This is a genomic window from Sphingomonas sp. DMC6, assembly GCF_056314225.1.
On sequence record NZ_JBQUYT010000003.1, the window covers coordinates 112,194 to 167,971 of the forward strand.

Here is a 55,778-nt window from a genome sequence, read left to right on the forward strand (position 1 = left end):
GTTCGACGAGCGCGATTTCCATATCCGCTGGTTCGCCGATGGCCGGCTGAACGTTGCCGCCAACTGCATCGACCGCCACCTGGCCAGCCGCGGCGGCCAGACCGCGATCCTGTGGGAGCCCGACGATCCCGCCGAGGAACCGCGCCGGATCACCTATCTCGAACTGTACGAACAGGTCTGCCGCTTCGCCAATGTGCTGAAGGCACAGGGCGTGCAGAAGGGCGACCGCGTCACCATCTATATGCCGATGATCCCCGAGGCGGCCTTCGCGCTGCTCGCCTGTGCGCGGATCGGGGCGATCCATTCGGTGGTGTTCGGCGGCTTCTCGCCCGAGGCCCTGGCCGGCCGCATCGTCGATTGCGACAGCAGCGTCGTCATCACCGCCGACGAGGGCCGTCGCGGCGGCAAGCGCGTGCCGCTCAAGGCCAATGTCGATGCCGCCCAGGCCCATGCGCCGGGCGTGAAGTCAGTCATCGTCGTTCGCGCTACCGGCGGGAATGTGGCGATGCAGCCGGGCCGCGACATCTGGTATCACGAAGCGGCCGCGCAGGTGCCGGCCGACTGCCCCGTCGAGCCGATGGGCGCTGAAGACCCGCTGTTCATCCTCTATACCTCGGGATCGACCGGCAAGCCCAAGGGCGTGCTCCATTCCAGCGGCGGCTATCTGCTGTGGGCGGCCTATTCGCACGAGCTGGTGTTCGATTACCGGCCCGGCCAGGTCTATTGGTGCGCGGCCGATATCGGCTGGGTCACCGGCCACAGCTATATCGTCTATGGTCCGCTCGCCAATGGCGGCATCACGCTGATGTACGAAGGCGTGCCCAACTGGCCCGACGCCAGCCGCATCTGGCAGGTGGTCGATCGCCACAAGGTCGAGATTCTCTACACCGCCCCCACGGCACTGCGCGCGCTGATGAAGGAAGGCGATGATTTCGTTACCCGCACCAGCCGCAAGTCGCTCAAGCTGCTCGGCTCGGTCGGCGAGCCGATCAATCCCGAAGCCTGGCGCTGGTATCATGAGGTGGTAGGCGAAGGGCGCTGTCCGATCGTCGACACCTGGTGGCAGACCGAAACCGGCGGCCACATGATCACGCCGATGCCCGGCGCGGTGCCGCTGAAACCGGGTTCGGCCACCTTCCCCTTCCCCGGCGTCGATCCGCAGATCGTCGATGCCGACGGCAACGTCCTGCATGGGCCTGCCGAGGGCAATCTGGTCATCGCGCGGAGCTGGCCGGGACAGATGCGCACCGTCTGGGGCGATCACGAACGCTTCTTCCAGACCTATTTCACCACCTATCGCGGCAAATATTTCACCGGCGACGGCTGCCGCCGCGATGCCGATGGCTATTACTGGATCACCGGCCGGGTCGACGACGTGATCAACGTCTCCGGCCACCGCATGGGCACCGCCGAAGTCGAAAGCGCGCTGGTGCTGCACGACAAGGTCGCCGAAGCGGCGGTGGTCGGCATGCCGCACGACATTAAGGGGCAGGGCATCTATGCCTATGTCACGCTCAATGCCGGCGTGACGGCGGACGAGGCGCTGCGCAAGGAGCTGCGCGACTGGGTGCGCAGCGAAATCGGCCCGATCGCCACGCCCGACGCGATCCAGTTCGCGCCCGGCCTGCCCAAGACCCGCTCCGGCAAGATCATGCGCCGCATCCTGCGCAAGATCGCCGAAGGGGACACCAGCAATCTGGGCGACATCTCGACCCTCGCAGATCCGGCAGTGGTAGAAGACCTGCTCGCGAACAGGGTGGGGTAACGAAAGGGCCGTTAACCCATTTTGCAGCGTCAGGCGGTAGCATGCAGCCGTGCGCCGCCTGATCGCCCTGCTGCCCTTTGCGCTGTTGCCGGTCGCGCTGTTCCTGCTGTTCTTTCACCCTGCGATTCTCGACCCCGGTGCGATCGCGTGGCTGCTGCGCGGCACCGACAATGGCGAAAATGCGCTGGGCCTCCACGCCTATCTGCACGACAGTGCCGCGGGGTTTTCGCTGCGCACGGCGCTGCTCGGCGCACCGGAAGGCGTGCCGCTGCTGTTCACCGACAGCAATCCGCTGATCGGATTGCTGACCCGCCCCTTTGCGCCCCTCCTGCCAGCCGATACGCAATTTGTCGGCTGGTGGTTCCTGCTATGCCTGATGCTCCAGGCAGGCTTTGCACACGCGCTGCTCCGCCGCCACGCCCCCGATCCGCTGGCGCTCTGGGCAGGGACCGCGCTGCTGTGCCTGTTGCCGACGCTGTTCAACCGGATCCTTCACGCCAATCTGTTCGCCCATTGGCTGATCCTGTGGGCATTGTGGCTGCACCTTGAGCCGCGCCCGGCACAGGACCGGCGCTGGCTGCCGCTGCTGGCGGTTACCACGCTGGTGCACAGCTATTTGCTGGTGATGGTCGGCGCACTCTGGGCCTGCTCCACCTTTGCCCGAACCATCGACAGCGAAGCCAGGGCGCGCGCCAGAACGATCGCGGGTGCATGCGCGGCGTTGCTGCTGGTGGCGGCGCTCGCATGGTGGCTGGGGGCCGGCGGCAACTATGTCCGCGCCGGCAATTACGGCGCCTTCGCCATGCCGCTCGACGCGCTGGTAAATCCCGCCAACCCGTCCTTCTCGACGCTTTTACCCGCCACCCCCCAACGCCCCGGTCGCGATTTCGAGGGCTTCCAGTATCTCGGCGCAGGCCTGCTGCTGATGCTGGTTTTCGCGGCGTGCATCGCCTGGCGCTTTCCGCGCACAACCGCCGAACGCGCGATGCATGCCCGCATCGCCTGGCTTGCCCCGGCCCTGATTGCTTTGACGCTGCTTGCGATCAGCACCTATCCCGACATCGCCGGGCACAAGCTGCCACGCATGGCGCCGCCGGCGATTCTGGCGCCCGCGCTCGACATGGTTCGCGCATCCGGCCGGCTGTTCTGGCCGGTCGCTTATGTACTGGTGCTCATCGGACTGGTCGCGATTTTTCGACTGGGAACACGGCGTGCCGGGGCAGTGCTCGCGGCGCTCGTCATGCTCCAGCTTGCCGACATGTCCGGCATGGTGGCAGCGCTGCGCACGCTGAGCGCGTCACCCGCGACCCCGTACGTCCGCACCGCCGATCCCGGCTGGGCAGGCGCCATCGCGCAGGCAAAGGATGTTGCCTTTCTTCCCGCCGATCCGACGCGCGACCTCGAGCTGTTCCAGGAAGTCGCATGGCGCGCCACGTCGCTCGGCAAGCCCGTGCGGGCGGTCTATGCCGCCCGTACCTCGCGCACCATGCTCGCGCAGTCGGCCACCGACCTCGCCGCCTTCCAGGCCGGGCAGATCGCGTGCGGCAGGCTCTACATCCTCCTGCCCGACGTGCAGGTGCCTGCACCGCTTCGCCCGGTTACGCTCGACGGGACTCGAGTCTTGCTGCCTCGCGCGTGCCCGGCCGGATCCCATCCCGCCCGGATATGATTGACATACGCGCCTGACTGGCTTGGGATCGGCGGAAATAGCGGAGCCTTGCCATATGGGTCGCCTGTCTCGCCTGTTCCTGCCCTGTCTGGCCGCGGCGTGGTTTGCCGCACATCCGGCTGCCGCGCAGGAACACCCCCCCGAGCACAAGAGCGACTGGCCCGGCCTGGTGTCGGGCGACGATGGGATCGACGGTTTCGATGGGGGGCCGGAGTTGCAGCGCGGGCGCCCGGCCGCTGCGATGCTGGCCGAGCATCGCCGGTTCGACGCCGCACTCGCGACGCTTCAGCCCGAGCGCAAGGGCGTGGTCGATGCCTATGTGCTCAGCATCGCGCTCGACAGCGATCCGGTGTTCAGCCGCGAGGCACGCGAGGCGGGCAAGGTGCTGTCGCGGCGCTTCGATGCCGCCGGGCGGACGCTGGTGCTTGCAGGGCCGGACGGGCGTGGCGGCGCGGTGCTGCCGCAGGGTAGCCTGACGACACTGGCGCTGGCGCTGGCGCGCATCGCCGAACTGATGGACCGCAAGCAGGACGTGCTGGTGCTCTACAGCACCAGCCACGGCGCCCATGATGCCGGCATCGCCTATCATGACGGCGACCAAGGCTTCGGCATGTTGTCGCCGAAACGGCTGGCTGAGCTGCTCGACGGGCTGGGTATCCGCAACCGCGTGCTGATCCTGTCTGCCTGTTATTCGGGCGCGTTCGTGCGCGGGCTGATGAGCGACAGCAGCGCGATCTTCACCGCTGCCTCCTCGACCCGTTCCTCCTTCGGTTGCCGGGCCGAGAATGACTGGACCTTTTTCGGCGACGCGCTGATCAACCACGCGCTGCGCAAGCCGCAGCCGCTCGCCGATGCGGCGCGAGAGGCGCGCCAGATGATCGGCGGGTGGGAACGCGCCAATGCGCTCGAGCCGTCCAACCCGCAAATCTATGTCGGCGACCATGTCGCGACCTGGCTCGGCCCGCTCGAAGCGCGCATGCCGAAGGTGCCGACCCAGCCGGTCGGCGCCCCCGCCACCGATGCCCTGAAACCGTGAAGCCCTGAAGTGCGGAACCGCCGCACCGGCTCACTGGTTGCAGCGGCCATGTTCCAGTCCCAAGACGCGCAGCGCACGCAAGCTTCCACGCCGCTCCAGCGCTATCCGCTGCTCGCCGCGCCGCATCTGCGGCTGCAGGGGCCGGTGGATGCGACGATGTATGCCAGCTTTCGCGACCAGCTTCTCGCCGCGCCCCAGGAAGGGCCGCTGGTCGTCTCGCTCTCCACGCTGGGCGGAGACCCCGAGATAGCCCGGCTGATGGCCGACGAACTGCGGCTGCTGCGCGACCATAGCGGGCGCGAGATGCTGTTTCTGGGCAAGGTGGCGGTCTATTCGGCCGGCGCCACGTTCATGGCCAGCTTTCCGGTGCACCAGCGCTTTGCGACGCGGGGCACGCGGATCATGGTGCATGAGCGACAGATGGCGAGCACGCTGCAGCTTTCCGGCCCGCTTCGCTCGCTCACCGCGATACTGAAGGCCAAGCTGCACGAGATCGAACATTCGATCCTGATCGAGGAAGAGGGGTTTCGCGACCTGGTCGCCGGTTCCCGGATCGATTTCGACGAGGTTTGCCACCGCGCGCCCGCCAACTGGTATATCGAGGCCGAAGAGGCCCGCGATCTCGGCCTGATCCTCGACGTGATTTAACGCCCGCGCGCGGCCGCGATCCAAAGGACACTTGCGCTGCGAGCGCGAAAGGCATAGCCCGCGCCGCAAAGAGAGGCCTCGCGCCGAAGCGAAAGAGGAAGTTTCAGGAATGGCCGAATTCCGCCTGCCCAAGAACAGCCGCATCACCAAGGGCCAGGAGCACAAGGCGAGCCCCGAGGCCAAGCGGGTCAAGAAGTTCAAAATCTATCGCTACGATCCGGATTCGGGCGAGAACCCCCGCTATGACACGTTCGAGGTCGATCTCGACGAATGCGGCCCGATGGTCCTCGACGCGCTGATCAAGATCAAGGGCGAGCAGGATTCCTCGCTGACCTTCCGCCGTTCGTGCCGCGAGGGCATTTGCGGTTCCTGCTCGATGAATATCGGCGGCAAGAACGGCCTCGCCTGCACCACCGCGATCGAAGACATCAAGGGCGAGGTGCAGATCACCCCGCTGCCGCACATGGACGTGATCAAGGACCTGGTCCCCGATTTCACGCACTTTTACGCGCAGTACGCCTCGATCAAGCCTTGGCTGCAGACCGTCACCACCACGCCTTCGGGCAAGGAGCGACTGCAAAGCCCGAAGGACCGCGAGAAGCTCGACGGCCTCTATGAGTGCATCCTGTGCGCCTGCTGCTCGACTTCGTGCCCGAGCTATTGGTGGAACAGCGACAAGTTCCTTGGCCCGGCGATCCTGCTTCAGGCCTATCGCTGGCTGGCCGACTCGCGCGACGAGATGACCGGCGAACGGCTCGACCAGCTCGAGGATCCGTTCCGCCTCTATCGCTGCCACACGATCATGAATTGCGCGAATGCCTGCCCCAAGGGCCTGAGCCCGGCCAAGGCGATCGCCGAGATCAAGAAGATGGAAGCCGAGCGCGTTCTTTGAGGCGTGCTCCTCTTCGATGAAATGGTTCCGAGCTGCCAGGCCACCCGGCCCGGCGGCTCGTTCTTTTTGGTGATGCCTTTCCGATGACCCGCGTTCTCGATCGCTACCGCGCACTCATCTCCGCAGGCGAGCTTCGCCCCGATCGGGAGCAGGAAGCAGCGGCCGCCCGGCTGGACGCGCTGGCGGGGGAACTGGAGGCCGCGCCGCGCAAGGGCAGCGTGTTGTGGAAGCTCGCCGGCCGCAAGCCGGCGGTGCCGCGCGGGCTATACCTGTGGGGGGATGTCGGTCGCGGCAAGTCAATGCTGATGGACCTGTTCTTCGACAGCCTCGCCATCCAGCGCAAGCGCCGCGTCCATTTCCACGAATTCATGCTCGAAGTGCACGAGCGGCTGAATGAACAGCGGCAGAAGGACACTGCCGATCCCGTCACCGCCGTCGCCGATGCGCTGGCGAGCGACACGCGGCTGCTCGCCTTCGACGAGCTGGTGGTCAACAATCCGCCCGACGCAATGATCCTGTCGCGGCTGTTCACCGCGATGATGGCGCATGGCCTGACGGTGGTCGCCACCTCCAACCGCCCGCCGCGCGACCTCTACAAGGACGGGCTCAACCGCCAGCTCTTCCTGCCCTTCATCGACCTGATCGGCGAGAAGATGGATGTGCTCGCGCTCAACGGTCCGGTCGATTATCGGCGCGACCGGCTGGGCAGCGTCCATACCTGGCTGGTGCCGAACGGACCGGAGGCGACCGCCGAACTTTCCGCCGCCTTTTTCCGCCTGACCGACTACCCCGTCGAAGACCGCGCCCGCGTGCCCGCCTGCGACGTGCCGGTGCAGGGCGGGCGGCAGGTGCATGTGCCCAAATGCGTGAAAGGCGTGGCAGTCTTTTCGTTCAAAAGGCTGTGCGGCGAGGCACGCGGTGCGCCCGATTATCTGGCGGTTGCACGGCGCTTTCACACCGTCATTCTGGTCGGCATTCCCAAGCTGGGGCCGGAAAACCGCAACGAGGCCGCGCGCTTCGTCACGCTGATCGACGCACTGTACGAGCACAAGGTCAAGCTGCTCGCCGCCGCCGATGCCGAACCCGAGCATCTGTACGAAACCGGGGACGGCCGGTTCGAGTTCGAACGTACCGTCAGCCGGCTATTGGAAATGCAGTCGGACGATTATCTCGCCAAGGGGCATGGCGAGGGCTGACCCTTTGCACGGCTAGTCCGCGTCCTGCGAGACCAGCAGCTTGTCGATCTTGCGCCCGTCGAGATCGACGATTTCGAACCGCCATCCCTGTTCGGTGAACGTCTCGCCCTCGCCCGGCAGGTGCTTGAGCACCGCCAGCGCCAGCCCGGCGACCGTGGCATAATCGCGATCCTCGGGCAGCTCGATGCCCAGCCGGTCTGCCAGCGCGTCGGCGGCGGTCGCGCCGGCTACCAGCAGCGATCCGTCCTCGCGCTCGACGATGTTGGGATTGTCGCCGGGTTCGGCGTCGGACGCAAATTCGCCGGCAATCGCCGCCAGCAGGTTGGCGGGCGTGACGATGCCTTCAAAATGGCCGTACTCGTCATGGACCAGCCCCATAGGCACATCGGCCTGGCGGAGCGCCGTCAGCGCATCCATCGCATCGACCTGATCGGGCAGAATCGGCGCGCGACGCATCAGCTTGCGCAGGTCGAGCGGCTCGCCCCGGAACAGCGCGGCGGCAATGTCGCGCGCCTGCACCACGCCGATCACCGCATCGATCGATCCCTCCGCCACGGGCAGGCGGGTGTGCGGCGTCGCCAGCAGTTCCTCGCGAATGCCTGCGCCGTCCAGATTCACGTCCAGCCAGTCGACCTGGGTGCGCGGCGTCATCACTTCGCGGACCGGGCGGTCGGCGAGGCGCACCACGCCAGAAATAATCGAGCGTTCATGCTCCTCGATCACCCCCGATTTGCTCGCCTCGGCGACGATCAGATGGAGCTCCTCGGCAGTGACGCGATTCTCCGATTCGCGCTTCATCCGGAGCAGGCGGAAAACCAGCCCGCTGGTCGAATCGAGCAGCCAGACAAGCGGCGCCGTGATCCACGACAGCCACAGCATCGGCACTGCCGCCACGGCGGCAATCGGCTCGGGCGAGCGAAGCGCGAATTGCTTGGGCACCAGTTCGCCGACCACCAGCGAAGCAAAGGTGGTTAGGCCGATCACCAGCGTAATGCCCAGCGTATGCGCCGCCTCCGCACTGAGGCCCAGGCCTTCGAGCCGCTGCGACACCGGTTCGCCCAGGCTGGCGCCCGAATAGGCACCGGCAACGATACCGATCAGCGTGATGCCGATCTGCACGGTCGACAAGAACTTGCCGGGATCGGCGGCGAGCGTGATCGCCGTCTGTGCGCCGCGATTGCCGATGCGGGCCATCGCCTCCAGCCGCGCCGGGCGCGCCGATACGATCGCCAGCTCCGACATCGAAAAAAGGCCGTTCACGGCGATCAGCACAAGGATGATCGCGACGTCGATCCAGGGGAAAGAAGCGCTCATGGTGCAGTGCTTCCATATCCGCAGCAGCGGCCAGTTAACAACCTTCCGTGACCACGAATATTTTCAGCGGCGTGCCGCAAAGAAGTCGCGCAGCAGCGCCGCCGCCTCGCCTTCGCCGATTCCGGCATAATATTCGGGGCGGTGATGGACCGTCGGCTGGCCGAACAGGCGCGGTCCATGCTCGACGGCGCCGCCCTTGGGATCGGGGGCCGCGTAATAGAGCCGGGCGATGCGGGCATGGGCAATCGCGCCGGCGCACATGGCGCAGGGCTCCAGCGTCACCCACAGGTCGCAATCCTCCAGCCGCTCGCGCCCGAGCAGCCGGGCAGCCTCGCGAATCGCCAGCATTTCGGCATGGGCGGTCGGGTCATGCAGCGCGCGCGGCGCATTGGCGGTGGCCACCAGCACGCGCCCCGCATGGACGATCGCCGCACCGACCGGCACTTCGCCGGCGCTGGCGGCGGCGGCGGCCGCATCGAGCGCGGCGCGCATCGGGTCCGGAAGCGGGAACATGGCCCCGCTTAACGCCGGTGCGGCCGCAGGTCACGCCCTGCGCCCGGTTATTGTGCCGGCGTCGGGCTGGCCGCCGGGCGCACCTCCACCTTCGGGAGCGCGACCTCCTTGTCCTTCATCTCGACCGTGGGCACGCGCACCGTGTCGTTTGATTCGCCGACATGCACCGATCCGGTTTCGGCCGAGACGCTGGGAAACCGCCCGCCGCTGATGTTGAGGTTCAACATGCCGGTGGCGATCAGAATCACCACCACGAGCAGGATGATTCCCGCCAGCGCCAATATTGCTCGCATCCTCGTTTCCCCATATCGTTACTCTTGCACAACGCCGCAATCCGGGCGCTGGTTGCGCGGAAGTTCGAGCATGGACAGCGTGAATCGGTTGACGCCGCTGCGCATAGGCGCTATCGGCGCGGCCTTTCCGGCTTATCGGCCAAAACTCAGGATTTGAAGCGATGTCGCGCATTTGCGAGCTGACCGGCAAGGGCCGGCAGGTGGGACACAATGTTTCCCACGCCAACAACAAGACCAAGCGCACCTTTCTGCCGAACCTGCAGAATGTGACGCTGATCTCGGATTCGCTCGGCAAGAGCATCCGTCTGCGCGTGTCGACGCACGGCCTGCGTTCGGTCGAGCATGTCGGCGGCCTGGACAACTGGCTGCTGAAGAGCCGCGACGAAGATCTGTCGCTGCGCGCCCGTCGCCTGAAGCGCGAAGTGCGCAAGGCGACCGCCGGCACCGCCGCCGCGGCCTGATTCGGTCCGAACGGCTGACCCCGGCCCGCTCCCGCCGATGCGCGGGGGCGGGCTGAGTCGTGTCTGGTGAAGGTGGGCGGGAGTCGTTCCGCAGAACGGCTGCTCTATAAATCCAGCCGGAACTTCAGCAGCAAGGTCTGCTGCCACCACTGCGCATTGTCGTCGGAAACGATCCACAGGATCGTCGCACCACCTTCGCGGGTGACTGCCAACCCTTCGAAATTGTCATGCTGCACCGGCGGCGCGAAGGTCGCGATGGTACGGCCACGCAGCACCTGGCCAGCGTGCAATCCGCGAATGTCGACCAGTTCGAGCTTGGCCGTAAACAGCTGCGACAGCGAGATCTTGCGCGTCAGCACCAGCAGCCGCCCGCCGGGCAGCGCCGCCGCGTCGCTGGGATCATAGCCGGGCGGCGGCACATAGGTGAGCGACAGCGGCCTGATGCCGCGCGCGGTAGGATCGCCGGGAAACAGCAACGCGCGCCGCTCCGCCTGATGGCCGGGGCCATCGGGCCGCGTCGTCTCGCTGATCACCAGAAAACGCCCGTCGGGCAGGCGCGCCATCGATTCGGCACCGCCATTTTCCGACCAGTCGCGCATTTCGGGCGGATGGGTGACAGCCTCGCCGCGCGTAAACGCGGGATCGTAGCGCCAGATCGCGTTATGGCCTTCGAACCCGACCCAGAATCGGCCGCTCACCGGATCGCGGGCCAGCGACTCCGAATCGCGGTCCCCCTGCCTTGCGCCGATGCCCGGGCCGGCGGGCAGATCGAGAAACTGGATGTCGAACGGCCGCCAGTCAGCTCCCATGCGGAAGCGCACCAGATTGCCGCGGTCACTGAGCATCGCGAAGCGGTCCCCGTCCACCACCAGTGCGGAAAAGCCGGAAAAGGCCAGATCGCGGCTCACCAGTTGCGCGCCGCCCAGATAGGTCAGCGCGCCGAGCCGGACCCGCTGCGGATCATGCCGGTCGAGCGGCAGTCGAATCGCATCGAATTCAGCGACATCGCCCAGCACCGGGCGGCGATCCTTGTCGGAGGCGGTGAGACAGAATAGCGCCAGCACAACCGGCGGGAGGAACAGGGTACGAAGCCGGAGGCGCATGGCCTCTCATAGCGGCTTCGCACCGCACGGCCACGCCCAATCCGCGGCGCCGAATTATGAACGTACGATAACCATCCCGTTCAGGATAGAATCAAGGGAACTGCGCTACATTGCAGGTGTTGTTGGCGTAGAAATTCTCTCGCGTTGCGTATCGAGAGGCATCGGGGGCCGGCCCACACAGGGCTGGCCCCCTTTGTTTTCAGTACATGTGCTGGCCGCCGTTGATCGACAGGGTCGAACCGGTGACGAAACCCGCTTCTTCCGAGCACAGGAACGCCACGCCGCGCGCAATCTCGCTCGCCTGGCCCAGCCGGCCGACCGGAATTTTGGCGACGATCTTTTCCAGCACGTCGGCCGGCACCGCCGCCACCATGTCGGTGTCGATATAGCCGGGCGCGATGGCGTTAACGGTCACGCCAACCCGCGCGCCTTCCTGCGCCAGCGCCTTGGTGAAGCCGTGGATGCCCGACTTTGCAGCGGCATAGTTTACCTGACCATATTGGCCCGCCTGGCCGTTGATGGAACCGATATTGACGATGCGGCCCCATTTGCGCTCGCGCATGCCCGGAAATACCGCGTGCGCCATGTTGAAGCAGCCGCCCAGATTGATGCGGATCACTTCTTCCCACATGTGGCGCGTCATCTTCAGGATGGTGCCGTCGCGGGTAATGCCGGCATTGTTGACGACGATATCGACCGGGCCCAGCGCCGCCTCGACCGCCATCACACCTTCGGCGCAGGCATCGAAATCGCCGACATCCCATTTGAATGCCTTGATGCCGGTGCGTTCGGTGAACGCCGCTGCCTTCTCGTCATTGCCGGCATAGTTGGCGGCGACCGTCACGCCTGCCTCCTTGAGCGCGAGGCTGATCGCCTCACCGATCCCGCGGGTACCCCCGGTCACGATCGCTACGCGTGCCATGTACGTCCTCTCCTTTTGATCCCAAAAAGGTCAGGCCGGATGTATCCAGCCGGCAAGTTCACGCCCGATCAGATGGCGCAATAGCTCCATGCCGGGTTCGCTGTCATTGAGACAAGGCAAATATGCCAAATCGGTGCCTGTTGCCGCCAGGAAGGTTTCGCGGCCGCGGATCGCCAGTTCCTCCAGCGTTTCGAGGCAGTCGGCGGAAAAGCCCGGCGCGACGATGGCGACGCGGCGGATGCCCTTCGCAGGAAGGCCGGCAAGCACCGTATCCGTGGCGGGCTCCAGCCATTTGGCACGGCCGAACCGCGACTGGAAGGTGACGATCAGTTCGCGCCCCAGCGCCTCGCCCAGCAGGCGCGCGGTCTTGCGGCAATGGCAGTGATAGGGGTCGCCCAGCTCCAGCGTACGCTGCGGCATGCCGTGAAAGCTGGCCAGCACCGCGTCGGGGGTGAAATCGAGCGCGGCCAGCCCCGCCTCCACCTGCGTCTTCAGCGCGTCGATATAGGCAGGATCGTCATGATAGGGCGGCAGCGTGCGCAGTGCCGGCTGCCAGCGCATCTTCGCCAGCGCAGTAAAGGCGGCATCGTTGGCGGTCGCAGTCGTCGCCGCGCAATATTGCGGATAGAGCGGCGCCACCAGAATCCGCTCGCAGCCCTGCGCCTTGAGGGCCTGCAACCGCTCGCCGATCGCCGGCCGGCCATAGCGCATCGCATGCTCGACGAGCACGTCCGGCCCGAAGGCGCCCTGCAGCTTCTGCGCCTGCGCGCGTGTGATGGCGGCGAGCGGCGATCCGTCCTCTCGCCAGACCTGCGCATAGGCGTGCGCCGATTTCTTTGGCCGGGTGCGCAGGATGATGCCGCGCAGGATCGGCTGCCACAGGAGCGGCGGAATTTCGACGACGCGGCGGTCGGACAGGAACTCGCCCAGATAACGCTTCACCGCCCCCGGATCGGGCGCGTCGGGCGTGCCGAGATTGACGAGCAAGACGCCGATGCGGCGCGGCGGAATCGCGGGATGATCGGCAGGCAGGGTCATTCGGCGTCCGATATCAGGGGAAGGCGGCGAAAGCGCGCGCCGGTTGCGGTCTGCAGGGCGTTGGCGATGGCGGGGGCGACCGGCGGCACCGCCAGCTCGCTCACCCCGCCCGGGTCCGACCCGCTGGCGATGATTTCGACGGTGATGTCGGGCGCATTGGCAAGCGTCGGCAGGTCGAGATCGGCAATCTCACGCACATCGGCAACATTTTCGCTGAAGCCGGTCGAGCCCCCCAGCGCCGCCGCCATGCCGAAGATCAGCCCGCTTTCGATCTGCTGTGTGACGAGATCGGGGTTTACCACCCGGCCGCAATCGACCGCGGCGACCAGCCGCTCGACCACCACCTGATTTTCCGAATTCAGCCGCGCTTCGGCCATCACGGCAATGTAGGAATCGCGAAAGGCGTGGCAGGCGATCCCCTGGCCGCTGCCGGGCGCCCCGCCCTGCCAGCCGCCGAGCTGCGCCGCAGTCTGCAGGCAGCGGGCGAGCCGCGGTTCGCCGCCCAGCATCGCCATGCGGAACGATAGCGGGTCGAGATTGGCGACATGCGCCAGCTCGTCGACAAAGCTTTCCGTGAAGAAGCAGGTGTAGCTATGCGCGCCCGAGCGCCAATAGCCGGTCGGCACGCCGATCGACGCAGGGTGATGATCGACTGCGTAATTGGGGATGGCGTAGGAAGGCACGGCACCCGCCACTGCAGCGGGATCGCCGCCGCCGCCGGGGAGGGTGAGCGCGGTGGCGACGACCGCATCCCCCGCCATCAGGCGCGCGGCCAGCTCGCGGCCGGTATCGGGCGCAGCAATCTTGGCGAGCCAGCCGGAAATCGCGCCGCGCCCGTCGAGCTTCGCCGTCAGCCGCCCACCTGCCGCCGGGCGGAACCGGTCGCGACGGAAATCCTCGCCGCGCGGCCAGGTGAGCTGCACCGGCCGCTGCACCGCGCGCGATAGCAGCGCCGCCTGCACCGCCACGTCATGCTCCAGCCGTGCGCCGAACCCGCCCCCGCCCAGCGTCGGATGGACGATGACCCGCGCGGCATCGATTCCCAGCGCCCGCGCGACGGCGTCGCGGGTGAGCGCCGGCGCCTGCGTCGCGAGCCAGAGCGACAGCCGGCCGTCAGCCCAGGACGCGGTGCAGCTCATCGGCTCGAGCGGCGCGTGCAGCGCCAGCCCGACGCGATATTCGGCCGACACCACGCGGGCGTCGCGGAAATCGGTGGCCAGATCGCCCTTTTGCGCCATCCGCGTGCCGTTCGCATCAAAGGCGCCGGACAGGGCCGCCTCGATCGAATCATCGTTGATGACGTCGGCCGGCCGGCGGAAACGCGGCCGCATCGCTTCCACGGCGCGGTCGGCGGCCCACCAGTCGGTGGCGATCACAGCGGCCCATTGCTTCGTCGTCACGACCGAGAGTACGCCCGGCAGCCGCTTCGCCGCTGCCTGATCGGCGCGCACCAGCTCGGTATCGCCCACCGGGCCCTGGCGGATCGACGCGAACACCATGCCGGGCAGGCGTACATCGGCGGCGAAATTGGCGCTGCCGTCCAGCTTGGGCGGCGCATCCAGCCGGTGCATGGCGCGGCCATAGAGCCGCCCGCTCTGATCGCCGCGCAGCGCCACCCGGACCGGCACGCGCTCGCGGATGGCCTCCGCCGCGAGTTCGCCGAAGCCGAGCTTCTGCGCACCGTGGACGACGGTGCTGCCAACCGTGCCGCACGCCTGCCAGTCGACACCCCAGCGCCGCGCCGCCGCCTTGCACAACAGCACGCGCGCGGCCGCGCCTGCCTGACGCAGCGGCGCTTCGAACGTACGCACCGAGGTCGAGCAGGCCGTCAGCATCAGCGACGTGCGCGCGGCATGGGTTTCGCGCAACTGCTGCGGCAGCCGGCCCAGCGCCGATTCGAACAGCGTGTCCGCAGCCAGCGGATTGGCATAGGCAGGATTGATCGGCGCCGCTTCCACCCCCACCCGGTTCCAGTCCGCGCCCAGCTCATCGGCCAGGATCTGCGGCAATGCGGTGTATACGCCCTGGCCGAGCTCCGCCTGCGGCACCGCAATGGTGACATGGCCGTCGGTGCCGATCTTCAGCCAGGCGCCGAACACCGTTTCGCCCGGGTCGGCGGTCAGATTGCCGGGGAAACTGCGCGGCCACAGCGCATAGGCAACGACCAGCCCGACACCGGCCCCGCCGCCGATCAGCAGCGAACGCCGGTCAATCTTTATCCGCTTGCGGGGTTCGAGCGCCATCGCCCCGCTCTATCGCGCGTCGGCGCAGGATGCCAGCCACGTGCTGCTCCGGCCGAAATAGGCGTGGGATGAAGCCGGGTCTTGGGTTACGCCGCGTTTGTCTCTATCGCAGTCCCGGCAACCTTCCCGGGGATCGACCAACCGTGCTGACCACCCTGCTTGCCGATGCCGGCAGCCACCTGCATTTCCACGACCTGCACCTCAATCCGGTGGCGATCAATCTCGGCTTCTTCCAGATCAAATGGTATTCGCTGGCCTATATCAGCGGCATCCTGCTCGGCTGGTGGTATCTGCTGCGCCTGCTCGCCCAGCCGGGCGCGCCGATGGCGCGGCGCCATGCCGACGATCTGGTCTTTTATGCGACGCTGGGCATCATCGTCGGCGGGCGGCTGGGCTATGTGCTGTTCTATGCGCCGGAAATGCTGGGCAATCCACTCCAGATGCTGATGCTGTGGGAAGGCGGCATGTCGTTCCATGGCGGCGTGATCGGCACGATGATCGGCATCATCGTGCTCGCGCGCATCCACAAGCTCGATTGGCTGCGCATCCACGACTATGTCGCCTGCTGTGCGCCCTTCGGCCTGTTCTTCGGCCGCATCGCCAATTTCGTGAACGGTGAGCTGTGGGGCCGCCCGGCGGACGTGCCCTGGGCGATCGTCTTCAGCGGCACCGTCGGCGCCGGCCAGGTCGAACCGGCGCGCCACCCCAGCCAGCTCTACGAAGCCGGGCTGGAGGGCATCGCGCTGTTCGCAGTGCTGTGGTTCTTCTTCTGGCGCACCGATTCGCGCTATCAGCCCGGCAAGCTCGTCGGCATCTTCCTGCTCGGCTATGGTCTGTGCCGCTTCTTCGTCGAATTCTTCCGCGAACCCGACCGCCAGCTCGTCTGGCTGGTGCAGGCAACCGGGCTGCACATGGGCCAGTGGCTGTGCCTGCCGATGATCGCCGGCGGCATCTTCCTGATCGCCACCGCCAAGGGCCGCCGCAAGCGCGTCGAGCCGATCACCGGCGAGAGCGTCGCCTGACCCCAATGCCGGGCGACAATCCCCTGGACGCGCCGGCGGAGGAGCGGCGCGACAATGCGGCCGCGCCGCTGCTCGCCGAACGGCTGGCGCGCGCGATCACGCTGGCGGGGCCGATTCCGCTGTCGCAGTTCATGGGCGCGGCCAACGCCCATTATTATGCCACCCGCGACCCGCTGGGCGCGCGCGGTGACTTCACCACCGCGCCCGAAATCAGCCAGATGTTCGGCGAACTGATCGGACTGTGGCTGGCCGATCTGTGGGACCGCGCCGGGCGCCCCGCCGATGCCCGCTATGTCGAATTCGGCCCCGGCCGGGGCACGCTCGCCGCCGATGCGCTGCGGGCCATGGCAAAGGCCGGGCTGGCCCCGCCGGTCGATCTCGTCGAAACGAGCCCGACGCTCCGCGCCGCCCAGAAGGACCGCGTGCCGCAAGCCGAATGGTATCTCGATCTGGTCGGGCTGCCCGACGACGCGCCACTGCTGGTCGTCGCCAACGAATTTTTCGATGCCCTGCCGATCCGGCAACTGGTGGCGACCGGCCAGGGCTGGCGAGAGCGGCTGGTCGCCTGCCAGGACACGCTGTTCCTCCCGATCGCCGGCGACCGCGGCTTCGATCCGATCATCCCGCCCGCGCTGCGCGATGCGGCACCGGGTTCGATCCTCGAAACATCGCCCGCCGGCGTCGCATTGCTGCGCGCGCTGGGCCAGCGGCTGATGGCGCAGGGCGGCGCGGCGTTGATCATCGACTATGGCTATGAAGGCCCGGCGATCGGCGACACGCTGCAGGCAGTGCGCGGCCACACCTTTGCCAACCCGTTTGCCGATCCGGGCGAGGCCGACCTGACCGCCCATGTCGATTTCGGCACGCTGAAGGAAGCCGCCGAGGCCGAGGGACTGACCGTACACGGGCCGGTGACGCAGGGCGATTTCCTGAAGGCGCTGGGCATCGATGACCGCGCCCGCGCGCTCGCCAGGACTGCGCCGGAACGCGGCGACGCGATCGCCGCCGACCGCAACCGCCTGGTGGCCGAGGACCAGATGGGCTCGCTGTTCAAGGTGCTGGCGATCACCGCACCGGGATGGCCGGTGCCGGCGGGCTTCGCATGATCTTCCGCGACGCCGGACCGGCCGACGCCGCTGCGATCGACGCACTGTTCCGCGCAAGCTTCGCGGCAACTTTCGCGCACCTCTATGCCCCCGAGGATCTGGCGACATTCTTTGCGCGCGTCACGGTCGGGAGCTGGGAAACAGAACTCGCCGATCCGGGCTTTGCCTTCCGCGTCGCCGAGGATGGCGAGGGACTGGCCGGCTATTGCAAGCTCGGCCCGATCAGCCTGCCCGCGAGCCCCGAAGGCGCCGCGCTCGAACTGCGCCAGCTCTATCTCGACGAGCGCGCAAAGGGCACCGGCGCAGCGCAGGCGCTGATGGATTGGGCACTCGCCACCGCCCGCGCACGCGGCGCGCACGAGCTCTGGCTCTCGGTCTATATCGACAATCACCGGGCGAAGCGCTTCTACGAACGCTATGGCTTTGAGGATCGCGGCCCTTATGCGTTCATGGTGGGCAATCATGCCGATGAGGACCGACTGATGCGGCTGGCACTATGAGCGATGTCGAAGTGATCCGTGCCGCCGCGCTGGACGGCGTGGCGCACGGCTTTCTGGGCCGTAGCGGCGGCGTGTCGCAGGGCGTGGTCGCGGGGCTGAATGTCGGCACCGGATCGCAGGACGATCCCGCCGCCATCGCCGAGAATCGCCGCCGGGCGGTGGCGGCGGTGCGGCCCGGCGCGCGGCTCGCGACGGTCTATCAGGTCCATTCGGCCGACGCCGTGACGGTGCTTGCACCCTTTGAAGAGGATCTGCGCCCGCGCGCCGACGCGCTCGTCACCAATCAGCCGGGGCTGCTGCTCGGCATCCTGACGGCCGATTGCGCGCCGGTGCTGCTGGCGGATCGCGAGACTGGCGTGATTGGGGCTGCTCATGCCGGGTGGAAGGGTGCGCTCGGCGGCGTCACCGATACGACGATCGCGGCGATGGAAGCGCTCGGCGCCCGGCGCGAGCGCATTGCCGCGGCAGTCGGCCCGTGCATCGCACGCGCCAGCTATGAAGTGGATGCGGGCTTTTTCCGCCGCTTTGCCGAAAGCGATCCGGCGAACGAGCGCTTCTTCGCCGATGGCCGGCCCGAGCATTTCCAGTTCGACCTGGAGGCCTATGTCGTCCACCGGCTCGCCGCCGCCGGGCTGCGCACGATCGAGGCACTGGGGCTCGACACCTATGCGCACGAAGGGCGCTTCTTCAGCTTCCGCCGCGCCACCCATCGCGGCGAGCCCGATTATGGCCGCCAGATCAGCCTGATCGGCCTGCCCGGCTGAAACCCCGAGCCGGCTGCTGACCGCAGCCTGCAACATCCGCATGCCATGCGACGTTTGCATCGGAAGGCCGCTTCCGGCGCTGCACGGGCTTTGCTTGCGCGGACAATCCGCTAAGATCGTTTCAATTGATACGATTGCCGCTGGTGGCACCACAGGAGAGACGCATGACCGACGAAACCGAAGCCGAGCTGACCGGCGCCACCCCGCGTCGCCGCCCGAAGCCCGACATCGACAGCGTCGGCGGCCGCAAGCTGAAGCCCGCCACGCTGATGATGGGCCATGGCTATGATCCGATGCTGTCCGAAGGATCGCTGAAGCCGCCAATCTTCCTCACCTCCACCTTCGTCTTCCCCAATGCCGCAGCCGGCAAGCGCCATTTCGAAGGGGTGACGGGCAAGCGCCCGGGCGGGGCCGAGGGGCTGGTCTATTCGCGCTTCAACGGCCCGAACCAGGAGATTCTCGAGGACCGGCTGGCGGTGTGGGAAGAGGCGGAGGACGCACTCGCCTTTTCCTCGGGCATGTCGGCGATCGCCACGCTGTTCCTGTCGATGGTGAAGCCCGGCGATACGATCGTCCATTCGGGCCCGCTTTATGCCGCAACGGAGACGCTGATCGCGCGTATCCTCGGCCGCTTCGGCATCCACTGGCTCGACTTCCCGGCGGGTGCCACGCGCGAGGAAATCGACGCGGTGCTGGGCAAGGCCGCCACCGGCAATGTAGCGCTGATCTACCTGGAAAGCCCGGCCAACCCCACCAACGCGCTGGTGGACGTGGAGGCAGTCGCCGCAAGCCGCGACGCGATCTTCAAAGGCGACAACAAGCCGCCCATCGCGATCGACAACACGTTCCTCGGCCCGCTCTGGGCCAAGCCGCTGCAACACGGCGCCGATATCGTCGTCTATTCGCTGACCAAATATGCCGGCGGCCATTCGGATCTGGTGGCCGGCGGCGTGCTGGGGTCGAAGGAACACATCAACACCATCCGGCTGATGCGCAACACGATCGGCACGATCTGCGACCCGAACACCGCGTGGATGCTGCTCCGCTCGCTGGAGACGCTGGAGCTGCGGATGAGCCGCGCGGGCGAGAATGCCGCCAAGGTGTGCGAATTCCTCGCCGCCCATCCGAAGGTGGAAAAGGTCGGCTATCTCGGCTTCCTCGAACGCGGGGAGGACAAGCGCCAGGCGGACATTTATCGCCGTCACTGCACGGGCGCAGGATCGACCTTCTCACTCTATCTGAAGGGCGGCGAGAAGGAGGCATTCGCGTTCCTCGATTCGCTCAAGATCGCCAAGCTCGCGGTCAGCCTGGGTGGCACCGAAACGCTGGCCAGCCACCCGGCAGGCATGACGCATCTGTCGGTGCCCGAAGCGCGCAAGCAGGCGCTGGCGATCACCGACAATCTGGTGCGCATCTCGATCGGCGTCGAGGATGCCGACGACCTGATCGCCGATTTCGAGGAAGCACTGAAAGCCGTCTGAAGACAGACGCCATGGCTCGGGCGTGCGCTATCCCCATAGCCGCGCCCGATAGGCCGCGAAACAGCGCGCACCGCAACGGAGGCGAATCAAGGCGCCTTCGGCCATGGCGGTCGCGCGGCGGGGATCTTCCACCACAGCAGGGCAAATCGCCTCGCGGTCCCAGTCTTCACTGTGCTTCACGTCCAGTACCGCGTGCAGCGTGAAGTAGCGCGCTTCCTTTGCGTTTAGGCCCACCCGCTTCAACCCTTCCGCCACCAGCGCAGACCGGCCGGGGGCAGTAAGTTCGATCACTCCCAGCGCACCCACGGCGTGCCAGGCGTAGCGTCGATTGGCCGCCATCGCCGTCATGGCGTTGGCCAGGCACAGGCTTTCCCACACGGTATTCTCGATCACCGGCTCGACTGCCAACGTCTCTACCAGTGCGTCGAGCATCGGGCCGTGCATGCCCTTTTCGGTGCCGTGGCCCATTTCATCCCAATAATTGCGCGCGAGCTCCAGCTTCGGCCGAACTGGCAGCTTCACTTGCGTCATCGCCACCAGATCGTCGAAGCCCGCCTCGCCAGCGGCTTCCTGCTCGAAGAACCAGCGGAGCTGGTCGCGGCTCGCTGCCGCCGCCAGCCAGGGGAATAGCGGATCGCCCTGCCCGGGCCCATTTGCCTTCAGCGCTTCGAACCAGGTGATGAAGCCTTCCGCATCGGTGGGGGCGGCTGCTGCCTCGTCGGCGACCTCGGCGCGCAGTTCTTCGAGAAAAGCGCCTTCCAGCCGCTGCATCCGTGCGTCGCGGTCGAGCGCACGCTGCCAGTCGGCGTCCGGAAAGCCGGGCGCCAGCCGTTCCCGATTCCAGTGGGCAAGGCCGCGCTGGAAACTGTCGGTCAAAAACTGCGAACGAAAGGGTGGCGCGATATCGCGCGGGCGGGTTGCCATGTCGAAACTTCCTCAATGCCTTGGACACTCAACCCGCAGGCAGACTGCACGGTTCCCGATGCTCGTTCCGGATCAATCACTTGGCAGCGATCACTCGGGTCGTCCCAGGCCGGAAATCCATATCAGGTAGGTAGTTGCAACAATTGCGCGCGCACGCGCAGAACGACATCGGCGGGAGCGTCGCAGCCCAGAGAGGTTTCATGTCCCGCATCGCCCATCCCGGCATCGCCGCCAAAGTCACCAGCGCCGAACATGCCGCGTCCTTCATTGCCGATGGCATGGCGGTTGGGATGAGCGGCTTTACCGGCTCGGGCTATCCGAAGGCGGTGCCGACCACCCTCGCCGCGCAGATCGAGGCGGCACACGCCGCCGGCCGGCAGATGCGGCTGAAAGTCTGGACCGGCGCCTCGACGGGGCCCGAACTCGACGGCGCGCTCGCCCGGGTCGACGGTATCGCATCGCGCCTGCCCTATAATTCCGACCCGATCGCGCGCGAAAAGATCAATGCGGGGCAGATGGATTATGTCGACCTGCATCTGAGCCAGGTCGCGCCGCTGGCATGGGAGGGATTTCTCGGCCCGCTCGACATCGCCGTGGTCGAAGTCACCGGCATCCGCGCAGACGGAACGCTGATCCCCTCTTCCTCGGTCGGTAACAACAAGACCTGGCTCGATTGCGCCAAGCGGGTGATTCTGGAGGTCAATCGCTGGCAGAACCCGGCGCTGGAGGGGATGCACGACATTTACTATGGCACCGCGCTGCCGCCCAATCGCGTGCCGATCCCCCTCACCCGGCCCGATCAGCGAATCGGCCAGTCGACGCTTCGCTGCGACCCGGACAAGGTGATCGCGGTTGTCGAAACCGATGCGCCCGACCGCAACCTGCCCTTCGCAGCACCCGATGCCCATGCACTGGCGATCGCCGGCCACCTGATCGAATTTCTGCGCCACGAAGTCGGTAAGGGGCGGTTGCCGCCGTCGCTGTTGCCGCTGCAATCGGGTGTCGGCAACATTGCCAATGCGGTGCTTGCCGGGCTGCTCGATGCGCCGTTCGACAATATGACCGCCTATACCGAAGTGCTGCAGGACGGGATGCTCGACCTGCTCGCTGCAGGCAAGCTGCGCATGGCGTCGTGCACTGCCTTTTCGCTGAGCCCGGTCGCCGCCGAGCGGCTGAACGCCGAACTCGACCAGTTCCGCGATCGAATCCTGCTACGCTCGCAGGAGATCAGCAACCATCCCGAAGTGGTGCGACGGCTGGGCTGTCTGGCGATGAACGGGATGATCGAGGCCGATCTCTACGGCAACGTCAATTCCACCCATATCATGGGTTCCCGCATCCAGAACGGCATCGGCGGATCGGGTGACTTCGCGCGCAATGCCTATATCTCGATCTTCATGTCGCCTTCGACCGCCAAGGGCGGCGCGATTTCGGCGATCGTGCCGCATGTCAGCCATGTCGATCATATTGCGCAGGACGTGCAGGTGATCGTCACCGAGCAGGGCCTTGCCGACCTGCGCGGCCTTGCCCCGCGCAAGCGCGCCGAACAGGTGATCGCGCGCTGTGCCCACCCCGATTTCCAGCCGATGCTCCGCGAATATTACGAGCGCGCCCTTGCCGGCAGCTACGGCAAGCAGACGCCGATGCTGTGCGGCGAGGCGCTGGCCTGGCACCAGCGCTTCATCGAGACGGGGACCATGCGCGGCTGAAACCCGGCCCCGCACCGGCCGGACGCCGAGGCGCCTATAATAGGGCAAGGCCAGCGATTTTCGCAGGTTGCATGTGCGGACGGCTAGCGTGGACGGTGATGTGCGGGCGGGCATGATGGACCCGCTGGAGCGACGGTTGCAACGGCGGATGATGATATCCGCAGCCACCATCTGTGTCATGATGGTGGCGCACCTGCTCGACGCATCGATCGCGTCCCCCATCGCCCAGCTGGTGCTGTCGCTGGTCGAATTTGGCGGTGCGGCGCTCGCGCTGAGCATATTGCTGATGGGCGCCCCCGGGACGCTCCACGCGCTCCGCCAGCGCCGGGAAGAAGCCGAGCATGCCCATGCCGAGCGCAAGCAGATCGACCACCTGTTCCGCATGACCGAGATGCTGCAGAGCGCCGATGACTACCACGATGCGAACGCCGTACTCGGCGCTGCCATCGGGTCGTTGCTGACCGGCTTTGGCGGTGCGCTCTATGTATTCAACAACTCGCGGGACCGGCTGGAATTGATGGAAAGCTGGGACTGGCCCCCCGGCGATCCTCCCAGAGCGGTGCTGGTGCCGGGTCAATGCTGGGCGCTGAAGCGCGGCAAACCTTATCTCAATTCCGACCAGCCCGGCGCGTTGCGGTGCGAGCATCACCATCCCGACCTGGCGGTACTGGAACTGCCGATGGTCGCGCATGGCGAAATCCAGGGCATGGTCAAGATCACGACCACCCTGCCCGACGCGGCCGCCGAACTGGAGCGCGTCCGGCCGCTGGCCTCGGCGATCGTCGACGCAATGTCGCTGTCGGTTTCCAACATTGCCCTTCGCGAGAAGCTGCGCACACAGGCGCTGCGCGATCCGCTGACCGGCCTCTATAACCGCCGCTATATGGAAGACGCGCTCAGCCGCTATGCCAGCCTTGCAGAACGCAGCGGGACGCATCTGTCGACGATCATGATCGATCTCGACAACTTCAAGCGACTGAACGACGAACTGGGCCATGCCGTGGGCGACGCGGTGCTGCGTGAGACCGCCGCGACGATCCTGGGTGTGTTGCGCCCCTCCGACGTCGCCTGTCGCTATGGCGGCGAGGAGTTGCTGGTCATCCTGCCCGAATGCGGCGTGACCGAAGCGCTGGCCAAGGCAGAAATGATGCGTGAGCGCATCGAAGCCCTGTCCGCCACCCATGATGCGAAGATTTCGGCGTCGTTCGGCGTCGCTGCGCTGCCGGAATGCACCCGTTCGGTCACCGACCTCCTCGGCGTGGCGGACGCCGCGCTCTATCAGGCCAAGGAAACCGGCCGCAATCGCGTTGTCGCCGCGCCCTGCCGGGACAGCCCGTTGGCCATCGCGGCAGAATAGGCAAAACCGCTTATCCGTCGCCGACGCGCTCGATGTCGGCGCCCACCGCCTGCAGCTTTTCTTCCAGCCGCTCATACCCGCGATCGAGGTGATAGACGCGGTTGACCTGCGTCTCCCCTTCGGCGGCAAGGCCGGCAAGGATCAGGCTCATCGAGGCGCGCAGGTCGGTGGCCATCACCGGCGCGCCGGTGAGCTTGTCGACGCCGCGCACGACTGCGGTGCGGCCGCGCACTTCGATGTTCGCGCCCATCCGCGCCAGTTCGGGCACATGCATATAGCGATTCTCGAAGATCGTCTCGGTGAGCGTGCTGGCGCCATCGGCCTTGCACAGCATCGCCATGAACTGCGCCTGCATGTCGGTCGCGAAGCCGGGGAACGGCGCCGTCGAGAGCGTTAGCGGGCGGATGCCATTGTCAGCAGCGATGCGCACGCCGCTCCCGGTTTCCTCCACGGTGATGCCGGCTTCGACGAGTGCATCGAGCGTCGCACGCATATCGTCCGGCGCCGCACCGACCAGTTCGACATCGCCGCCGGTAATCGCGGCGGCGCAGGCATAGCTGCCCGCTTCGATGCGGTCGGGCATCACGGCATAGGTGGCGCCGTGCAGCCGGTCGCGGCCTTCGATTTCCAGCGTTTCGGTACCGATACCGCGGATCACGGCGCCCATCGCCACCAGCAGGTTGCAGAGATCGACGATCTCAGGCTCGCGCGCGGCGCTTTCCAGGATGCTGGTGCCGCGCGCCGTTACCGCCGCCATCAGCGCGTTTTCGGTAGCCCCGACCGACACGACCGGGAAGCGATAGCGCCCGCCCGCGATGCGGCCGCCCGGCGCGGTCGCCTTCACATAACCGGCGCTCAGCTCGATCTCGGCGCCAAGTGCTTCCAGCGCCTTCAGGTGCAGATCGATGGGCCGGTTCCCGATAGCGCATCCGCCGGGCAACGACACCGTCGCCTCGCCCTCGCGCGCCAGCAGCGGCCCGAGCACCAGGATCGACGCGCGCATCTTGCGAACGATATCATAGGGCGCAACGGTCGAGGTAAGGCGGCCGGCGCGGACGGTCAGCACCCGCCCGAAATCATTTGGTCGCGTGCCTTCCACGGCGGTGGAGGCGCCGAGCTCGTTCAGTAGATGTCCGAAGCTGTCGACATCTGCGAGGCGTGGCAAATTTCTCAGCGTGAGGGGTTCATCGGTCAGCAACGCGCAGGGCATTAGAGTCAGCGCTGAGTTCTTTGCGCCTGAAATGGCGATTTTGCCGGCAAGGCGCTTGCCGCCGCGGATGAGAATACGGTCCATGACCGAGCTTCTAGTCCCTCTCTCCGCGCGCGCAAGCGCCGGTCGTGCGCGGAACGATTGATCGACTTTAATGCAGCCTTTTCACGGCGCTGCTTTGCAGGCGGGAGATGGGGGTAGGCGAAAGCGTGTCAGGTAGTTGTTTCGCAGATAAATTGGGCGAACTCATCGAGTTGACGCCTGCCGAGCGCGACGCTCTCGAACATCTGGAGGTTCGCCAACGCCATGTCCGGCGCGGCGCAATTCTTCAGCGCGAGAACGAAGCGTGCGGCGAATTGTTCATTCTGCGCAAGGGCCTGGTGATGAGCTATGTGCTGCTCGACGACGGCAGCCGGCAGATCCTGCGCTTCCTGTTCCCCGGCGATATGCTCGGCATTTCGTCCGCCATCTATAGCGAGGCGCCGGAGACCTTGTGCGCGCTGGCCGATTCCGTGGTCTGCCCGTTCGACCGCGCCGCCCTGTCGGAAATCATGTCGGCGCATCCCCGGCTGGCAAGCATGATCCTCGTCTATAGCCAGATCGAGCGCGTATCCCTGACAGACCGTCTGGCAGCCCTCGGCCGGACCAGTGCCAAGACGCGCGTGGCAGCCCTGCTGCTCGATCTGCGCAACCGGCTGCGCGCCACGGACGAGCAGGTCACCAATGTCTTTGCACTGGGGCTGACGCAGGAGGAAATCGGCGATGCGACGGGCCTTACCGCCGTCCATGTCAACCGCATGCTCCGGCAGCTCGAGGATGACGGGCTGATCGCGCGCGAAGGCGGGAAGGTGACGCTGCGCGACGAACGCGGGCTGGCACGCGAGGCCAATTATGTGAACCGCTATGAAGGGCTGAACCTCAGCTGGCTACCCAAGCCCAAATAGCGCGCAAGACTTCGAGCGCGTTCGGCAGTTGCCGGGTCGGACTGCGGATTTCCAGACGGTTTATCAGGCCTTTTCCAACGTGCACTGCAGCGGATGCTGGTTCTGGCGCGCGAAGTCGATCACCTGCGCGACCTTGGTCTCCGCGACTTCGTAGCTGAACACCCCGCACACGCCGACGCCGCGCTGGTGGACATGCAGCATCACGCGCGTCGCTTCCTCGATGTTCATCCGAAAGAAGCGCTGGAGCACCAGCACGACAAATTCCATCGGGGTATAATCGTCATTGAGCATCAGCACGCGATAGGGCGTCGGCTTCTTGGTGCGCGTGCGCGTACGGGTCGCGAGACCGACCGACGGGTCGTTACCCCGGTCGTCCGAATCGCCGTCCTCGGCCATGTGGATCGCGATGTTGTTGAGCTCAACCATTGCGCGGAAAATATGATGCGGCGCCTCCAAGGGCAAGCCGTGCGCGCCGCTACGGCGCTAATTCCCCGCACCAATGAAAAGGGCGGCCCTCCATAGAGAGGACCGCCCCGATCAGAACCGGATGAAACCAGCCGCTCAGGCGACCGTCTTCACCTTCTCAACCGCAACCGCGAAGCGGTTCGAAATCGGCTGCGCGGCGTCGCCGGCCAGCTTGATGAACGCTTCGGCATGCTTGGACGTTTCGGCGACATAGGAGTCGAACGCGCCGCGCAGATAGTCGCTCTGCAGCTTGAAGAAGTCGGTCGGCGACTTGACGGCGGCGAGGTTCTTCATCGCGGCAGTGGCGCTTTCGAACGACTTGCGGCTGTATTCGGCAGCTTCCTGACCGAGGGCTTCGAAACCCTTGGCGGCAATGCGGCCGGATTCGACAACCGCTTCGATGTTGCCCTTGGCGAATTCATTGGCTTCTTCGACCAGCTTGGTCGACTTTTCGACGGCGGCCTTGGCGCGCTCGTTGAGGTCGCCGAAGAAGGCCTGGGCCTGGACAGTGCTGTTCTCGATCGTGGTAGCCATGATGGTCTTTTCCTTCGCGGTGCTGGTGGTGACCGCCGGCGCGACGGTCTCTTCGACGGTAGTGGCGATTTCCGCTGCGGCGGCCTTCACGGGCTCCGCTGCGGCTTCGACGGTCTTCTCGACGCTGTGCGCGACTTCCTGCGTTGCAGCTTCCACGGTCGGGACCGGCTCGGGAGCGGGCGTCGGAACGATCGTCTCGACGGGCTTTACCGGCGCGGCCTTCTCAACTGCGGGAGCGGCAGCTTTAGCCTTGGGCGCGGCCGGCTTGGCGACCGGCGCCGCAGGCTTGGTAGCGGCGGGCTTTGCCGGCGTCTTTGGTCCCTTGGTGGCCATGTGACTTCGGTTCCCTGACTATTGCTGCGTTGCAGCATATAGGCCGGTTCCCGCGGAAACGCAAGCGGTTATTGTGCAGTGCACAATAACCGCTCATTTGCATTTTATCCGTTATCTTTCAACGTGTTCTAACGTATTCCCCTGGAGCATCACAAAGCGCCTGCAACGCACCATCGCCTGGAATACGGGCACCACTCACCGATGTTTTGGCACCGCTCAACGCAGATAGCCATTTCAGCCAGTCGGGCCACCAACTTCCCTTGGTTTCGGTGGCACCTTCCAAGAATGCTGCAAGTGATTCGACTCGCTGCGAATTGGTCCAATATTGGTATTTATTTGCATCAGGCGGATTGACGACTCCAGCAATATGGCCGGACCCGGCCAGCACGAACTTGCACGGTCCCTTGAAATGCTGCGTCAACTTCCACACGCTCGTTACCGGGGCGATATGATCTTCACGGCCGGCCTGGATATAGGCTGGGGTAGTGATCTTCCCCAGGTCAATCGGCGTACCTCCGATCGACAGGGCGCCCGGCGCGATCAGCTTGTTGTCGCGGTACAGGTCGGTCAGATAGCTCAGGTGCCAGGTGGCCGGCAGGTTGGTGACGTCCGAGTTCCAGTGGAGCAGGTCGAACGGCGCATAATCCTGCCCCAACAGATAATTGTTGGTGACATAATTCCAGATCAGGTCGCGCCCGCGCAGCAGGTTGAATGTCGCCGCGAGATAGCGGCCGTCGAGAAAGCCTTCGGTGCTAAGACTGCGGATCATCGCCAGTTGGTCGTCGTCGACGAACACACGCAGGTCGCCCGCATCGGCAAAATCGACCTGTGCGGTAAAGAAGGTCGCGCTCTTCACCTTGTCCGCCTGACCGCGCGCCGCCAGCACCGCCAGCGTCGCCGCCAGCGTGGTACCCGCGACGCAGTAGCCGATAGTGTGGACGCTATCGACGTCCAGCAGCTCGCGCACGGTGTCGATCGCGTCGATCTGGCCGCGCTCGACATAATCGTCCCACACGACATCCTTCATGCTGGCGTCGGCGGAGCGCCAGGAGACGACGAACACCGTGATGCCCTGATCCACTGCCCAGCGGATAAAGCTCTTCTCCGGTGTCAGGTCGAGGATGTAGAAGCGGTTGATCCAGGGCGGGAAGATCACCAGCGGCGTCTCCAGCACCTCGTCGGTGGTCGGGGAATATTGGATCAGTTCGTAGAGCGGCGTGCGCTTCACCACCTTGCCCGGCGTGGTCGCCAGATTGCGGCCCAGCTCGAACGCGCCGTCGGCGGTCTGGGTCAACTGCCCCTTGGCCATGTCCGCCAGCATGTGCTGCAGGCCCTTGAGCAGGTTCTCGCCCTTGGTCTCGATGACCTTCTCGATCACCTGCGGGTTGGTGGCGGGAAAATTGGTGGGGCTGATCGCGTCGATAAAGCCCTGGGTCGCGAAACGGATCTGATCCTTGTGCTTCGGATCGAGGTGATCGAGTGCCTCGACATTTTTCAGCAGGTGGTCGGCAATGACGAAATAGCTTTGCCGCAGGAAATCGAAGACCGGCTGTTCACGCCATTGCGGCGCCTTGAACCGCTTGTCCCGCGCCTGTTCGGGGGTCTCTACGAAGGGTTCGGCGCGTTCCGGATCGAGGAAACGTTGCCACACCGTCATCGTGTCAGCCCAGAAACCGGCGGTGGCACGAACGGCGGCAGTCGGATCGAGCAGTGCGCCGAAAGGGGGAGCGGCCGGGGCGCTTTCCATCACGTCCAACCCATGTTCCAGCATCATCTGCTGTGCGCGGCCAAGCACCCAGGTCCAGTGCTGCAACTCTTCCAGGCTCGGCAGGGTCGGGGTCAGCGTATCGGCCATTCGATCCTCTCCTTTCGCTCGCCCTAGCGCATCCGATGCAACTCGTCATTCCAGACACGCCCATTATGACGTAGAAAGCATGCACGGCACAATTTTGTGTCGCATCAAAAACCCCTGAAAGCTGAGGAAATGTCCGAAGAATTCTACCGCATGAAGCGTCTGCCGCCCTATGTCATCGCCGAAGTCAACGCGATGCGGGCAGCGGCGCGAGCGGCGGGCGAGGACATTATCGACCTCGGCATGGGCAACCCCGATCTGCCGCCGCCCGACCATGTGATCGAAAAGCTGTGCGAAGTCGCACGCAAGCCCGATGCGCATGGCTATTCGCAGTCCAAGGGCATTCCCGGCCTGCGCCGCGCCCAGGCCAATTATTATGGCCGCCGGTTCGGGGTCGAGCTCGACCCCGAGACCGAAGTGGTGGTGACGATGGGATCGAAGGAAGGGCTGGCCAGCCTCGCGACCGCGATCACAGCGCCGGGCGACGTGGTGCTGGCGCCGAACCCCAGCTACCCCATCCATACCTTCGGCTTCATTATTGCAGGCGCCACGATCCGCGCGGTGCCGACCACGCCCGACGACGCCTATTTCGAAAGCCTTGAGCGGGCGATGAACTTCACCGTGCCGCGCCCGTCGATCCTGGTCGTCAACTATCCGTCGAATCCGACTGCGGAGACGGTGGACCTGGCCTTTTACGAACGGCTGGTCGCCTGGGCGCGCGAGAACAAGGTCTGGATCCTGTCCGACCTCGCTTATTCGGAACTCTATTTCGACGGCAAGCCGACGCCGTCGATCCTGCAGGTGAAGGGTGCGAAGGACGTCGCGATCGAATTCACGTCGCTTTCCAAGACCTATTCGATGGCCGGGTGGCGGATGGGCTTCGCGGTCGGGAACAAGCGGTTGATCGCCGCGATGACGCGCGTGAAATCCTATCTCGATTACGGTGCTTTCACGCCGATCCAGGCGGCCGCCTGCGCGGCGCTCAACGGCCCGCAGGATATCGTCGAGAAGAACCGCCAGCTCTATCACAAGCGCCGCGACGTGATGGTGGAAAGCTTTGCCCGCGCCGGCTGGGACATCCCCAGCCCCCGCGCCTCGATGTTCGCTTGGGCGCCGCTGCCGCCGGCGCTGGCGCATCTCGGCAGCCTGGAATTTTCCAAGCAGTTGCTCACCCATGCCAAGGTCGCGGTGGCGCCGGGCGTGGGCTATGGCGAAAATGGCGAAGGCTATGTCCGCATAGCCATGGTGGAAAACGAACAGCGCCTGCGTCAGGCGGCGCGCAACGTGCGCAAGTACCTGCAGTCGATGGGGGTGAACACGCCCGCGGCAAACGCGGGGTGATCGAAGCGGTCTGAACTGCTATAGTCCCGCTGCAAATGGCAAGGTGTCCGCCCCCGCCACTGCAACGGCGGGGGTTTCCTTTCCCGTCGGGCAAACGCTTGCCAATCCTGTCTCGCCCGGGGCAAAGCAGCGCGATGCCTCGTCCCGGTTTCCCTTTCTCCACCCGGTTCCGCGTCCGCTATTCCGAGATCGATGGTCAGAAGATCGTCTTCAACTCGCGTTATCTGGAATATGCCGATGTCGGGCTGACCGAATTCTGGCGCTGGGCGAACCTGTCGGAGCTAGGGCCGGACTGGACCGAAGCCGAGTTCAACGTCGTTCGTGCCGGCGTCGATTATAAACGCGCCTTCCGCTTCGACGATCTGGTCGAGGCGTTCGTCCGCGTCGAACGGGTCGGTACGTCCAGCATGACGATGCGGATCGACCTGTGCCACGGCGACACCGGCGCGCTACACGCCGAAGTAGAGCTGGTCAGCGTCCTTGTCGATCTGGCCGAGCGGCGAGCGAAGCCGATTCCCGAAGGCGTGCGCGCGCGGCTGCTGGCGCTGGGGCAGTAAGGAGCTCGCTGAACCGGCCGCTACTCGGCTGCCTCGGGGGCTGCAATCTCTCCCGGCAACGCCCAGAGCAGGTCGCCCTTGCCGAGCACGCGCCCGTCATGCGCCTGCACGGTTACCGGCGCGATCGGCCGACGGTCGCGCGCATCCACCAGGATCGGACTCGCCCGTACGCAGGTTTCCCAGCGCTCACCCCATTGCCGCAGCGCAACCATGGTCGGCAGCAGCGCATGGCCTTTGTCGGTAAGGCAATATTCGACCTTGCGGCGATCATCCTGGCACGGCTGGCGCGCAAGAATGCCATGCTCGACCAGCCGGGACAGCCGATTGGCAAGAATGTTGCGGGCAATGCCGAGTTCTGACTGAAACTCTTCGAAATGGCGCAGCCCGTTGAAAGAGCCGCGCAAGATCAGGAAAGACCAGCGCTCCCCCATCGCCTCCAGCGCCGCAGCCAGGCTGCAGTCGCGAACCAGTTCGCGCAGGGATTCTCGGATCGCACCACCCATGGCCGTAACCCTATCGTAAAAATCCACCGCACGAAACCGCCTCGCGCGCACGTCTTTTGCAATGCAGCACCCGTTTCTGCTTGCAACTTATATAACTGTCAATTAGAGAGTGAGTCGCAGGTCCGTGCACCTATCCGGTTCCTCAGGGAGGATGAAATGAACCGTTTTGCTGCTATTGCGGCCACCGCCGCGCTTGTCCTTTCTCCGCTAGTCGCCACTGCGCAGACCGCAGAATATTACAGTGCCACGCCGGTAAACGCGCCGAGCAAGGCCAGCCTGGTGACCCGGTCGACGATCTGGAAGTGCACGGGCAACATCTGCGTCGCTGCCAAGGCGCCCAGCCGCGATGGGATCATGTGCGAATTGCTGGCACGCGAGGTGGGCAAGCTTTCGGCTTTCCGCGCCAACGGCGTCGATTTCGACGCGGGCGCGCTCGCAAAGTGTAACACAAAAGCACGCTGATGCGTCTTTGATGCGCCGCAATGCGCATCGCTATTGCAAAGCAGCGGCACGGGGCGCCATCTAGGCCCCGTGCTGCGTCAGTATGAACTTGTAGACCGGGTCCTCTCCTACGACCCTGAAGCCGATGAGGCGCTCCTCAACCGCGCCTATGTGTTTTCGGTCAACGCCCATGGCTCGCAGAAGCGCGCTTCGGGTGATCCCTATTTCAGTCACCCGATCGAAGTGGCCGGCATCCTGACCGACCTGCATCTCGACGACGAGACGATCGCCACGGCGATTTTGCACGACACGATCGAAGATACAGTCGCAACGCCCGAGGAAATACAGCGGCTGTTCGGGCCGAACGTGGCGCGGATGGTGGACGGCGTCACCAAGCTCTCGAAAATCGAGGCGCAGACCGAAAGCGAACGCGCGGCGGAAAATCTCCGCAAGTTCCTGCTCGCCATGTCCGACGACATCCGCGTGCTGCTGGTCAAGCTGGCTGACCGGCTCCACAACATGCGCACGCTCCACTTCATCAAGAAGGAAGAGAAGCGCCGCCGCATCGCGCGCGAGACGATGGACATCTATGCCCCGCTCGCCGAGCGGATCGGCATGTACGAGTTCATGAAGGAGATGCAGACGCTCGCCTTTCGTGAACTCGAACCCGAAGGCTATGAATCGATCACCCGCCGTCTCGAAAGCTTCCGCGTCGAGGGCGAAGACCGGGTGCTCAAGATCGCTTCGGGCCTGAAGTTGCTGCTCGGCCGCGGCGGTATCGATGCCGAGGTGACAGGCCGCGAGAAGCACCCCTATTCGATCTGGAAGAAGATGTCGGAGCGGCATGTCAGCCTTGAGCAGCTGTCCGACATCATGGCCTTCCGCGCGATCGTCGATACCGAGGAGGAATGCTATCGCGCCCTCGGCGTGATCCACCGTCGCTGGCCGATGGTGCCCGGGCGGTTCAAGGATTATATCTCGACGCCGAAGCGCAACGGCTATCGCTCGCTGCACACCACCATCATGCATGCGGGCGACACCCGCATCGAAATCCAGATCCGCACGCGCGATATGCACGCCCAGGCCGAATTCGGCCTCGCCGCGCACTGGGCGTACAAGCAGAGCGCAGTCCGTCCCGACACGCAGGTGAGCTGGATTCGCGATCTCATCGAAATCCTGGAACATGCCGAGAGCCCCGAAGAGCTGCTCGAGCACACCCGCATGGCGATGTACCAGGATCGCATCTTCGCCTTCACGCCCAAGGGCGAGCTGATCCAGCTGCCGAAGGGCGCCACGCCGATCGACTTCGCCTATGCCGTCCATACCGACCTGGGGGACCAGTCGGTCGGCGCCAAGGTGAACGGCAAGGTGGTGCCGCTGCGCACCGAAATCCAGCAGGGCGACCAGGTCCAGATTCTGCGATCCAAGGCGCAGGAGCCGCAAGCCAACTGGCTTAACTTCGCCATCACCGGCAAGGCGCGCGCCGCGATCCGCCGCCATATCCGCCTGAAGGAGCGCGACGAGACGATCCGGCTGGGGCGCAAGCTCTATGACGAAATCGTCAGCCGCCTGCCCGCCCCACCGGGCGACGGCGCGCTCGCCAATGCGCTGAAGCGGCTGAAGCTCACCGACGAAGCAGCGCTGATGGAAGCGATCGCCCATCGCAAGCTGACCGACGGCCAGGTGATGGAAGCGGTTATGCCGGGCTCCGCGAGCGGCGACGATCACGAACTGCCGCCGCAGAGCCACGCCATCGACATCAAGGGGCTCACCCCCGGCGTGGCCTTCCTATTCTCCGAAGATTGCCGCCCGGTCCCCGGCGACCGAATCGTGGGCGTCCGCCGCCCCGATGCGCCGATCGAGGTGCACCGTATCGACTGCCCCGACCTTGCCGATGTCGAGGAAGCCGACTGGGTCGACCTGACCTGGGGCGACCGGGCCGAAGGCGGCGTCGCCGAAATCGCCGTCACCCTGAAGAACGAACCCGGCGCGCTGGGCACGGTGGCGACGCTGATCGGCCAGCACAAGGCGAACATTCTGGGCCTGCGGCTCGACAACCGCGACACCACTTTCCACACCAATATGATCGACCTGGAAGTGCGCAACGCCGCGCATCTGATGAAGCTGCTCGCCGCCCTGCGCGCAGCAGATGCAGTGAGTTCGGCCGAGCGGGCGTAACCTTGCCCCCGCCCGCCCGCCGAAACAAATCTGTGGCTGGCGCTGAACCGGTTCGCTGATCCTGCGCTGCCGCTCGACGCAGTCGCCCGGGGGCGCTACAGACGCCGGCCATGACTCGTCCGAAACTTTCCGTCGTCGTTCCCTGCTACAATGAAGAGGCGTGCCTCGATATGCTGCATGCGCGCGTTTCCGCCGCAACGCAGGCGGCGGTGGGCGACAGCTATGAAATCGTCTTCGTCAATGATGGTTCGCGTGACCGGAGCTGGGAAGTAATGCAGCGCCTGTCGGCTGCGGACCCGCGGCTGGTTGCGATCAACCTGTCGCGCAACCACGGCCACCAGCTCGCGCTGACCGCCGGCCTAGATCTGTGCGCGGGCGAGGAAATCCTGATTATCGATGCCGATCTGCAGGACCCGCCGGAACTTCTGAGCGATATGCGCGAGACGATGCGGGTGCAGGGCGCCGATGTCGTATATGCCGTGCGCCGCAAGCGCGAGGGCGAAAGCCTGTTCAAGAAAGCGACGGCAGCAATCTTCTACCGCATGCTCGATCGCATCACCGACACGCCGATCCCGCTCGACACGGGCGATTTCCGGCTGATGACCCGCCGCGCGCTCGATGCGCTGCTGTCGCTGCCCGAGCAGGCGCGGTTCATTCGCGGCATGGTCGCCTGGATCGGCTTCCGTCAGGTGCCGTTCGTCTATGACCGGCATGAGCGCCACGCCGGCACCACCAAATATCCGCTGGGCAAGATGGTGCGCTTCGCACTGGACGCCGTCACCGGCTTTTCGACGACGCCACTGCGCTTTGCCAGCCATATCGGATTGGTGCTGACCGGCGCATCGGTGCTGCTGGTGGCTTACATTATTTTCGGCTGGCTGACCGGCCGGGCCAACCAGGGCTGGACCTCCACCATGCTGGTCGTGGTGGTGCTGGGTGCGGTGCAGATGTTCGTGCTGGGGATGATCGGCGAATATCTCGGCCGGCTCTATGTCGAATCGAAGCGCCGGCCGCTCTATCTGATCGCCGATGTCGCCGGCCCGGTGCAGGGCCACGCCTCGCTCGGCTATCGCTATCAGGATTCGGGCGCGATCTCGGTCTCGCCGCAGGCGCGGCACAACGACGCAGCCGAGTAACCCGGCAATTCCCCTCCCCCTTTGCGGGAGGGGAACTGCAATGCATGGTTTTCAGCCCTGGGGCTGGGCCAGCACGATGATCGAAAGCCCCGGCGGCATCGGCAACCGGCCGAGCAAGTGACGCTCGATCCCGAATACCGCCTCGAATGCCTTGTTGAGCGCGGCGGGCGGCGGCGAATCGTCGCTGTCATCCTTGCCCATCAGCTTGCCGGCAAAGCGCGCCGCGACCGCCACCGGAAACAGCAGCGAGTTGAACCAGCGCAGGCCGTTGTGGCGCAGACCGGCCTTTTCCAGCGCGGCGAGCAGCGTTGCCTTGGAATAGCGGCGCTTGTGATGGTTCACCACGTCATGCGCGCTCCACATCCACTGGTGCGCGGGCACCGTGATCAGGATCTTGCCGCCGGGCTTCAGCACGCGCGCCATTGCCTGCAGCGCCGCCACGTCGTCCTCGATATGCTCGACCACGTCGAGCACCGCGACCAGATCATAGCTGCCCGGCTCCACACCCGTCAGGTCGGGCAGCGGCGAGGCGCCGACCGGCTTGCCCAGTCGCTCGCTGGCAATAGCGCGGGCAGCGGGGTCGATCTCGATCGCGTCGACATCGCCGAACTGCGCAAGCATCGGCAGATTGTGGCCGGTGCCGCAGCCAATTTCCAGAATGCGGGCATCCTTCGGAAGCGCCCCATAGCGGACCAGATAGTCTGACAGGATCTCACGGCGCGCACGGTACCACCAATGCGTCGAGTCATGCGCCGCCATGCGGTCGTAAACGATACGGTCCATTTCAGCCGAACACCCACAAGCGGTTGAGAGCAAAGGTGACAAAGGGGGTGACGAACACCACCGGCACCAGCGGCCACCAGGTCGGCCCATGCACCAGCGGGCCGGTCAGCACCCAGGTGAAACCGGCGTTCATGACCATGCCCACCGACTGCACGATGAAGAATTTGAGCTTGTGCATCGCATCTTCGCGGGCGCCATGGCCCTTGAAGCTCCAGCGGCTGTGAAAGGGATAGCCAAAGGCGACAGCGACCAGAAATCCCACAAGCGATGCCAGTACCGGCGGGATCACATAGGTCGCCAGCGGCCAGTACACGATGCTGTACACCACCGTCGAAAGCCCGCCCACGATCACGAACCGGATCAGCTGCTGCACCGTCTGGTGCGTCAGCAGCGCCTGGACCCTTTGTTGTACTGCCGTCACTCTCGCTTGCCCTAATGCCGTGGGACGCCCTAATGCGCGCTCGCACCCGAGGAAAGCGATTTTGACGGACACCCCCCTTGGCCTTCGCCTGAAAAACGAGCTCGACCGTTCCTGGCTAAGCTGGACCCTGTTGTTCTGGCTGGGGGTCGTGATCTGGTGCCTGCAGCAGCGGCAAGGCAATATCTATTGGCTGTCGCTGGGCGACACCGACGACAATATGCGGCTGATGCAGGTGCGCGCCTGGCTCGCCGGACAGGGCTGGTACGATCTGCGCCAGTACCGGATGGACCCGGCGATGGGCGGGTTCGACATCCACTGGTCGCGCATCGTCGACCTGCCGCTAGCCGGGCTGATCCTGCTCCTGAAGCCGTTCGTCGGCACCGCTGTGGCCGAGAAATGGGCCTGCGGGATCGCGCCGCTGCTGCCCCTGTCGCTCGCGATGACCGGCCTTTCGCTGGCAGTCCGGCGGCTGGTCGCCCCCCATGCCTGGCCGCTGGCGCTCTTCATCCTCGTGCTGAGCTGCACCGCGACGATGCCGATGTTCGCGCCGATGCGGATCGATCACCATGGCTGGCAGCTTGCCGCGCTGGCGATCACCGTCGCCGGGCTGGCGGACCCGGCCAAGGCGCGCGGCGGCGCAGTGGTGGGGCTGTCGAGCGCCTTTTCGCTGTCGATCGGGCTGGAGATGCTGCCCTTCTGTGCCATGGCCGGCGCCATTATCGCGCTGCGCTGGGTATGGGATGCCGGCGATGTGCGGCGCATGCTGGTCTATGGCCTGTCGCTCGGCGGCGGGTCGTCGATCGGCTTCGCGCTGTTCGCTTCCTATGCCAACCAGGCGATGCGCTGCGATGCGTTGACGCCGGTATGGCTGAGCGTGATGGTGGCCGCCGGGGCGTTGCTCGTCGGGTTGGCGCTGCTCAACCCGCAGCGGCGCTGGCTTCGGCTCGTGCTGGCGGCATTGGCAGGCGCCGTGATCGTCGCGGGTTTCGCCCACAGCTTTCCGCAATGTCTTGGTCGGCCCGAGCAGGTTTCGGACGAACTCTACAATACCTGGCTCGCCAATGTGCGTGAGGCGCGGCCGATCTATCGCCATCCGCTCGATATTGCGATGCCGGTGGCAGTGCTGGCGGTCGTCGGGCTGATCGGCGCGGGGGTTGCCGCGTGGCGCGCACGGCGCGCGACCAATGCCGTCGGCTGGGCGGCGGTGGCGCTGTTCACCGCATTCGCCGGCGCAATGCTACTGTGGCAGTTCCGCGCGGCGCCGGGCGCGCAACTGCTCGCCGTGCCCGGCGCGACGGCGCTGATCTGGCTGCTGGTGCCGTGGTTCCTGCAGCGCGGATCGATCTGGCTGCGGGTGGGCGGCGCGGTGGCGTCGTTCCTGATCGTATCAGGCATCGCCACGGGGATGGCACTGCCATGGCTGCCCAAGACGAAGGGCAAGGGCGGGCGCGATCTGGTGCGCGAGGCAAATGCCGCGTGCAACCGTACCTCGCAGCTGCGTACGCTCGATCTCATTCCCCCGTCGATCGTCTTCACCCATGTCGATCTGGGGCCACGGCTGATCGTGGTGACGCATCATGATGCGGTGGCCGGGCCCTATCATCGCAACGGCGCGGCCATCCTGGACGTGCACCACGCCTTCACCGGACAGCCCGAGGGGTTCCGCTCCATCGCCGCGCGGCACAAGGCGGCGTACCTGCTGATCTGCCCGAACCTGGCGGAAACCACCGTGTATCGGGCGCACAGCCCCGGCGGCTTCTATGCTCAGCTGGCGCATGGCGAAGTGCCGAAATGGCTGGAACCGGTGCCGTTGCCCGCACGGTCACCCTATCGGCTGTGGAAAATCCGCTACGACCTGCCCGATACGCCGGAGAAGCCGCGGCCGGCGAAGTAACCGCTCAGACGTGCAGCGCTGCGCGGATTCCGTCGATCACGAACTGGACCGCCAGCGCGCCGAGCAACACGCCGAGCACGCGGGAGACGACCGCTTCGATCTTCGCGCCGACGATCCGCATGATCGGCCCGGCGGCGAGCAGCGCCAGCAGGGTCAGCAACAGGATCGCCAGCATCGCCGCCAGCACCGTCGCCGACCGCTCTATCCCGTCGCTCTGCGACATCAGCAGCATCACCGACGCGATCGAGCCCGGCCCGGCGATCATCGGCATCGCCATCGGGAAGATCGAGATGTCGACCGGATCCTCGGCCTTGACCTTCTCCGCCCGATCCTCACGCCGTTCAGTGCGCTTTTCGAACACCATTTCGAGCGCGATCAGGAACAGCATGATGCCGCCGGCAATGCGGAAGGCGTGCAGGCTGATGCCCAGCGCATGCAGCAGAGCCTCGCCGAACATTGCGAAGCCGAGCAGGATCAGCGACGCGACGAACACCGCGCGTACCGCCATCGCGCGGCGATGCACGGCATTGGTTCCCGCCGTCAGCCCCGCGAAGATTGGCGCGCAGCCGGGGGGATCGATCACCACGAAGAAGGTGATGAACGACGAGACGAACAGCTCGATCAAATCGCGTCCGCCTCGATCGGCACGCCGGCGTTGCGGTGCGCCGCGACCAGGGTGTTGCGGAGCAGGCAGGCGATCGTCATCGGCCCCACCCCGCCCGGCACCGGCGTGATCGCGCCGGCGATGCTCGCCGCGCTGTCAAAGTCGACATCGCCGACCAGCCCGTCTTCGGTGCGGTTAATGCCCACATCGATCACGGTTGCGCCCGGCTTCAGCCACTCGCCCTTCACGAAATGGGGAATGCCGACCGCAGCGACGACGATGTCGGCATGTTTCAGGTGATGCGGCAGGTTGCGGGTACGCGAATGCGCCACCGTCACCGTGGCGCTCGCCTTGGTGAGCAGCGCCGCCATCGGCTTGCCGACAATGTTCGATCGGCCGATCACCACGGCGTCCATGCCCGACAGGTCGCCGAGCTGGTCCTTGAGCAGCATCAGGCAGCCGAGCGGCGTGCAGGGGACGAACCCCTCCAGCCCGGTCGCCAGCCGACCGGTATTGACCGGGTGGAAACCGTCGACATCCTTGTCGGGGCTGATCCGCAGCAGCACCGCCTGTTCGTCGATATGGCGCGGCAGCGGCAGCTGGACGAGGATGCCGTCCACCGCGGGATCGGCATTCAGCTGGTCGACCAGCGCCAGCAGCGCGTCCTGCGTCGTCTCGGCGGGCAGGCGGTGCTCGAAGCTTTCCATCCCCGCCTCGCGGGTCTGCTTGCCCTTGGAGCGAACATAGACGGCGGAGGCGGGGTCGTCGCCCACCAGCACTACGGCCAGCCCGGGCACGCGGCCCGCTGCAGCCTGGAAAGCGGGAACCCGTTCCGCGATGCGGGCACGCAAGCCCGCGGCGAATGCCTTGCCGTCGATGATTTCAGCCGTCATGCGCCTCGCCATAGAGGCTGCGGGCGATCTGTTCCAGCACCGTAAAGTCCCCGGCGATCGAAAGCCGCTTCAACCGCGCAGTTTCGCCCGCGATCAGCGTCACGTCGCGCTTCGGCACGCCGAATGTCTTGGCAACCAACGGCACCAGCGCGGCATTGGCAGCGCCTTCCACCGGCGGCGCGGTCAATCGCGCGACGAAATGCTCCTCCGTCCCCGCCGCCAGCACTTCCTTCGACGAACGCGGCGTCACGCGGACGGCAATTTCGATGCCGCCATCGCGGCGCCGCCACGCCGGCATCAATAACCGGCGGTGGCGATCTGCATCATCAGGCTGGGAATCACGATGGTCTGCAGAATGTAGAGCACCAGCAGCACCACCAGCGGCGAAAGATCGAGCGCGCCGAAATCGGGCAGGATGCGGCGGATCGGCCGGTAGAGCGGCTCGGTCATCCGCTGCAGCGCGTACCAGACCGAACGGACGAAATCATTGTGCGTGTTGATGACGTTGAACGCGATCAGCCACGACAGGATCGCCTGGATGACGATGGTCCACCAGACGACGTTGAGCAGCACCGCAACGATGCGCAGCACAACCAGAAGGGTCTCGGTCAATCTACTCTCCGCGAGGCGTTAGTTTCGGGTACCTAACATAGGTGCTGCCCGGCAAATGTCAGCCATGCACCAGCGTGCCTACGCCCTGGCGCGTAAAGATTTCGAGCAACATGCCGTGCGGAATGCGCCCGTCGAGAATCACCGCTGCGTCCACACCCGCCGCAACAGCGTTCACGCAGGTCTCCACCTTTGGGATCATCCCCCCCTTGATCGTGCCGTCTTCCTTAAGCGCAGCGACCCGCGCCGCATCGAGATCGGTCAGCAGATCGCCGTCCTTGCTCAGCACCCCAGGCACGTCGGTCAGCAGGAAGAAGCGCTTGGCGCCGCACGCACCAGCAATCGCCCCCGCCATGGTATCGGCATTGATGTTATAAGTGTGGCCGTCGGCCCCGAGCGCGATCGGCGAGACCACGGGAATGAAGCCCGAGGCCGCCAGCGACTGGAGAATGGAGATATCGACGGCCACCGGCTCTCCGACGAACCCGAGATCGACATGGCGCTCGATGCCCTGCAGCGGATCGGCTTCCGTGCGCTGCACCTTCTCGGCGCGGACCAGGCCAGCATCCTTGCCTGAAATGCCCACCGCCTTGCCACCCGCCGCGGCGATCCACGCGACGATTTCCTTGTTGATCGACCCCGCAAGCACCATCTCGGCAATCTCGGCGGTTGGTTTGTCGGTGACGCGCAGACCTCCCACAAAGGTCGATTCTACGCCTAGCCGCTTGAGCATCCGACCGATCTGCGGCCCGCCGCCATGCACGACGATCGGGTTGATCCCGACCGCTTTCAACAGCACCACATCCTCGGCGAAATCGCGCGCCAGCTCCGGATCGCCCATCGCGTGGCCGCCATATTTCACGACGAAAGTGGCGCCCGCATAGCGCTGCAGATAGGGCAGCGCCTCGGTAAGGGTTTCGGCCTTGGCGAGCAGCGCCGGATGGGGTGCGTGGTCGGTCATGCGCGCCCTTTAGGACCGCTCAGGCGCTACGTCCATCGAGTGCGCGTCCGACCCACACGAAGAAATAGATCAGCGGCGGCACCAGGATCAGCGACAGCACGACCTTGGTGAGCATCTGCCCGACCAGCAGCTGCCCGATCGGAAACACGCCGTAAAAGGCGACGGTCACGAAAATCAGCGTGTCGGTGATCTGGCTCAGCGCGCTCGCAACGGCCGAGCGAAGCCACAAAAGGCCCGTGCGGCCCGATTCACGGCCCTTCAGCGCCGAAAAGATGGTCACGTTGAGGATTTGCGAGATGCCATAGGCGATGATGCCGCCCAGCCAGATGCGCGGCGTGCCGGACATCATCAGCTCGAAAGCATGGAGCCGGTCCGCCGCCATGCTGGGCGACGGCGGGAGCGCCAGCACCAGCAAGGCGAGCACGACCGAGGTTACCAGCGGCACGAAGCCGAACAACACCAGCTTGCGCGCGACATCCGGGCCCCAAAGCTCCGCCACCGCGCTCGATACCGAGACGAGCAACAGGAACGCGAAGATCCCGGCTTCCACCGCGAGCGGCCCCACGCCCACCATCGTGCCGATCTGGCTGATCGGGCCAAGCGCGACCTGCTTGTTGCCGAGTACGCCTGCAATGCAGACCATGCCGCCATAGAAGATCGAAAGGAAAAAGAGCGAGCGCGGGATCGCGGGGCCGGGTTTGTCCATCGGCAGTTGCTAGCGGCAAAGCGCGCGCGGTGGAAGATGGTGCGCATCCCTCTGGCAAGATGCGCCATCGCGTGTATGGTCGGCCGGTTTGCTGGCACAGATTCCGCCGGCGATGGGGGCCAACGACCTAGAATGACTCATTTCCCGATCGGCATATTCGGGGTGCTCGCCATCCTCGCGATCGCTTTCCTGCTGTCCAGCAATCGCCGCGCGATCCGTTTCCGCGTCGTCGGCGCCGCGTTCGCGCTCCAGGCGGGCACCGCCATCCTCGTGCTGCGCACCGGCTGGGGCCAGACCGTGCTCCACACCATGGCGAACGGCGTATCCGCGCTGCTCGGCTATGCCAGCGCCGGCACCAGCTTCCTGTTCGGCAATCTCGCCAAGCCCGAAATGGGCGGCCAGAGCTTTGCCATCGCCGCGCTGCCGGTGATCATCTTCTTCGCCGCGCTCGTCTCGATTCTCTACCACCTCGGCATCATGCAGCTGGTCGTGCGCTGGATCGGCGGTGCGATCGAGAAGGTGACCGGCATCAGCAAGGTCGAATCGCTCTGTTCCGCGGCGAACATCTTCGTCGGCCAGAGCGAGGCACCGCTGGTGATTCGCCCCTATCTCGCCCGCCTCACGCCGTCGCAGCTGTTCGCGGTGATGAGCGTCGGCATGGCCGGCATCGCCGGCACGATTCTCGCCGCCTATGCCAGCCTGCTCGGCCCGGCATCGCTCCCCTATCTGCTCGCCGCCTCGTTCATGGCGGCGCCGGGCGGGCTGCTGATGGCCAAGATCATGTATCCCGACGAGCCTGCCGCAGCCGAGATTGCCGTGTCGAACGAGGATGAGGCGATCCGGGTCGCCGAGCACGACATCGAGGAAGAGCGCGCCGCCAACATCATCATGGCAGCGGCGACCGGCGCGTCGACCGGCGTGAAGATCGCGGTGGCGGTCGGCGCGATGGTGCTCGCCTTTGTCGCGCTGGTCGCGCTGGCCAATGGCCTGCTCGCCGCGGTTGGCGGCTGGTTCGGCCATCCGGGCCTCAGCTTCCAGTCGATCATCGGCACGGTGTTTGCGCCGGTCATGTATCTGCTCGGCATTCCCTGGCACGAGGCGCTGGAGGCGGGCGGGCTGTTCGGCACCAAGGTGGTGCTGAACGAGTTCGTTGCCTTTATCGACCTGGGCCATATGACCGACCTGGCGCCGCGCACCCGCGCCATCGTCACCTTCGCGCTGTGCGGCTTCGCCAATTTCAGCTCGATCGCGATCCAGATGGCCGCGACCGGCAGCCTGGCGCCGAACCAGCGGCCGGTGATCGCCCGGCTGGGAATCAAGGCGCTGGTCGCCGGCAGCCTCGCCAACCTGATGTCGGCGGCGCTGGCGGGGCTGTTGCTGCCGTAAGTTCAAAGCGCGGATTCGCGCCGGTAGTGGAGCGGGTAGAATCCCAATTTGCAGAGGATTGAGCACCCTCACCCTCCCATCGCTATCGCGATGGGCCCCTCCCTCTCCCAAAGGGAGAGGTGTTGAAGCGCCCTCTCCCTTTGGGAGAGGGAAGGGTGAGGGTGAAACCCGATCCCCTCACCGCGTCGGCACGGGCTCCGGGCCGGTATAGTCATAGAAGCCGCGCTTGGTCTTCCGGCCATACCAGCCGGCTTCGACATATTTGACCAGCAGCGGCGCCGGGCGGAACTTGGGGTCGCCAGTGCCTTCGAACAGCACGCGCGTGATTTCGAGGCAGGTGTCGAGCCCGATGAAATCGGCGAGCGTGAACGGCCCCATCGGGTGGTTGAGGCCCAGCTGGCAGGCGGCGTCGATGTCGGGGATCGTCGCCACGCCCTCACCCAGCGCGAAACAGGCTTCGTTGAGCATCGGCATCAGCACGCGGTTGACGATGAAGCCGGGTGCATCATTGGCATGGACGATCCGCTTGCCGAGCGACTGGCCGAACGCCTCGACTGCCGCAACCGTCGCGTCGCTGGTGGCAAGGCCGCGGATCAGCTCGATCAGGCCCATCACCGGCACGGGGTTGAAGAAGTGCACGCCCATGAAGCGCGCGGCATCGGGCGCCGCCTGCGCCAGCCGGGTGATCGGGATCGACGAGGTATTGCTCGCCAGGATCGCCTCTGCGCCCAGCACCTTGCCGACGGTCTCGAAGATCTGGCGCTTGATTGCCTCGCGCTCGGTCGCCGCCTCGATCACCAGATCGCAAGGCGCCATCGCCGCCAGATCGCCGACCGGGGTGATCCGGCCCAGCGCCGCTTCGGCATCGGCAGCGGTGATCTTTTCCTTCTCGACCGCGCGGTGGAGCTGCCTGGCGATGCCCGCCTTGCCGGCTTCCGCCCGCGCCTGATCGACATCGGACAGCAGCACCGCATAGCCCGCCTGTGCCGAGACCTGGGCGATCCCCGCCCCCATCTGCCCCGCGCCGATCACGCCAACCGTCTTCATGCCGCTCTCCTTATGGCTGTTCGTCGCGCGAGCCGTACTCGTCGATGCGCGCTGCGGCTAGAGCGGGAACATGCCAATTCCCATGCCGCTCGCCACCATCCCATCCGTGACGGGGCGTTGTTGCCCTATCGACGACAAGACCATAGGCTCCCCGAAGGGGGTATGCACATGCGCAAACGGATTGCAGCCATTGCCGTGCTGGTGGCGCTGGTGGGCGGCATCTATTTCGGTTCCGCCTATTGGGCGGCGCGACACCTGCGGCAGGCAGCGCTTAGCGGCGACACCGACAGGCTGGAAGCCGCGATCGATTTTCCGGCGGTGCGAACCAGCCTGAAGGCGCAGATCGCCGCAGCGATGATGCGCCAGATGCAAACCGATCCGGCGGCGCGCAACAATCCGTTTGCGGGCCTGGGCATGATGCTCGCGCCCACACTTGTCGATCGCATGGTCGACGGCTTTGTCACGCCCGAGGGCATCAGCGCGATGGTGCAGGGAAGGAAGCTTGGCACGAGCGACCAGACGCCGCGCCAGCCGAACCCCGACATCCGCTTCGACGACGAATGGGTGACCATGGATCGCTTTCGCGTGCGAATGACCAACACCCGCACCAACGAACAGGGTCCGGCCCTGCTGTTCGCGCGACAGGGTTTTGCCGGCTGGAAGCTGGTAAAGCTGGAGCTGCCCGACAGCGTGCTCCGCTAACCCCCTCACGGCGCGCGGCGGAGCGGCTGGGCCTCGCACAGGATCAGCGCGAACCAGCCCTGCGGATCGGTCCATTCACGGATCGGCGTCCAGCCGCCCCCGCGCAGCAGCAGCCGGGCGCCGTTCGGCCCATATTTATGGCTGTTCTCGGTGTGGATCGTCTCGCCCGCCGCCATCGCGAAATCGCGGCCATCCACTGTGAAGGCCACATCGCGCTGCGCCTCCAGATGCATTTCGATCCGTGCGGCATCGGCATTCCAGATCGCCCGGTGGCGGAAGGCGTCAATGGGGATGGTGCCGGCCAGCTCGCGGTTGATCCGCGCGAGCAGGTTGAGGTTGAACGCCGCCGTCACCCCGGCCGCATCGTCATAGGCGGGGACGAGGATGTCGGGCGACTTCACCCGGTCCATGCCGATCAGCAGCCGGGCGCCCTCGCCCAGCCATTCGCGCATCGCGCGCAGCAGATCGGTCGCGTGCCATGCATTCATGTTGCCGATCGTCGAGCCGGGAAAGAAGCCGAGCTTCGGCATGCCGGCGACTTGCGCCGGCAGCGGCACCGGGCGGAGGAAATCGGCCTCGACCGGATAGACCGGCAGACCCGGAAATGCCTGTGACAATTGTGCCGCCGACTGGCGGAGAAAGGCGCCCGAAATGTCGATGGGCACATAGGCGGCCGGGTCGATCGCCCGCAGCAACAGCGGCGTCTTGGTCGAGGAGCCCGAGCCGAATTCGACCACCGCCGCATCGGGCGCAGCCAGCGCGCCGAGTTCGCCGGCGATCCCGGAGAGGAGCGCGGTTTCGGTCCGGGTGGGGTAATATTCGGGCAGTTCGGTGATCGCCTCGAACAGTTCCGATCCGCGCCGGTCATAGAACCAGCGGGCGGGAATGGCGCGGGGGCTGGCAGCAAGGCCGGTCAGGACATCGGCGCGGAAATGGGGGTCGGCAAGGCTGGCCTGGCCGTCTTCGAGTTCCTGCTTGAGCATGGGGTCAGAGATCCTTTGCCAGGCGCACGCCGGTGAACTGCCAGCGCTGATGCGGGTAGAAGAAGTTGCGATAACTGGCGCGGACATGGCCGCGCGGCGTGGCGCAGCTGCCGCCCCGCAGCACGAACTGCCCGCTCATGAACTTGCCGTTATACTCGCCGACCGCGCCGGGGGCGGTGCGGAAGCCGGGATAGGGGCGATAGGCGCTGCCGCTCCATTCCCAGACATCGCCGAACCAGGCGGGGCCGCCGGTGGAGGGGCGCGGCTCGACCGGGCCGGCGGCATCCAGCTGGTTGCCGGATAGCGAGTCGGCGGGGGCGGCGGCCGCTTCCCATTCGGCCTCGGTCGGCAGGCGGGCGCCCGCCCAGCTGGCATAGGCATCCGCTTCGTACAGGCTGACATGCGTGACCGGCGCAGCGGGATCGACCGGGCGGCGGCCGTCGAGCCCGAAGCGCGTCCACGCCCCGTCCTGTAGCCGCCAGTAGAGCGGCGCCCCGATCCGGTTCGCCTGCACCCAGGCCCAGCCGTCCGACAGCCAGTGGCGCGGATCGGTATAGCCGCCATCGGCGATGAAGGCCGCCCATTCGCCATTGGTGACGGTGCGGTCGGCGAGCGCATGCGGGTGGAGCAGAACGCTGTGGCGCGGGCCTTCGCAATCGAAGGTGAAGCAGGGCGAAGTTGAGGAAGTTGTGGCTTGTGCACCAATTTCAACTTCACCCGTCCGCCCCTCGATCCAGCCGGTCGGGCCGGGCATCGCCACCGGCACCTTGGCTCCGCCGGGCCATACCGAAGGTTCGAGCGGGTTGACCGAGAAATGGTGGAGAATGTCGGTGAGCAGCAGTTCCTGATGCTGCTGCTCATGCTGGCAGCCGAGTTCGACGAGCGCCAGCGCATCGGCCGAAAGCGTTGGAATTACGTCGACAATTGCAGCATCCACGGCTGCGCGCCAGGCGCGGATTTCGTCGAGGGTCGGGCGCGAGAGCATGCCCCGGCGCGGCCGGGCGTGGCGGGCGCCCTCTGCCTCATAATAGCTGTTGAACAGGAACGGCCAGCGTTCGTCATAGAGCCGATAGCCGGGCACATGATCGCGCAGCACGAAGGTTTCGAAGAACCAGGTCGTATGCGCGAGATGCCATTTGGCCGGGGAGGCATCATCCATGGACTGGATTGTCGCGTCGGCATCGGAGAGCGGCGCGACCAGATCGGTGCTGAGCGCGCGAACCGCGGCGTATCGCTGCGCAAGCGAAGCGGGGGCCGGCGCCAATTCCGAGCTTGTTCGCATTTTGTTCTCCTAGCCGGCAGGCGTCCGGCCGTCAACCCGTTGACGAAGCGCCGCTATCATCCTGGCCACCGCGAGACCCCCCGGGCACCCACAGAACGTCCGCCTGCCCATTTTGGTTCAAGGCGCGCGCGGCCACGAACAGGAAATCGGACAGCCTGTTTAGATATACGAGCGCATAGGCGTTGAGGTTACCCGCCTCATTTGCAGCCACGGCGGCGCGTTCGGCGCGCCGGGCGATGGCGCGGGCGAGGTGCAGCGCCGCCGCCGCAGGGCTGCCGCCGGGCAGGATGAAGCTGTTGAGCGGCGGGATCGGCGCGTTGAGCGTGTCGATCGCCTGTTCGATCCACATTACCTGCGCGGGCACGATGCGCAGCGCATATTCGGGCTCGCCGGGCGTGGCGAGATCGGCGCCGAGATCGAACAGGTCGTTCTGGATGCGCGCGAGCATCGCGTCGAGCGCGGGGTCGATACCGGGCGTGGCACGGGCGACGCCGATCGCGCTGTTGGTTTCATCGACATCGCCCATCGCGGCGAGTCGCGGGCAGTGTTTGGCGACGCGCGAGCCATCGACCAGACCGGTGGTGCCGGCATCGCCGGTGCGGGTGTAGATTTTGTTGAGCTTGACCATCGGCCGGCGGTTAGAGCGCAAAGTGCGCGGCATGGCCATGGCTTTTTGGGCAGGGCCGCTCCTCCCCGTACCGGGGAGGATCAGGTCAGCCCTTTGCCGAGGCGATCCACAGGATCAGCGCGGCGACGCCGATGGCGATCGCCTGGAACAGGATGCGCTTCTGCATCATCTGGTTCGACCGGATCGCCCGCTCGCTGGGGCCGGGCCCTTCCAGATCGGCGCTGGTAGTGCCGGCCATGTTGACCAGCCCCTTGATGAGGAAGAACAGCGTTGCAAGCAGCGCGGCCAGGAAGAGGATCGCGAGGAACACCATCCGCCGATACTACGCCTCTATTGGAGCGAATCCAACTGCCCTGTTCCAAAGGGCAAGATGCCGTGTCGCAACTGGTCCGCCAGCGCGCGGCCATCTTCGCCGGCGAGGCGCATCGTCTCCAGGCTGGGCGATCCATGCCGCTTGGCGAGGCGGGTGCCGTCCGGCCCGGCGAGCAGCGCGTGGTGGCGATAGGCGGGAGTCGGCAGGCCGAGCAGCGCCTGGAGCAGCCGGTGGACATGCGTTGCCGCGAACAGATCGACGCCGCGCACGACATGGGTGATGCCCTGCGCGGCATCGTCGACAGTGACGGCAAGGTGGTAGCTGGCCGGCGCATCCTTGCGCGCGAGGATCACATCGCCCGCCGCCAGCGGATCGGCGGTGACGGTGCCGGCATGCGCGTCGTGCCAGACGAGCGGGCCGGTGCGCGCAACCGCCTTCGCCATGTCGATCCGCCAGCTGTGCGGGCGCGACCAGTCGGGGTCGGCAAGCCCGCGACAGGTACCGGGATAAAGCGCGCCGTCCGGCCCGTGCGGCGCCGACAGGCTGGCGGCGATGTCGGCGCGGGTGCAGAAACAGGGATAGAGCAGCCCCATCTCCCGCAACCGGTCGAGTGCGGCCTGATAGCGCGGCAGGCGCTGCGACTGGAACGTCACCTCGCCGTCCCAGCCGAGCCCCAGCCATTCGAGATCGGCGAGGATGGCCGCGACATGCTCGGGCCGCGCGCGGGTGCCGTCGATATCCTCGATCCGCAGGCTGAACCGCCCGCCGGCAGCACGCGCAAAATCATGCGCCTGAATTGCCGACCAGGCATGACCCAGGTGAAGGCGCCCGGTCGGGCTGGGTGCAAAACGGGTGTGGATAAGCATCAATACGGCCCTTGACCGCGAGTCGCGGCATATGCTGTCATCGGGGCGTCACGCTTTTGGGCAAGAGGCGGGACACGGAAAAGTCGAGGGTGAGGTAGCGCATGTACCATCCCGATCTGATACGCCACCCGGATGGATGCCCGGCCCTGGTGCTCAATGCCGATTACACCCCGCTCAGCTATTATCCGCTCAGCGTGTGGCCTTGGCAGACGGCGATCAAGGCCATCTTCCTCGACCGGGTCGATGTGGTTTCCTATTATGAACGGGAAGTCCGAAGTCCCAGCGCGAGGCTGAAGCTGCCTTCGGTCATCGCGCTCAAACAATATGTGAAGCCTTCCCAATTCCCCGCCTTCACCCGGTTTAATCTGTTCCTTCGCGACAAGTTCGCCTGCCAATATTGCGGATCGCACCGGGATCTCACCTTCGACCACGTCATTCCCCGCGCCCAGGGCGGCCGCACCACCTGGGAAAATGTCGCCACCGCCTGCGCGCCGTGCAACCTGAAAAAGGGCGGACGCACCCCGAAACAGGCCGCGATGCCCCTCCACATCCAGCCGATCCGCCCGACCAGCTGGCAGCTGCAGGAACATGGCCGGCGCTTTCCGCCCAACCATCTGCATGAGACCTGGCACGACTGGCTCTACTGGGATGTCGAGCTGGAGGCTTGAGGGTTTCCGATCCTCCCCGGCACGGGGAGGATTATTGGCTTCTCCCCCAAATCCCGGCCAATTCTCCACGAGTGTGTTATTGCGATAACACAGATACTCGGCTAAAGCGGCACGATGGCGCGTGAGCCCGGTTCTTCTGACAGTCGATTCCCGCTGCGGCGTGCCGCCGCGCCCGAAACCGCATGGATGCCGGGCGACGACGCCCGCCCGGGCAAGCGCGAGCCGGTCTGGCGGCCGGGCATGAAGCGCGAAGCGCCGGCCGAACCGATCCCCCATGGGCCCGTTCCGCGCGGCAGCTATCCTCCTCCACCGCCCGGCGGCGGCAGCGGGGGCGGCGGCGATGGCTTGCCGCCCGACGAGGATTCGCCGATCCAGCTTCCCGCGATCCGCCGCATCCGCTGGGGGCGGTGGATCGTGCGCGGCATTGCCGCGATGATCCTGTTGTTCGTGATTGCCTTTGCCTGGCTGGCGGTGACGGCGCCGCTCTCCAAATCGCTGCGGCCGCCGGCGCCGCCGTCGATCACGCTGCTCGCCGATGACGGCACGCCGATCGCGCGGCGCGGCGCCGTCATCGGCGCGCCGGTCGATGTGAAGAAGCTGCCGCCGCATATCGCCCAGGCGTTCATCGCGATCGAGGATCGGCGTTTCTACAGCCATTGGGGTGTCGATCCGCGCGGCATCGCCCGCGCGATGTTCCATAATGTGAGCTCGGGCGGCGGATCGCAGGGCGGCAGCACGATCACGCAGCAGCTCGCCAAGAACGCCTTTCTCGACTCCCGCCGCACCTTTGGCCGCAAGGCGCAGGAAGTGCTGATCGCCTTCTGGCTGGAAGGCTGGCTGACCAAGGACGAGATCCTGTCGCGCTATCTGTCGAACGTCTATTTCGGCGATAACGTCTATGGCCTGCGCGCCGCCGCGCAGCATTATTTCTCGACCACGCCCGAGCGGCTGACGCTTAGCCAGGCGACCTTGCTGGCGGGCCTCGTCAAGGCGCCGAGCCGGCTGGCGCCGACCGGCAATCTGGACGGCGCACGCGCGCGGCAGAAGCTGGTGATCGGCGCGATGCAGGAAGCGGGCTTCATCACCGAGGACGAGGCGCGGCGGGTGCGCCCGGCGGTGCTGCACGTCAGCGAGACCGAGGAATTGCCGAACGGCACCTATTTCGCCGACTGGGTGCTCCCCCAGGCGCGCGACCGCGCCGGCGGCGTGGCGACCGAACAGACCGTCAAGACCACGCTCGACATGCGGTTGCAGCGCATGGCCGAACGGGTGGTGAAGGGCGCGGGGCTGGGCAAGACGCAGGTCGCGCTGGTCGCGATGCACCCCGATGGCCGCGTCGTGGCGATGGTGGGCGGGCGCAGCTATGGCGAAAGCCCGTTCAACCGCGCGGCCCAGGCGCAGCGCCAGCCGGGTTCGGCATTCAAGCTGTTCGTCTATCTGGCGGCGCTGCGATCGGGCATGACGCCCGACACGATGGTCGACGACAAGCCGGTGACGATCGGCGACTGGAAGCCCTCCAACGCCGATGGCCGCTATGCCGGGCGGATCACGCTGCGCCAGGCGCTCGCCAAATCGAGCAATGTCGTCGCGGCGCGACTGATCCAGCAGGTCGGCGTCGGCCGGGTGACGCAGGCGGCGCGCGACCTGGGGATTTCGACGCCGATCGGCAACGATGCCTCGATCGCGCTGGGCACCTCGACCGGGACGCTGCTCGAGCTGACCGCAGCCTATGCCGCGGTGGCGAACGGCAGCTATCCGGTGCGACCGCGCGGGCTGGATGCCGAGGAAGCCGCAGACGACTGGCTGTCGCGCCAGTTGGGCGGCGCGACGCGCTTCGGCGACCGCCAGCTCGACGATCTCCGTTCGATGCTGCAGACCGTGGTGCAGTCGGGCACCGGCCGGGCCGCGGCGCTGTCGGTACCGACCTATGGCAAGACCGGCACGACCCAGGACAGCCGCGACGCGCTGTTCGTCGGCTGGGCGGGCGATCTCGTCGTCGGCGTGTGGATCGGCAAGGACGACAACAGCCCGGTGCCGGGTGCTGCCGGCGGCGCGCTGCCGGCGCGGATCTGGCGCAGCTTCATGACGCAGGCGCTGGGCGTCGGCGCGGCGGAGGTTGCAGAGCCGACCGACGTACCCGACGACAATGCGACCATGGATGGCGACACGCTCGGTAACATCGTCCAGATCGACGACAAGGGCGTGCAGATCGACCTGAGCCGCGTGCGCGACGCAATGCCGGGCGGGCCGGACAATCCCGACAACCCCATCCCGCGGACGATCCGCGTGCCGCTGCCGGCCTCCACGCCGCGCGGCGGCGAGGCGCCAAAGCGCGACACGCAGGAATCGGGCAACCCATAGCGTTGACCGGCGGCCGTTAACGCCGCAAGGACAAGGCCATGCGCTTTTTCTCCGACAACGCCGCCGCCGTTTGCCCGCCCGTGCTGGAAGCGATGGCGCAGGCCAATGTGCTCGACACCGCTTATGACGGCGATGGCTGGTCGAAGCGGCTCGACGGCGCCTTTTCCGACCTGTTCGGAACGGCGGTTCGGGTGCTGTGGGTACCGACCGGCACGGCCGCCAATTGCCTCGCGCTGGCGACTCTTTGCCCGCCGCATGGCGGGGTGGTGTGCCACCGCGACGCGCACATCAATTGCGACGAGGGCGGCGCGCCCGAATTCTACACCCATGGCGCCAAGCTGATGGCCGCCGAGGGGCCGGGCGCGAAGCTCACCCCGGAGGCGATCGCACGGGTGATCGACCCGATCCGCAAGGACGTGCATCAGGTGCAGCCGCACGCCATCTCGATCACCAACGCGACCGAATATGGGCTGGTTTATACGCCCGACGAAGTTGCGGCGATCGGCGATATGGCGCGGACGCGCGGGCTGGGCCTGCACATGGACGGCGCGCGCTTTGCCAATGCGGTGGCGCATCTGGGCTGCCACCCCGGAGAAGTGACCTGGCGCGCAGGCGTGGACGCACTGAGCTTCGGCTTCGTCAAGAATGGCGGGATGAGCGCCGAGGCGCTGGTCTATTTCCGCACCGAACTGGCCGAGGTCGCGCTGTACCGGCGCAAACGCGCGGGGCTGTTGTTTTCCAAGGGTCGCTATCTGGCGGCGCAGCTGCTGGCGATGCTGGAGGGCGATCTGTGGCTTGCCAATGCGCGGGCGGCCAATGCCGGTGCGCGGCTGCTGGCCGAAGCAGCGGGCGACCGGCTGGTCCATCCGGTGCAGGCCAACGAAGTGTTCCTGAAGGCGACGCCCGACGAAGCCGCCCGGCTGCGCGCGCTGGGGTTCGATTTCTACGACTGGGCGGAAGGCGAAGTGCGGCTGGTGACGAGCTGGGACCAGAGCGAAGCAGCGATCCGGCCGCTCGCGCACGCGATTGCGGGGTTGTGAGGGGTAAAGAACGCGCTCCCCTCCCTGCAAGGGAGGGGCCGGGGGTGGGTGCGAGGGCGCTAGCCCGAGCTCCTGCCCTAACAGCCAGAGGCAGCGGGCGGAGCATCGAGCCCCGCCCGCTGCCAGACCCACCCCTAGCCCCTCCCTTGCAGGGAAGGGAATGCGTGTGTGGGAGCACGCCTTGATAGACTCCCCGCCCCGCTCCGCGCGCCTGTCGGTGCTGCTCCCGTTCCTGCTCGTCACGCTGATCTGGGGTTCGACCTGGCTCGTCATCAAGGATCAGCTGGCGGTCGTGCCACCGAGCTGGTCGGTCAGCTATCGCTTCGCCGTCGCGGGCGTGACGATGCTTGGCTGGGCGCTGCTGCGCCGGGAACGGCTGTGGCTCGATGCGCGCGGAATCCTATTCGCGGCGTGCCTGGGGTTCGCCCAGTTCGTGCTCAACTTCAATTTCGTCTATCGGGCGGAGGCGCATGTTACCTCGGGCGTGGTGGCGGTGGTCTATGCGCTGCTGCTGGTGCCCAATGCGATCCTCGCCCGGCTTTTCCTCGGCCAGCGCATGGGGCGACAGCTGCTGGCCGGATCGGCGGTGGCTATGGCAGGCGTCGCGCTGCTGTTCGTGCATGAGGCGCGGCTGAACCCGGTCGGCCCGCGCGAGGCGCTGATCGGCATCGGCATCGCGCTGGCGGGGGTGTTCTCCGCCTCGGTCGCCAATGTGATGCAGGCGACACAGACCGCCAAAGCCTATCCAATGGCGACGGCGCTGGGCTGGGCGATGTTGATCGGCGCGGCGATCGATGCGGGCTTTGCGCTCGCCACCACCGGTGCGCCGGTGATCGAGACGCGGCCGGCCTATCTGCTGGGCATTGCCTATCTGGGGGTGATCGGTTCCGCGATCACCTTCAGCATCTATTTCCAGCTGATCCGCACGATCGGCCCGGCCAAGGCGGCCTATACCAGCGTGCTGATCCCGGTGATCGCGATGCTGCTCTCGACCCTGTTCGAGGGCTATCGCTGGTCGCTGCTGGCGGGCGCCGGCGCGGTACTGGTGCTCGCCGGGCTGGTGCTGGCGCTGAGGGCGCGCAGGCCCAACCGGTAATCGGCATAGCGCGGCCGCCAGCCTAGCAGCCGCTTCGCCTTGCCGTTCGCGACGCGGCGGTTCTCCGCATAAAAGGCGCGCGCGGCAGGGCTGAGATCCGCCTGGTCGAGCGGCACTTCGGGGCCGGGATCGATGCCGAGCAATGCGGCGGCATAGGCAAGCACAGTGCTTTGCGGCGCGGGAAGGTCATCGGCGAGGTTGTAGATGCCGGGCGGGCCGTCGAACGCGGCGAGCACCCCGGCGACCAGATCGTCGACATGGATGCGGCTGAACACCTGCCCCGGCACCGCGACGCGCACCGCGCCCGCCGCCATCCGTTCCAGCGGCGAGCGGCCTGGGCCATAGATGCCGGGCAAGCGGAAGATTCGGGCATGGGGCAGCGTGGCCCAGGCCTGATCGGCGGCAAGCCGAGGGCCGCGCCGTCCGCGCGGGGGCGCGCTTTCATCGACCCAGCCGCCGCCCGTATCGCCATAGACGCCGGTGGAGGAGAGATAGCCGAGCCAGGCGCCGCTCCGGGCGAGGTCTTCGCCATAGGCGTCGAGCACCGGATCCGTATCGGTCGGCGGTACGCTCGACAGGATGTGGGTGGCAGCGGCGATTTCGGCGCGGGTGCGGGCAGCATCTGCGAAGGTCGCGCGGGTGACGGTGGCGGTCGCGATACCGCGCGCCTCGGCGGCCGCGAGCAGACGGGAGGCGCTGTAGCCGGGGCCGAAGATCAGCAGGCGCATAGGAAAAACTCCTCCCCGGCACGGGGAGGGGGACCAAGGCGCGCAGCGGCTTGGTGGAGGGGGAGCCCAGCACGCGGATCGCCTGTGGAGAGCCCCCTCCACCCCGCGGCTACGCCGCGCGGTCCCCCTCCCCGTGCCGGGGAGGAGCAGGAAGCATCACTTCGCGCCATAGCCCCCGAACAGCGTGCCGAAGAAGTCGCCCTTGTTCCAGCTGGGCCGCTTGTCGGCATTGGCAATGCCGAGCACCGTTTCCAGCCCGACATGCTTGAACTTCACCGCCGATTCCCAGTTGAACGGCAGGTCGATCTGGTCGGACGGCTTGTGATAGTTGTTCTTGAGGAAATATTCCTCCGCAGC

The 55,778-nt window shown here is 66.2% G+C and carries 56 protein-coding genes (2 of these 56 cut by a window edge); 27 read left to right on the plus strand and 29 right to left on the minus strand.

The genetic code is table 11. The features are described 5' to 3' along the window. From acs to zapE, 6 genes are all read left to right on the plus strand, one after another. Window positions 1-1,765, plus strand: the 3' portion of a protein-coding gene (acs, locus tag ACT53M_RS07820; protein ID WP_476232540.1) for an acetate--CoA ligase. The gene continues 173 nt to the left of window position 1, outside the view; the window shows 1,765 of its 1,938 coding nt (coding positions 174-1,938); its start codon lies off the left edge, out of view; it ends in the stop codon at window positions 1,763-1,765. Between the two features lie 49 nt (window positions 1,766-1,814). Beyond that, window positions 1,815-3,434: a DUF6311 domain-containing protein gene (locus ACT53M_RS07825; protein ID WP_476232542.1), complete on the plus strand. Its 1,620-nt coding sequence runs from the start codon at window positions 1,815-1,817 to the stop codon at window positions 3,432-3,434. A 55-nt stretch (window positions 3,435-3,489) separates the two neighbouring features. Beyond that, window positions 3,490-4,470: a C13 family peptidase gene (locus tag ACT53M_RS07830; protein WP_476232544.1), complete on the plus strand. Its 981-nt coding sequence runs from the start codon at window positions 3,490-3,492 to the stop codon at window positions 4,468-4,470. A gap of 48 nt (window positions 4,471-4,518) precedes the next feature. After that, a complete protein-coding gene (locus ACT53M_RS07835) occupies window positions 4,519-5,118 on the plus strand; it encodes an ATP-dependent Clp protease proteolytic subunit (RefSeq protein WP_476232545.1) in 600 nt (199 codons plus the stop codon). Window positions 5,119-5,227: 109 nt separating this feature from the next. Continuing rightward, window positions 5,228-6,010 carry a succinate dehydrogenase iron-sulfur subunit gene (locus ACT53M_RS07840; protein WP_476228627.1) on the plus strand — a complete coding sequence of 261 codons (783 nt, stop codon included), beginning with the start codon at window positions 5,228-5,230 and terminating at the stop codon, window positions 6,008-6,010. Window positions 6,011-6,093: 83 nt separating this feature from the next. Next, entirely contained in the window at window positions 6,094-7,206 is a 1,113-nt protein-coding gene (gene zapE / locus ACT53M_RS07845) for a cell division protein ZapE (RefSeq protein ID WP_476232546.1), read from the plus strand. 12 nt (window positions 7,207-7,218) lie between these two features. Here the strand turns inward: zapE and ACT53M_RS07850 are convergent, their stop codons facing one another. From ACT53M_RS07850 to ACT53M_RS07860, 3 genes are all read right to left on the minus strand, one after another. Continuing rightward, a complete protein-coding gene (locus ACT53M_RS07850) occupies window positions 7,219-8,520 on the minus strand; it encodes a hemolysin family protein (RefSeq protein ID WP_476232548.1) in 1,302 nt (433 codons plus the stop codon). Between the two features lie 63 nt (window positions 8,521-8,583). Continuing rightward, window positions 8,584-9,012, minus strand: coding sequence for a nucleoside deaminase (locus tag ACT53M_RS07855; RefSeq protein WP_476233224.1), 429 nt, complete (start codon window positions 9,010-9,012; stop codon window positions 8,584-8,586). 68 nt (window positions 9,013-9,080) lie between these two features. Continuing rightward, window positions 9,081-9,326, minus strand: a complete 246-nt coding sequence (locus ACT53M_RS07860) for a hypothetical protein (protein ID WP_476232549.1) — start codon at window positions 9,324-9,326, stop codon at window positions 9,081-9,083. 161 nt (window positions 9,327-9,487) lie between these two features. Between ACT53M_RS07860 and rpmB the strand changes: the two genes are divergently transcribed. Next, complete coding sequence (gene rpmB / locus ACT53M_RS07865) at window positions 9,488-9,787, plus strand: 50S ribosomal protein L28 (RefSeq protein ID WP_476232550.1); 300 nt, start codon at window positions 9,488-9,490, stop codon at window positions 9,785-9,787. A gap of 104 nt (window positions 9,788-9,891) precedes the next feature. Here rpmB and ACT53M_RS07870 read toward each other — a convergent pair whose 3' ends face one another. The 4 genes from ACT53M_RS07870 to ACT53M_RS07885 form a co-directional block, all read right to left on the minus strand. Next, window positions 9,892-10,890: an esterase-like activity of phytase family protein gene (locus tag ACT53M_RS07870; RefSeq protein ID WP_476232552.1), complete on the minus strand. Its 999-nt coding sequence runs from the start codon at window positions 10,888-10,890 to the stop codon at window positions 9,892-9,894. A gap of 199 nt (window positions 10,891-11,089) precedes the next feature. Continuing rightward, window positions 11,090-11,812, minus strand: a complete 723-nt coding sequence (gene phbB / locus ACT53M_RS07875) for an acetoacetyl-CoA reductase (protein WP_476232553.1) — start codon at window positions 11,810-11,812, stop codon at window positions 11,090-11,092. A gap of 30 nt (window positions 11,813-11,842) precedes the next feature. Next, window positions 11,843-12,850, minus strand: a complete 1,008-nt coding sequence (gene hemH / locus ACT53M_RS07880) for a ferrochelatase (RefSeq protein ID WP_476232554.1) — start codon at window positions 12,848-12,850, stop codon at window positions 11,843-11,845. After that, the gene (locus ACT53M_RS07885; RefSeq protein WP_476232556.1) at window positions 12,847-15,093 is read right to left on the minus strand and encodes a xanthine dehydrogenase family protein molybdopterin-binding subunit; all 2,247 of its coding nucleotides are present in this window, start codon (window positions 15,091-15,093) and stop codon (window positions 12,847-12,849) included. The genes hemH and ACT53M_RS07885 overlap by 4 nt, the downstream gene beginning before the upstream one ends. 143 nt (window positions 15,094-15,236) lie before the next feature. Here ACT53M_RS07885 and lgt point away from each other — a divergent pair, with 143 nt between their 5' ends. The 5 genes from lgt (at window position 15,237) to ACT53M_RS07910 (ending at window position 19,966) form a co-directional block, all read left to right on the plus strand. Next, window positions 15,237-16,115 (plus strand): prolipoprotein diacylglyceryl transferase, encoded by an 879-nt coding sequence (gene lgt, locus ACT53M_RS07890; RefSeq protein ID WP_476232558.1) that lies wholly within the window; start codon window positions 15,237-15,239, stop codon window positions 16,113-16,115. Window positions 16,116-16,120: 5 nt separating this feature from the next. Then, the gene (locus tag ACT53M_RS07895; protein ID WP_476232559.1) at window positions 16,121-17,221 is read left to right on the plus strand and encodes a class I SAM-dependent methyltransferase; all 1,101 of its coding nucleotides are present in this window, start codon (window positions 16,121-16,123) and stop codon (window positions 17,219-17,221) included. Continuing rightward, window positions 17,218-17,721 (plus strand): N-acetyltransferase family protein, encoded by a 504-nt coding sequence (locus tag ACT53M_RS07900; RefSeq protein WP_476232561.1) that lies wholly within the window; start codon window positions 17,218-17,220, stop codon window positions 17,719-17,721. Before ACT53M_RS07895 ends, ACT53M_RS07900 begins: the two co-directional genes overlap by 4 nt. Beyond that, window positions 17,718-18,485, plus strand: coding sequence for a peptidoglycan editing factor PgeF (gene pgeF / locus ACT53M_RS07905; protein ID WP_476232563.1), 768 nt, complete (start codon window positions 17,718-17,720; stop codon window positions 18,483-18,485). Before ACT53M_RS07900 ends, pgeF begins: the two co-directional genes overlap by 4 nt. A 164-nt stretch (window positions 18,486-18,649) precedes the next feature. Beyond that, window positions 18,650-19,966: a cystathionine gamma-synthase family protein gene (locus ACT53M_RS07910; protein WP_476232564.1), complete on the plus strand. Its 1,317-nt coding sequence runs from the start codon at window positions 18,650-18,652 to the stop codon at window positions 19,964-19,966. 27 nt (window positions 19,967-19,993) lie between these two features. On the opposite strand, the gene ACT53M_RS07915 is transcribed toward ACT53M_RS07910, so the two are convergent. Then, window positions 19,994-20,890, minus strand: a complete 897-nt coding sequence (locus ACT53M_RS07915; protein ID WP_476232565.1) for an iron-containing redox enzyme family protein — start codon at window positions 20,888-20,890, stop codon at window positions 19,994-19,996. Window positions 20,891-21,090: 200 nt separating this feature from the next. Between ACT53M_RS07915 and ACT53M_RS07920 the strand changes: the two genes are divergently transcribed. Together ACT53M_RS07920 and ACT53M_RS07925 are read left to right on the plus strand one after the other, a co-directional pair. Then, window positions 21,091-22,599, plus strand: coding sequence for an acetyl-CoA hydrolase/transferase family protein (locus ACT53M_RS07920; protein WP_476232567.1), 1,509 nt, complete (start codon window positions 21,091-21,093; stop codon window positions 22,597-22,599). 148 nt (window positions 22,600-22,747) lie between these two features. Next, window positions 22,748-23,956, plus strand: a complete 1,209-nt coding sequence (locus ACT53M_RS07925; protein ID WP_476232568.1) for a GGDEF domain-containing protein — start codon at window positions 22,748-22,750, stop codon at window positions 23,954-23,956. Window positions 23,957-23,966: 10 nt separating this feature from the next. Here ACT53M_RS07925 and murA read toward each other — a convergent pair whose 3' ends face one another. Further along, the gene (murA, locus tag ACT53M_RS07930) at window positions 23,967-25,250 is read right to left on the minus strand and encodes a UDP-N-acetylglucosamine 1-carboxyvinyltransferase (protein WP_476232569.1); all 1,284 of its coding nucleotides are present in this window, start codon (window positions 25,248-25,250) and stop codon (window positions 23,967-23,969) included. A gap of 152 nt (window positions 25,251-25,402) precedes the next feature. Here murA and ACT53M_RS07935 point away from each other — a divergent pair, with 152 nt between their 5' ends. Next, window positions 25,403-26,110, plus strand: coding sequence for a Crp/Fnr family transcriptional regulator (locus ACT53M_RS07935; protein WP_476232570.1), 708 nt, complete (start codon window positions 25,403-25,405; stop codon window positions 26,108-26,110). A 63-nt stretch (window positions 26,111-26,173) separates the two neighbouring features. On the opposite strand, the gene clpS is transcribed toward ACT53M_RS07935, so the two are convergent. The 3 genes from clpS to ACT53M_RS07950 all read right to left on the minus strand — a co-directional run bounded on the left by clpS (window position 26,174) and on the right by ACT53M_RS07950 (window position 29,297). Next, complete coding sequence (gene clpS, locus ACT53M_RS07940) at window positions 26,174-26,506, minus strand: ATP-dependent Clp protease adapter ClpS (protein ID WP_476228745.1); 333 nt, start codon at window positions 26,504-26,506, stop codon at window positions 26,174-26,176. Between the two features lie 165 nt (window positions 26,507-26,671). Further along, window positions 26,672-27,442, minus strand: a complete 771-nt coding sequence (locus ACT53M_RS07945) for a phasin family protein (protein ID WP_476232571.1) — start codon at window positions 27,440-27,442, stop codon at window positions 26,672-26,674. 118 nt (window positions 27,443-27,560) lie between these two features. Continuing rightward, window positions 27,561-29,297 carry a PHA/PHB synthase family protein gene (locus ACT53M_RS07950; protein WP_476232572.1) on the minus strand — a complete coding sequence of 579 codons (1,737 nt, stop codon included), beginning with the start codon at window positions 29,295-29,297 and terminating at the stop codon, window positions 27,561-27,563. Between the two features lie 129 nt (window positions 29,298-29,426). On the opposite strand from ACT53M_RS07950, the gene ACT53M_RS07955 reads away from it, so the two are divergent. Next, window positions 29,427-30,635 (plus strand): LL-diaminopimelate aminotransferase, encoded by a 1,209-nt coding sequence (locus tag ACT53M_RS07955; protein WP_476232573.1) that lies wholly within the window; start codon window positions 29,427-29,429, stop codon window positions 30,633-30,635. Window positions 30,636-30,769: 134 nt separating this feature from the next. Then, on the plus strand, window positions 30,770-31,192 hold the full coding sequence (locus ACT53M_RS07960) for an acyl-CoA thioesterase (RefSeq protein WP_476232575.1): 423 nt from the start codon (window positions 30,770-30,772) through the stop codon (window positions 31,190-31,192). A gap of 20 nt (window positions 31,193-31,212) precedes the next feature. Here ACT53M_RS07960 and ACT53M_RS07965 read toward each other — a convergent pair whose 3' ends face one another. Next, window positions 31,213-31,695 carry a winged helix-turn-helix transcriptional regulator gene (locus ACT53M_RS07965; RefSeq protein ID WP_476233225.1) on the minus strand — a complete coding sequence of 161 codons (483 nt, stop codon included), beginning with the start codon at window positions 31,693-31,695 and terminating at the stop codon, window positions 31,213-31,215. A 156-nt stretch (window positions 31,696-31,851) separates the two neighbouring features. On the opposite strand from ACT53M_RS07965, the gene ACT53M_RS07970 reads away from it, so the two are divergent. The 3 genes from ACT53M_RS07970 (at window position 31,852) to ACT53M_RS07980 (ending at window position 35,450) form a co-directional block, all read left to right on the plus strand. Then, on the plus strand, window positions 31,852-32,157 hold the full coding sequence (locus ACT53M_RS07970; protein ID WP_476232577.1) for a CC_3452 family protein: 306 nt from the start codon (window positions 31,852-31,854) through the stop codon (window positions 32,155-32,157). 69 nt (window positions 32,158-32,226) lie between these two features. Then, window positions 32,227-34,314: a RelA/SpoT family protein gene (locus tag ACT53M_RS07975; RefSeq protein ID WP_476232578.1), complete on the plus strand. Its 2,088-nt coding sequence runs from the start codon at window positions 32,227-32,229 to the stop codon at window positions 34,312-34,314. A 110-nt stretch (window positions 34,315-34,424) separates the two neighbouring features. Beyond that, complete coding sequence (locus tag ACT53M_RS07980) at window positions 34,425-35,450, plus strand: glycosyltransferase family 2 protein (protein WP_476232579.1); 1,026 nt, start codon at window positions 34,425-34,427, stop codon at window positions 35,448-35,450. 51 nt (window positions 35,451-35,501) lie between these two features. On the opposite strand, the gene ACT53M_RS07985 is transcribed toward ACT53M_RS07980, so the two are convergent. Further along, the gene (locus ACT53M_RS07985) at window positions 35,502-36,233 is read right to left on the minus strand and encodes a class I SAM-dependent methyltransferase (RefSeq protein WP_476232581.1); all 732 of its coding nucleotides are present in this window, start codon (window positions 36,231-36,233) and stop codon (window positions 35,502-35,504) included. Window position 36,234: 1 nt separating this feature from the next. Then, entirely contained in the window at window positions 36,235-36,654 is a 420-nt protein-coding gene (locus tag ACT53M_RS07990) for a GtrA family protein (protein WP_476232582.1), read from the minus strand. 61 nt (window positions 36,655-36,715) lie between these two features. Between ACT53M_RS07990 and ACT53M_RS07995 the strand changes: the two genes are divergently transcribed. Next, the gene (locus ACT53M_RS07995) at window positions 36,716-38,548 is read left to right on the plus strand and encodes an AcrB/AcrD/AcrF family protein (RefSeq protein ID WP_476232584.1); all 1,833 of its coding nucleotides are present in this window, start codon (window positions 36,716-36,718) and stop codon (window positions 38,546-38,548) included. 4 nt (window positions 38,549-38,552) lie between these two features. On the opposite strand, the gene ACT53M_RS08000 is transcribed toward ACT53M_RS07995, so the two are convergent. From ACT53M_RS08000 to ACT53M_RS08025, 6 genes are read right to left on the minus strand one after another with little or no spacing between them, the layout of a single operon-like run. Further along, window positions 38,553-39,173 (minus strand): MarC family protein, encoded by a 621-nt coding sequence (locus ACT53M_RS08000; protein WP_476232585.1) that lies wholly within the window; start codon window positions 39,171-39,173, stop codon window positions 38,553-38,555. After that, window positions 39,170-40,045, minus strand: a complete 876-nt coding sequence (folD, locus tag ACT53M_RS08005; RefSeq protein ID WP_476232586.1) for a bifunctional methylenetetrahydrofolate dehydrogenase/methenyltetrahydrofolate cyclohydrolase FolD — start codon at window positions 40,043-40,045, stop codon at window positions 39,170-39,172. The genes ACT53M_RS08000 and folD overlap by 4 nt, the downstream gene beginning before the upstream one ends. Beyond that, window positions 40,035-40,343 (minus strand): DUF167 domain-containing protein, encoded by a 309-nt coding sequence (locus ACT53M_RS08010; RefSeq protein ID WP_476228594.1) that lies wholly within the window; start codon window positions 40,341-40,343, stop codon window positions 40,035-40,037. Before ACT53M_RS08010 ends, folD begins: the two co-directional genes overlap by 11 nt. Beyond that, window positions 40,343-40,657 (minus strand): YggT family protein, encoded by a 315-nt coding sequence (locus ACT53M_RS08015; protein ID WP_476228593.1) that lies wholly within the window; start codon window positions 40,655-40,657, stop codon window positions 40,343-40,345. The genes ACT53M_RS08010 and ACT53M_RS08015 overlap by 1 nt, the downstream gene beginning before the upstream one ends. Before the next feature lie 58 nt (window positions 40,658-40,715). Continuing rightward, window positions 40,716-41,615: an acetylglutamate kinase gene (gene argB, locus ACT53M_RS08020; RefSeq protein ID WP_476232588.1), complete on the minus strand. Its 900-nt coding sequence runs from the start codon at window positions 41,613-41,615 to the stop codon at window positions 40,716-40,718. Between the two features lie 19 nt (window positions 41,616-41,634). Continuing rightward, window positions 41,635-42,321 carry a queuosine precursor transporter gene (locus tag ACT53M_RS08025; RefSeq protein ID WP_476232589.1) on the minus strand — a complete coding sequence of 229 codons (687 nt, stop codon included), beginning with the start codon at window positions 42,319-42,321 and terminating at the stop codon, window positions 41,635-41,637. A 132-nt stretch (window positions 42,322-42,453) separates the two neighbouring features. On the opposite strand from ACT53M_RS08025, the gene ACT53M_RS08030 reads away from it, so the two are divergent. Beyond that, window positions 42,454-43,707 carry a NupC/NupG family nucleoside CNT transporter gene (locus tag ACT53M_RS08030; protein ID WP_476232590.1) on the plus strand — a complete coding sequence of 418 codons (1,254 nt, stop codon included), beginning with the start codon at window positions 42,454-42,456 and terminating at the stop codon, window positions 43,705-43,707. Between the two features lie 177 nt (window positions 43,708-43,884). Here the strand turns inward: ACT53M_RS08030 and ACT53M_RS08035 are convergent, their stop codons facing one another. Next, entirely contained in the window at window positions 43,885-44,754 is an 870-nt protein-coding gene (locus ACT53M_RS08035; protein ID WP_476232592.1) for a 3-hydroxybutyryl-CoA dehydrogenase, read from the minus strand. A 168-nt stretch (window positions 44,755-44,922) separates the two neighbouring features. Here ACT53M_RS08035 and ACT53M_RS08040 point away from each other — a divergent pair, with 168 nt between their 5' ends. Then, window positions 44,923-45,456, plus strand: coding sequence for a DUF2939 domain-containing protein (locus ACT53M_RS08040; protein ID WP_476232593.1), 534 nt, complete (start codon window positions 44,923-44,925; stop codon window positions 45,454-45,456). 5 nt (window positions 45,457-45,461) lie between these two features. Here ACT53M_RS08040 and egtD read toward each other — a convergent pair whose 3' ends face one another. From egtD to gluQRS, 5 genes are all read right to left on the minus strand, one after another. Then, a complete protein-coding gene (egtD, locus tag ACT53M_RS08045) occupies window positions 45,462-46,439 on the minus strand; it encodes an L-histidine N(alpha)-methyltransferase (protein ID WP_476232594.1) in 978 nt (325 codons plus the stop codon). Between the two features lie 4 nt (window positions 46,440-46,443). Continuing rightward, entirely contained in the window at window positions 46,444-47,721 is a 1,278-nt protein-coding gene (gene egtB / locus ACT53M_RS08050) for an ergothioneine biosynthesis protein EgtB (RefSeq protein WP_476232595.1), read from the minus strand. A 31-nt stretch (window positions 47,722-47,752) separates the two neighbouring features. Beyond that, window positions 47,753-48,349: a cob(I)yrinic acid a,c-diamide adenosyltransferase gene (locus tag ACT53M_RS08055; RefSeq protein ID WP_476232597.1), complete on the minus strand. Its 597-nt coding sequence runs from the start codon at window positions 48,347-48,349 to the stop codon at window positions 47,753-47,755. A gap of 85 nt (window positions 48,350-48,434) precedes the next feature. Next, window positions 48,435-48,662, minus strand: coding sequence for an HIG1 domain-containing protein (locus ACT53M_RS08060; protein WP_476228584.1), 228 nt, complete (start codon window positions 48,660-48,662; stop codon window positions 48,435-48,437). Window positions 48,663-48,679: 17 nt separating this feature from the next. Continuing rightward, entirely contained in the window at window positions 48,680-49,528 is an 849-nt protein-coding gene (gene gluQRS / locus ACT53M_RS08065; protein ID WP_476232598.1) for a tRNA glutamyl-Q(34) synthetase GluQRS, read from the minus strand. A 101-nt stretch (window positions 49,529-49,629) separates the two neighbouring features. Between gluQRS and ACT53M_RS08070 the strand changes: the two genes are divergently transcribed. The 4 genes from ACT53M_RS08070 to ACT53M_RS08085 all read left to right on the plus strand — a co-directional run bounded on the left by ACT53M_RS08070 (window position 49,630) and on the right by ACT53M_RS08085 (window position 54,693). After that, the gene (locus ACT53M_RS08070; protein WP_476228582.1) at window positions 49,630-50,196 is read left to right on the plus strand and encodes an HNH endonuclease; all 567 of its coding nucleotides are present in this window, start codon (window positions 49,630-49,632) and stop codon (window positions 50,194-50,196) included. A 114-nt stretch (window positions 50,197-50,310) separates the two neighbouring features. Further along, entirely contained in the window at window positions 50,311-52,557 is a 2,247-nt protein-coding gene (locus ACT53M_RS08075; protein WP_476232599.1) for a transglycosylase domain-containing protein, read from the plus strand. A gap of 38 nt (window positions 52,558-52,595) precedes the next feature. Further along, the gene (locus tag ACT53M_RS08080; protein WP_476232600.1) at window positions 52,596-53,597 is read left to right on the plus strand and encodes a threonine aldolase family protein; all 1,002 of its coding nucleotides are present in this window, start codon (window positions 52,596-52,598) and stop codon (window positions 53,595-53,597) included. Between the two features lie 160 nt (window positions 53,598-53,757). Continuing rightward, entirely contained in the window at window positions 53,758-54,693 is a 936-nt protein-coding gene (locus tag ACT53M_RS08085) for a DMT family transporter (RefSeq protein WP_476232601.1), read from the plus strand. On the opposite strand, the gene ACT53M_RS08090 is transcribed toward ACT53M_RS08085, so the two are convergent. Both ACT53M_RS08090 and ACT53M_RS08095 read right to left on the minus strand, forming a co-directional pair. Further along, entirely contained in the window at window positions 54,603-55,421 is an 819-nt protein-coding gene (locus ACT53M_RS08090) for a Rossmann-fold NAD(P)-binding domain-containing protein (protein ID WP_476232602.1), read from the minus strand. The genes ACT53M_RS08085 and ACT53M_RS08090 overlap by 91 nt on opposite strands. Window positions 55,422-55,577: 156 nt before the next feature. Further along, a protein-coding gene (locus ACT53M_RS08095; RefSeq protein ID WP_476232603.1) for a M28 family peptidase crosses the window boundary here: on the minus strand, window positions 55,578-55,778 show its end. The gene runs 1,443 nt beyond the window's last position; 201 of the gene's 1,644 nt are visible here — the last part of the coding sequence; the start codon falls outside the window, past its right edge — the gene reads right to left on this strand; its stop codon occupies window positions 55,578-55,580.

Bases quoted from the DNA above. Each gene is read 5' to 3' on its own strand.
- ACT53M_RS07835 (WP_476232545.1), top strand. From the start codon at position 4,519: ATGTTCCAGTCCCAAGACGCGCAGCGCACGCAAGCTTCCACGCCGCTC.
- murA (WP_476232569.1), bottom strand. From the start codon at position 25,250: ATGGACCGTATTCTCATCCGCGGCGGCAAGCGCCTTGCCGGCAAAATC.
- clpS (WP_476228745.1), bottom strand. From the start codon at position 26,506: ATGGCCGAGGACGGCGATTCGGACGACCGGGGTAACGACCCGTCGGTC.
- ACT53M_RS07955 (WP_476232573.1), top strand. From the start codon at position 29,427: ATGTCCGAAGAATTCTACCGCATGAAGCGTCTGCCGCCCTATGTCATC.
- ACT53M_RS07885 (WP_476232556.1), bottom strand. From the start codon at position 15,093: ATGGCGCTCGAACCCCGCAAGCGGATAAAGATTGACCGGCGTTCGCTG.
- ACT53M_RS08090 (WP_476232602.1), bottom strand. From the start codon at position 55,421: ATGCGCCTGCTGATCTTCGGCCCCGGCTACAGCGCCTCCCGTCTGCTC.
- ACT53M_RS08075 (WP_476232599.1), top strand. From the start codon at position 50,311: ATGGCGCGTGAGCCCGGTTCTTCTGACAGTCGATTCCCGCTGCGGCGT.
- ACT53M_RS07895 (WP_476232559.1), top strand. From the start codon at position 16,121: ATGCCGGGCGACAATCCCCTGGACGCGCCGGCGGAGGAGCGGCGCGAC.
- zapE (WP_476232546.1), top strand. From the start codon at position 6,094: ATGACCCGCGTTCTCGATCGCTACCGCGCACTCATCTCCGCAGGCGAG.
- ACT53M_RS07900 (WP_476232561.1), top strand. From the start codon at position 17,218: ATGATCTTCCGCGACGCCGGACCGGCCGACGCCGCTGCGATCGACGCA.
- ACT53M_RS07965 (WP_476233225.1), bottom strand. From the start codon at position 31,695: ATGGGTGGTGCGATCCGAGAATCCCTGCGCGAACTGGTTCGCGACTGC.
- hemH (WP_476232554.1), bottom strand. From the start codon at position 12,850: ATGACCCTGCCTGCCGATCATCCCGCGATTCCGCCGCGCCGCATCGGC.
- ACT53M_RS08025 (WP_476232589.1), bottom strand. From the start codon at position 42,321: ATGGACAAACCCGGCCCCGCGATCCCGCGCTCGCTCTTTTTCCTTTCG.
- ACT53M_RS08080 (WP_476232600.1), top strand. From the start codon at position 52,596: ATGCGCTTTTTCTCCGACAACGCCGCCGCCGTTTGCCCGCCCGTGCTG.
- gluQRS (WP_476232598.1), bottom strand. From the start codon at position 49,528: ATGCTTATCCACACCCGTTTTGCACCCAGCCCGACCGGGCGCCTTCAC.
- ACT53M_RS07960 (WP_476232575.1), top strand. From the start codon at position 30,770: ATGCCTCGTCCCGGTTTCCCTTTCTCCACCCGGTTCCGCGTCCGCTAT.
- ACT53M_RS07915 (WP_476232565.1), bottom strand. From the start codon at position 20,890: ATGGCAACCCGCCCGCGCGATATCGCGCCACCCTTTCGTTCGCAGTTT.
- egtB (WP_476232595.1), bottom strand. From the start codon at position 47,721: ATGCGAACAAGCTCGGAATTGGCGCCGGCCCCCGCTTCGCTTGCGCAG.
- ACT53M_RS07830 (WP_476232544.1), top strand. From the start codon at position 3,490: ATGGGTCGCCTGTCTCGCCTGTTCCTGCCCTGTCTGGCCGCGGCGTGG.
- ACT53M_RS07870 (WP_476232552.1), bottom strand. From the start codon at position 10,890: ATGCGCCTCCGGCTTCGTACCCTGTTCCTCCCGCCGGTTGTGCTGGCG.
- ACT53M_RS07970 (WP_476232577.1), top strand. From the start codon at position 31,852: ATGAACCGTTTTGCTGCTATTGCGGCCACCGCCGCGCTTGTCCTTTCT.
- ACT53M_RS07950 (WP_476232572.1), bottom strand. From the start codon at position 29,297: ATGGCCGATACGCTGACCCCGACCCTGCCGAGCCTGGAAGAGTTGCAG.
- ACT53M_RS08010 (WP_476228594.1), bottom strand. From the start codon at position 40,343: ATGCCGGCGTGGCGGCGCCGCGATGGCGGCATCGAAATTGCCGTCCGC.
- ACT53M_RS07910 (WP_476232564.1), top strand. From the start codon at position 18,650: ATGACCGACGAAACCGAAGCCGAGCTGACCGGCGCCACCCCGCGTCGC.
- ACT53M_RS07850 (WP_476232548.1), bottom strand. From the start codon at position 8,520: ATGAGCGCTTCTTTCCCCTGGATCGACGTCGCGATCATCCTTGTGCTG.
- ACT53M_RS07855 (WP_476233224.1), bottom strand. From the start codon at position 9,012: ATGCGCGCCGCGCTCGATGCGGCCGCCGCCGCCGCCAGCGCCGGCGAA.
- ACT53M_RS08030 (WP_476232590.1), top strand. From the start codon at position 42,454: ATGACTCATTTCCCGATCGGCATATTCGGGGTGCTCGCCATCCTCGCG.
- ACT53M_RS07945 (WP_476232571.1), bottom strand. From the start codon at position 27,442: ATGGCCACCAAGGGACCAAAGACGCCGGCAAAGCCCGCCGCTACCAAG.
- folD (WP_476232586.1), bottom strand. From the start codon at position 40,045: ATGACGGCTGAAATCATCGACGGCAAGGCATTCGCCGCGGGCTTGCGT.
- ACT53M_RS08040 (WP_476232593.1), top strand. From the start codon at position 44,923: ATGCGCAAACGGATTGCAGCCATTGCCGTGCTGGTGGCGCTGGTGGGC.
- ACT53M_RS08035 (WP_476232592.1), bottom strand. From the start codon at position 44,754: ATGAAGACGGTTGGCGTGATCGGCGCGGGGCAGATGGGGGCGGGGATC.
- ACT53M_RS08085 (WP_476232601.1), top strand. From the start codon at position 53,758: ATGCGTGTGTGGGAGCACGCCTTGATAGACTCCCCGCCCCGCTCCGCG.
- argB (WP_476232588.1), bottom strand. From the start codon at position 41,615: ATGACCGACCACGCACCCCATCCGGCGCTGCTCGCCAAGGCCGAAACC.
- egtD (WP_476232594.1), bottom strand. From the start codon at position 46,439: ATGCTCAAGCAGGAACTCGAAGACGGCCAGGCCAGCCTTGCCGACCCC.
- ACT53M_RS07980 (WP_476232579.1), top strand. From the start codon at position 34,425: ATGACTCGTCCGAAACTTTCCGTCGTCGTTCCCTGCTACAATGAAGAG.
- ACT53M_RS08060 (WP_476228584.1), bottom strand. From the start codon at position 48,662: ATGGTGTTCCTCGCGATCCTCTTCCTGGCCGCGCTGCTTGCAACGCTG.
- ACT53M_RS07985 (WP_476232581.1), bottom strand. From the start codon at position 36,233: ATGGACCGTATCGTTTACGACCGCATGGCGGCGCATGACTCGACGCAT.
- ACT53M_RS07840 (WP_476228627.1), top strand. From the start codon at position 5,228: ATGGCCGAATTCCGCCTGCCCAAGAACAGCCGCATCACCAAGGGCCAG.
- pgeF (WP_476232563.1), top strand. From the start codon at position 17,718: ATGAGCGATGTCGAAGTGATCCGTGCCGCCGCGCTGGACGGCGTGGCG.
- phbB (WP_476232553.1), bottom strand. From the start codon at position 11,812: ATGGCACGCGTAGCGATCGTGACCGGGGGTACCCGCGGGATCGGTGAG.
- rpmB (WP_476232550.1), top strand. From the start codon at position 9,488: ATGTCGCGCATTTGCGAGCTGACCGGCAAGGGCCGGCAGGTGGGACAC.
- ACT53M_RS08070 (WP_476228582.1), top strand. From the start codon at position 49,630: ATGTACCATCCCGATCTGATACGCCACCCGGATGGATGCCCGGCCCTG.
- ACT53M_RS07920 (WP_476232567.1), top strand. From the start codon at position 21,091: ATGTCCCGCATCGCCCATCCCGGCATCGCCGCCAAAGTCACCAGCGCC.
- ACT53M_RS07925 (WP_476232568.1), top strand. From the start codon at position 22,748: ATGATGATATCCGCAGCCACCATCTGTGTCATGATGGTGGCGCACCTG.
- ACT53M_RS08055 (WP_476232597.1), bottom strand. From the start codon at position 48,349: ATGGTCAAGCTCAACAAAATCTACACCCGCACCGGCGATGCCGGCACC.
- ACT53M_RS07860 (WP_476232549.1), bottom strand. From the start codon at position 9,326: ATGCGAGCAATATTGGCGCTGGCGGGAATCATCCTGCTCGTGGTGGTG.